The organism is Streptomyces sp. DSM 116793 (assembly GCF_057320905.1).
This window is the reverse complement of sequence record NZ_CM170494.1, coordinates 7,476,317-7,533,987: the sequence shown is the minus strand read 5'-3', so window position 1 is coordinate 7,533,987 and position 57,671 is coordinate 7,476,317. Positions and strand designations below refer to the sequence as shown.

The 57,671-nt window shown below is 72.7% G+C and carries 43 protein-coding genes (2 of these 43 running past the window's edge); 17 read left to right on the top strand and 26 right to left on the bottom strand.

Translation table 11 applies throughout. The annotated features are described in order from the left end of the window. Positions 1-295 carry the 3' end of a CTP synthase C-terminal region-related (seleno)protein gene (locus ACSMXW_RS29590; protein WP_485800832.1) on the top strand. It extends 566 nt beyond the left edge of the window, so only the last 295 of its 861 coding nucleotides appear in the window; the start codon falls outside the window, past its left edge; it ends in the stop codon at positions 293-295. 149 nt (positions 296-444) lie between these two features. Here the strand turns inward: ACSMXW_RS29590 and cyc2 are convergent, their stop codons facing one another. The 4 genes from cyc2 to ACSMXW_RS29570 all read right to left on the bottom strand — a co-directional run bounded on the left by cyc2 (position 445) and on the right by ACSMXW_RS29570 (position 6,087). Beyond that, entirely contained in the window at positions 445-2,625 is a 2,181-nt protein-coding gene (gene cyc2, locus ACSMXW_RS29585; RefSeq protein ID WP_485800830.1) for a germacradienol/geosmin synthase Cyc2, read from the bottom strand. Between the two features lie 125 nt (positions 2,626-2,750). Continuing rightward, the gene (locus ACSMXW_RS29580; RefSeq protein WP_485800828.1) at positions 2,751-3,527 is read right to left on the bottom strand and encodes an MFS transporter; all 777 of its coding nucleotides are present in this window, start codon (positions 3,525-3,527) and stop codon (positions 2,751-2,753) included. Then, positions 3,470-5,131 carry an MFS transporter gene (locus ACSMXW_RS29575; protein WP_485800827.1) on the bottom strand — a complete coding sequence of 554 codons (1,662 nt, stop codon included), beginning with the start codon at positions 5,129-5,131 and terminating at the stop codon, positions 3,470-3,472. Before ACSMXW_RS29575 ends, ACSMXW_RS29580 begins: the two co-directional genes overlap by 58 nt. 83 nt (positions 5,132-5,214) lie before the next feature. Further along, entirely contained in the window at positions 5,215-6,087 is an 873-nt protein-coding gene (locus tag ACSMXW_RS29570; protein WP_485800825.1) for an alpha/beta fold hydrolase, read from the bottom strand. Positions 6,088-6,525: 438 nt separating this feature from the next. Here ACSMXW_RS29570 and ACSMXW_RS29565 point away from each other — a divergent pair, with 438 nt between their 5' ends. Beyond that, the gene (locus tag ACSMXW_RS29565; protein ID WP_485800823.1) at positions 6,526-7,050 is read left to right on the top strand and encodes a CGNR zinc finger domain-containing protein; all 525 of its coding nucleotides are present in this window, start codon (positions 6,526-6,528) and stop codon (positions 7,048-7,050) included. Between the two features lie 97 nt (positions 7,051-7,147). On the opposite strand, the gene ACSMXW_RS29560 is transcribed toward ACSMXW_RS29565, so the two are convergent. After that, positions 7,148-7,399 (bottom strand): GMC oxidoreductase, encoded by a 252-nt coding sequence (locus tag ACSMXW_RS29560; RefSeq protein WP_485800821.1) that lies wholly within the window; start codon positions 7,397-7,399, stop codon positions 7,148-7,150. A gap of 328 nt (positions 7,400-7,727) precedes the next feature. On the opposite strand from ACSMXW_RS29560, the gene ACSMXW_RS29555 reads away from it, so the two are divergent. Together ACSMXW_RS29555 and ACSMXW_RS29550 are read left to right on the top strand one after the other, a co-directional pair. After that, positions 7,728-11,381: a discoidin domain-containing protein gene (locus tag ACSMXW_RS29555; RefSeq protein ID WP_485800820.1), complete on the top strand. Its 3,654-nt coding sequence runs from the start codon at positions 7,728-7,730 to the stop codon at positions 11,379-11,381. Between the two features lie 273 nt (positions 11,382-11,654). Beyond that, entirely contained in the window at positions 11,655-11,975 is a 321-nt protein-coding gene (locus ACSMXW_RS29550; RefSeq protein WP_485800818.1) for an L-rhamnose mutarotase, read from the top strand. Positions 11,976-11,993: 18 nt separating this feature from the next. On the opposite strand, the gene ACSMXW_RS29545 is transcribed toward ACSMXW_RS29550, so the two are convergent. The 6 genes from ACSMXW_RS29545 to ACSMXW_RS29520 all read right to left on the bottom strand — a co-directional run bounded on the left by ACSMXW_RS29545 (position 11,994) and on the right by ACSMXW_RS29520 (position 20,056). Next, positions 11,994-12,731, bottom strand: a complete 738-nt coding sequence (locus tag ACSMXW_RS29545; RefSeq protein ID WP_485800816.1) for a hypothetical protein — start codon at positions 12,729-12,731, stop codon at positions 11,994-11,996. Between the two features lie 7 nt (positions 12,732-12,738). Beyond that, complete coding sequence (locus tag ACSMXW_RS29540) at positions 12,739-13,629, bottom strand: carbohydrate ABC transporter permease (RefSeq protein WP_485800814.1); 891 nt, start codon at positions 13,627-13,629, stop codon at positions 12,739-12,741. After that, positions 13,626-14,597 carry a carbohydrate ABC transporter permease gene (locus tag ACSMXW_RS29535; protein WP_485800812.1) on the bottom strand — a complete coding sequence of 324 codons (972 nt, stop codon included), beginning with the start codon at positions 14,595-14,597 and terminating at the stop codon, positions 13,626-13,628. Before ACSMXW_RS29535 ends, ACSMXW_RS29540 begins: the two co-directional genes overlap by 4 nt. 111 nt (positions 14,598-14,708) lie before the next feature. Further along, the gene (locus tag ACSMXW_RS29530; protein ID WP_485800810.1) at positions 14,709-16,016 is read right to left on the bottom strand and encodes an ABC transporter substrate-binding protein; all 1,308 of its coding nucleotides are present in this window, start codon (positions 16,014-16,016) and stop codon (positions 14,709-14,711) included. Positions 16,017-16,035: 19 nt separating this feature from the next. Beyond that, the gene (locus tag ACSMXW_RS29525; RefSeq protein ID WP_485800808.1) at positions 16,036-18,513 is read right to left on the bottom strand and encodes a polysaccharide lyase family protein; all 2,478 of its coding nucleotides are present in this window, start codon (positions 18,511-18,513) and stop codon (positions 16,036-16,038) included. A gap of 379 nt (positions 18,514-18,892) precedes the next feature. Beyond that, positions 18,893-20,056 carry an enolase C-terminal domain-like protein gene (locus ACSMXW_RS29520; RefSeq protein WP_485800806.1) on the bottom strand — a complete coding sequence of 388 codons (1,164 nt, stop codon included), beginning with the start codon at positions 20,054-20,056 and terminating at the stop codon, positions 18,893-18,895. A 1,126-nt stretch (positions 20,057-21,182) separates the two neighbouring features. Between ACSMXW_RS29520 and ACSMXW_RS29515 the strand changes: the two genes are divergently transcribed. Both ACSMXW_RS29515 and ACSMXW_RS29510 read left to right on the top strand, forming a co-directional pair. Beyond that, positions 21,183-23,609, top strand: a complete 2,427-nt coding sequence (locus ACSMXW_RS29515; protein ID WP_485800803.1) for a polysaccharide lyase family protein — start codon at positions 21,183-21,185, stop codon at positions 23,607-23,609. Between the two features lie 605 nt (positions 23,610-24,214). After that, a complete protein-coding gene (locus ACSMXW_RS29510) occupies positions 24,215-24,925 on the top strand; it encodes a sulfotransferase family protein (protein WP_485800800.1) in 711 nt (236 codons plus the stop codon). 268 nt (positions 24,926-25,193) lie between these two features. Here the strand turns inward: ACSMXW_RS29510 and ACSMXW_RS29505 are convergent, their stop codons facing one another. The 4 genes from ACSMXW_RS29505 to ACSMXW_RS29490 form a co-directional block, all read right to left on the bottom strand. Further along, entirely contained in the window at positions 25,194-25,427 is a 234-nt protein-coding gene (locus ACSMXW_RS29505; RefSeq protein WP_485800797.1) for a hypothetical protein, read from the bottom strand. Then, a complete protein-coding gene (locus ACSMXW_RS29500) occupies positions 25,424-26,125 on the bottom strand; it encodes an RNA polymerase sigma factor (protein WP_485800795.1) in 702 nt (233 codons plus the stop codon). Before ACSMXW_RS29500 ends, ACSMXW_RS29505 begins: the two co-directional genes overlap by 4 nt. Before the next feature lie 131 nt (positions 26,126-26,256). Beyond that, positions 26,257-27,339: a hypothetical protein gene (locus tag ACSMXW_RS29495; RefSeq protein ID WP_485800793.1), complete on the bottom strand. Its 1,083-nt coding sequence runs from the start codon at positions 27,337-27,339 to the stop codon at positions 26,257-26,259. Positions 27,340-27,400: 61 nt separating this feature from the next. Further along, entirely contained in the window at positions 27,401-27,883 is a 483-nt protein-coding gene (locus ACSMXW_RS29490) for a peroxiredoxin family protein (RefSeq protein ID WP_485800791.1), read from the bottom strand. Positions 27,884-28,139: 256 nt separating this feature from the next. Here ACSMXW_RS29490 and ACSMXW_RS29485 point away from each other — a divergent pair, with 256 nt between their 5' ends. The 4 genes from ACSMXW_RS29485 (at position 28,140) to ACSMXW_RS29470 (ending at position 32,831) form a co-directional block, all read left to right on the top strand. Beyond that, entirely contained in the window at positions 28,140-28,817 is a 678-nt protein-coding gene (locus ACSMXW_RS29485; protein ID WP_485800789.1) for a haloacid dehalogenase type II, read from the top strand. Between the two features lie 299 nt (positions 28,818-29,116). After that, a complete protein-coding gene (locus ACSMXW_RS29480) occupies positions 29,117-30,646 on the top strand; it encodes a M1 family metallopeptidase (protein WP_485800788.1) in 1,530 nt (509 codons plus the stop codon). Between the two features lie 590 nt (positions 30,647-31,236). Then, positions 31,237-32,157, top strand: a complete 921-nt coding sequence (locus ACSMXW_RS29475) for a D-alanyl-D-alanine carboxypeptidase family protein (RefSeq protein ID WP_485800786.1) — start codon at positions 31,237-31,239, stop codon at positions 32,155-32,157. Between the two features lie 86 nt (positions 32,158-32,243). After that, entirely contained in the window at positions 32,244-32,831 is a 588-nt protein-coding gene (locus ACSMXW_RS29470) for a DinB family protein (protein WP_485800784.1), read from the top strand. A 1-nt stretch (position 32,832) separates the two neighbouring features. Here ACSMXW_RS29470 and ACSMXW_RS29465 read toward each other — a convergent pair whose 3' ends face one another. Beyond that, complete coding sequence (locus tag ACSMXW_RS29465) at positions 32,833-33,384, bottom strand: YkgB family protein (RefSeq protein WP_485800782.1); 552 nt, start codon at positions 33,382-33,384, stop codon at positions 32,833-32,835. 431 nt (positions 33,385-33,815) lie between these two features. Here ACSMXW_RS29465 and ACSMXW_RS29460 point away from each other — a divergent pair, with 431 nt between their 5' ends. Next, complete coding sequence (locus ACSMXW_RS29460) at positions 33,816-37,568, top strand: nSTAND1 domain-containing NTPase (RefSeq protein WP_485800780.1); 3,753 nt, start codon at positions 33,816-33,818, stop codon at positions 37,566-37,568. A gap of 90 nt (positions 37,569-37,658) precedes the next feature. On the opposite strand, the gene ACSMXW_RS29455 is transcribed toward ACSMXW_RS29460, so the two are convergent. Further along, positions 37,659-39,020: a glycoside hydrolase family 16 protein gene (locus tag ACSMXW_RS29455; RefSeq protein ID WP_485800778.1), complete on the bottom strand. Its 1,362-nt coding sequence runs from the start codon at positions 39,018-39,020 to the stop codon at positions 37,659-37,661. Between the two features lie 486 nt (positions 39,021-39,506). Here ACSMXW_RS29455 and ACSMXW_RS29450 point away from each other — a divergent pair, with 486 nt between their 5' ends. Continuing rightward, positions 39,507-40,577, top strand: a complete 1,071-nt coding sequence (locus ACSMXW_RS29450) for a Rieske 2Fe-2S domain-containing protein (protein WP_485808391.1) — start codon at positions 39,507-39,509, stop codon at positions 40,575-40,577. Positions 40,578-40,754: 177 nt separating this feature from the next. Here ACSMXW_RS29450 and ACSMXW_RS29445 read toward each other — a convergent pair whose 3' ends face one another. Then, a complete protein-coding gene (locus ACSMXW_RS29445; protein ID WP_485800776.1) occupies positions 40,755-41,714 on the bottom strand; it encodes a zinc-binding dehydrogenase in 960 nt (319 codons plus the stop codon). 298 nt (positions 41,715-42,012) lie between these two features. Here ACSMXW_RS29445 and ACSMXW_RS29440 point away from each other — a divergent pair, with 298 nt between their 5' ends. Together ACSMXW_RS29440 and ACSMXW_RS29435 are read left to right on the top strand one after the other, a co-directional pair. Continuing rightward, positions 42,013-42,666, top strand: a complete 654-nt coding sequence (locus ACSMXW_RS29440) for a maleylpyruvate isomerase N-terminal domain-containing protein (protein ID WP_485800774.1) — start codon at positions 42,013-42,015, stop codon at positions 42,664-42,666. 202 nt (positions 42,667-42,868) lie between these two features. Further along, entirely contained in the window at positions 42,869-43,597 is a 729-nt protein-coding gene (locus ACSMXW_RS29435) for a flavin reductase family protein (RefSeq protein ID WP_485800773.1), read from the top strand. Between the two features lie 95 nt (positions 43,598-43,692). On the opposite strand, the gene ACSMXW_RS29430 is transcribed toward ACSMXW_RS29435, so the two are convergent. The 3 genes from ACSMXW_RS29430 to ACSMXW_RS29420 all read right to left on the bottom strand — a co-directional run bounded on the left by ACSMXW_RS29430 (position 43,693) and on the right by ACSMXW_RS29420 (position 49,157). Next, a complete protein-coding gene (locus tag ACSMXW_RS29430) occupies positions 43,693-44,373 on the bottom strand; it encodes an NADPH-dependent F420 reductase (RefSeq protein ID WP_485800771.1) in 681 nt (226 codons plus the stop codon). A gap of 183 nt (positions 44,374-44,556) precedes the next feature. After that, positions 44,557-44,949 carry a hypothetical protein gene (locus ACSMXW_RS29425; RefSeq protein WP_485800769.1) on the bottom strand — a complete coding sequence of 131 codons (393 nt, stop codon included), beginning with the start codon at positions 44,947-44,949 and terminating at the stop codon, positions 44,557-44,559. Between the two features lie 428 nt (positions 44,950-45,377). Further along, positions 45,378-49,157 (bottom strand): GH92 family glycosyl hydrolase, encoded by a 3,780-nt coding sequence (locus tag ACSMXW_RS29420; protein ID WP_485808389.1) that lies wholly within the window; start codon positions 49,155-49,157, stop codon positions 45,378-45,380. A gap of 644 nt (positions 49,158-49,801) precedes the next feature. Here ACSMXW_RS29420 and ACSMXW_RS29415 point away from each other — a divergent pair. Further along, complete coding sequence (locus ACSMXW_RS29415; protein WP_485800767.1) at positions 49,802-51,970, top strand: RICIN domain-containing protein; 2,169 nt, start codon at positions 49,802-49,804, stop codon at positions 51,968-51,970. 134 nt (positions 51,971-52,104) lie between these two features. Here ACSMXW_RS29415 and ACSMXW_RS29410 read toward each other — a convergent pair whose 3' ends face one another. From ACSMXW_RS29410 to ACSMXW_RS29400, 3 genes are all read right to left on the bottom strand, one after another. Continuing rightward, positions 52,105-52,473, bottom strand: coding sequence for a tetratricopeptide repeat protein (locus ACSMXW_RS29410; protein WP_485800766.1), 369 nt, complete (start codon positions 52,471-52,473; stop codon positions 52,105-52,107). Positions 52,474-52,813: 340 nt separating this feature from the next. Beyond that, positions 52,814-53,599, bottom strand: a complete 786-nt coding sequence (locus ACSMXW_RS29405) for an amidohydrolase family protein (protein ID WP_485800764.1) — start codon at positions 53,597-53,599, stop codon at positions 52,814-52,816. Further along, the gene (locus tag ACSMXW_RS29400) at positions 53,596-54,900 is read right to left on the bottom strand and encodes an MFS transporter (protein WP_485800763.1); all 1,305 of its coding nucleotides are present in this window, start codon (positions 54,898-54,900) and stop codon (positions 53,596-53,598) included. Before ACSMXW_RS29400 ends, ACSMXW_RS29405 begins: the two co-directional genes overlap by 4 nt. 99 nt (positions 54,901-54,999) lie before the next feature. Here ACSMXW_RS29400 and ACSMXW_RS29395 point away from each other — a divergent pair, with 99 nt between their 5' ends. Both ACSMXW_RS29395 and ACSMXW_RS29390 read left to right on the top strand, forming a co-directional pair. Further along, a complete protein-coding gene (locus ACSMXW_RS29395; protein WP_485800762.1) occupies positions 55,000-55,722 on the top strand; it encodes a GntR family transcriptional regulator in 723 nt (240 codons plus the stop codon). A gap of 79 nt (positions 55,723-55,801) precedes the next feature. Beyond that, complete coding sequence (locus tag ACSMXW_RS29390) at positions 55,802-56,722, top strand: isocitrate lyase/PEP mutase family protein (RefSeq protein WP_485800760.1); 921 nt, start codon at positions 55,802-55,804, stop codon at positions 56,720-56,722. 146 nt (positions 56,723-56,868) lie between these two features. On the opposite strand, the gene msrB is transcribed toward ACSMXW_RS29390, so the two are convergent. Then, positions 56,869-57,276 carry a peptide-methionine (R)-S-oxide reductase MsrB gene (gene msrB / locus ACSMXW_RS29385; RefSeq protein WP_485800758.1) on the bottom strand — a complete coding sequence of 136 codons (408 nt, stop codon included), beginning with the start codon at positions 57,274-57,276 and terminating at the stop codon, positions 56,869-56,871. Positions 57,277-57,290: 14 nt separating this feature from the next. Continuing rightward, positions 57,291-57,671 carry the end of a UDP-N-acetylmuramate--L-alanine ligase gene (murC, locus tag ACSMXW_RS29380; RefSeq protein WP_485800756.1) on the bottom strand. The gene runs 1,017 nt beyond the window's last position, so the window shows 381 of its 1,398 coding nt (coding positions 1,018-1,398); the start codon falls outside the window, past its right edge — the gene reads right to left on this strand; its stop codon occupies positions 57,291-57,293.

Here is a 57,671-nt window from a genome sequence, read left to right as displayed (position 1 = left end):
CGCCGACCGGTCGATCGAGCGCTACCACTGCGCCTACGGCCCGGTCTCGCACCTCGGCACGCTCGAAAGGCACGGCCTGGTGTTCTCGGGCGCGGACGAGGAGGGCCAGGTGCGCATCGCGGAGCTGCCCGGCCACCCGTTCTTCCTGGCCACCCTCTTCCAGCCGGAGCTGTCCGGCGACGGGTCGCGCCCGCATCCGATCGTGCGCGCCCTGGCCCGTGCGGCCACCGCCCACGCGGCCGGCGCCGGGACCGCGGGCGCCGCCGGCGGGCAGGCCGTACACGGCGCCGCCTGAGAGGACCCCCGCCGCACCGGGCTCGTCGGCGCTCCCGGTGCGGCGGGTGGCGCGCCGCCGCGCCGGACTTTCCCCTCCGGCCCGGCGGACGCGCACGTACCGGTACCACCGGCACGGACCGGTACGCCGGGCCCCGTCCCCGCGCCGGCTCAGGAGGCGGCGGGACGGGGGATCCGGAAGGCGGGCGCGGGAGGGGTCAGGACCGGGCGGACCGGTGTGGTCAGGCGGCGGGCGAGGTCGGCCTCCGTGTACCTGCGGCACCCCAGGTGCCAGTTGAGGATGCCCGCCGTCCAGTTCTCCAGCTCCTTCACATAGCCGTCCAGGGCGGCGCGCGCCGTGTCGTCGAGGCCGAAGTCGTCGTAGAGCACCGGGAACTCATGGGCGGCGACGTGCTGGAACTGCCGCATGCGCTGCACCATCAGGTCCGCCACGACGGCGCGCGCCCGTGCCTGGTCACAGCCGAAGAAGTTCTGCACGACCAGGATGGCGTTGTGGATCTCGCCCTCGTACTCGATCTCCTTGCGGTAGGAGACGATGTCGTTGAGGAGGCAGGCGTAGTCGGCCGCGGCGTTCTCCAGTGAGCGGACCGGTCCCGTGGCGTAGATCTCCGGGGGGACCGCCGGGCCGTGGCCGAGGCGGCACAGGCTCATGGTGAGGTCGGATCCGAAGGTGGCGCGACGCATCTCGATGTAGTCCACCGGGTCGGGGATGCGGTGCTGGGCCTGGTTGGACAGCTCCCAGAGCCACGCCTCGGTCATCACCTCGATCGCGGCGCGCAGGGTGCCGCGCTGGTCGGGGGTCATGTCGGCCGTGGTGCGCGCCCACAGGTCGGCCAGGCCGCGCTCCAGGCCGTTCGCCGGGGGCGGGACGTCCTCGCCGTCGACGGGCATGCAGGCCGAGAGCCGCTCGGTGCACAGTTTCGCGCCGGCCAGGTCGCGGCGGGCGCCGAAGACGATCGGGTAGTAGTCGTCGCCGTAGGTGCCCCAGGCGAGCCAGGCGGAACTGAGGTCGAGCCCGTCCTCGGTGGCGTCCGGGTGGATGCCGGCGGCGCACAGCGGGAGGTCGTAGGCGTCCAGGCGGTAGGCGTCCCAGATTCCTTCGCTGAGGATGCCCATGCGGGTGCACCAGTCCGCCACCCGCAGCCGGGCGCCGGGCAGGTGGGGGCTGAGGGTGAGGGTGAACGGCATCCCGAAGTCGGGGAGTTCCTCGGGGCCGACGCGCTGGAACGGGACGTGGGTGTGGCGGCGCAGCCGCTCGGCGCCCACCGCGGCCAGCAGGCTCCGGACGTCGGCGGTGGCGGTGCCGAGGCCCTTGGGGCCGCCGAGCGGTGAGGCGGCGAGCGCGCCCTCGTTCATGTACCGGCTGGAGCGCAGGTGCCACTCGTGGCCGCCGGACTGCCAGTCCTGCAGGCCCTTGGTGTACGCGGCGACGGCGGCCAGCTCGTCCGGGGTGAGGCCCTTCAGTGCGGCCAGCGCGGGCACCTCGGTGAGGGCGGTGTGCTCGAACTGGTGCAGCCGCGAGGTGAGGATGTCGTTGACCATGTCGGCGGCCTGCTGGGTGGTGCAGCCGAAGAACGTCTCCAGGACGAGCACGCCGTTGCTCAGCTCGCCCTCGTCCTCGACCTCGCGCTGGTAGGAGAAGAGGTCGTTGCGCAGGTGCACGCCGTCCGAGAAGGTCTCCATCAGCACCCGCAGCGGGCGCTCCCCCGCGACGCACGCCGGGACCTCCGCCGTGGCGTACTCGACGAGGCCCGCGGACCAGGGGGCGCCGCCCACCTTGCGGCGCATCTCGATGTACTCGACCGGGTTGGCGACCCGGCCCTCGTTGATGTTGGACAGCTCCCAGAGCGATTCGTTCAGCAGGTTCTCGGTGCTGCGGGCGAACCGTGCGCGCCAGTCGGGCGACATCGCGGGCACCGTGCGCGCCCACAGGTCGGCGAGGCCCGCCTCGACCGGGTTGGCCGGCTCCGGGACGGGGGTGGCCAGGTCCATCGGCATGAACATCGGCAGCCGGTCCAGATGGGCCTTGCCGCCCGTCCGGTCCTGGGTCCGCTTGAACATCTCCAGGAAGTGGTCGTCGAAGAAGAAGACCCAGACGTACCAGTCGGTGATCAACGACAGGGCGTCCGCGTCGCAGTCCGGGTGGGTGTAGGCGCACAGCAGGGCGTAGTCGTGGGCGTCCAGATCGGCCTGCTCCCAGACGCCGGAGCCCTCCAGCATCCCCATGCTGCGCGCCCACCCGCGGGTGTGCGTACGCGCCTCGTCCAGGTGGGGGTTCAGGCGGGCGGGGTACGGCATGTAGAACTGCGGCAGTTCAAACGGCTGGGTCATGGCCCGGCCCTACCCCTGGTCCCGTGAGCCATCCACGATCGCGCAGATGATCGCACCATCGCGTGAACGGAGGAATGAGGGGCTTGACAGGCACGGGGAATCCCTCCCCCCACTCCGCGACGCACTCAGCCGGCCGCCGCACCCGTGCGCCGCCTGGCGCCCCGGGCCAGCCGGGTGACCAGCAGGGTCACCGCCGCCATCAGGCCAGCGTCGATCAGCACGGCCGCCGCCATCGCCCCGACCCGGTCGCCGTCCGGTCCCGCGACCGCGAAGAAGGCGCTGCCGACGGCCGCCACCCCGGCCGACCCGGCGAACTGCTGGGCGGTGGTGAGCACCGCCGCGCCGACGCCCGCCTGCTCCGGCCGGACGTCCACCAGCGAGATGCCGATGAGCCGGGGCAGGACGAGGCCGTTGCCGAGCCCCACCAGCGCGAGCGCGGCAACGGTCCAGCCGAGCCCGGCGCCGCGGCCCGCCAGGTGCAGCCTGAGGGCGAGCGTCAGCAGCCCCAGGGCGGTGACGCAGCCGCCGAGGACGGTGACGAGCGGTCCGTACCGGTCCACGAGACGGGCCCCGAGCAGAGCCGTGACCGAGAACAGGACGCCCATCGGCGCGAACACCGGGCCCGCTTGGAGCGGCCCGAGGCCGAACCCGCCCTGCAACAGCAGCAAGCGAGTGAACATGAACGACGCGAAGTACGCCATGAACACGGTGATCGCCCCCGTCCCCGCGCGGTAGGAGCGCGACCGGAAGAGCGTGGTGTCCAGCACCGGCACGCCCCCGCGCGCGGCCAGGCGCCGCATCCAGCGCAGGGCGAGACCGGCCGCGGGCACACTCGCGATCATGCTCAGCCAGGTCCACGCCGGCCAGCCCGCGTCGCGGCCGAGCGAGAGCGGGACGAGCACCAGGCCGAGGCTGACGGCGAGCGCGACCGCACCCACCGGGTCCTGCCCGCCGGCCCGGCCGGGTGCCGGCTCGGGAGCAGCCGGCGGGCCAGGACCACGGCGACGAGGCCCACGGGGACGTTCACCAGGAAGACCGCCCGCCAGCCGAGCCCGAGCACGTCGGCGTCCAGCAGCAGCCCGCCGAGCACTTGGCCGGCGATCGAGCCGAGCCCGCCGGCGGCGCCGTACCAGCCGAGCGCGCGGGCCCGTTCGCCCGGCGGGAAGCTGAAGCAGACGTGCTCGTGCGCCCTGGGCAGCCGGGCCAGCAGCGCACGGGTCTCGGCGGCGAAGGCGTGCTCGGCGCCGTTGCGCGCCCCGTGCAGCCACCACACCTCCCGCTCGCAGCGCCGGGCCGCGAGCGCGTGCAGCATGGCCAGTTCGGGCGTCACTCCGACCCCGGCGGAGATCAGCAGCACGGGCCTGTCGCCGGATGAGAGCGTGAACGTGCCGCGCGGGGCGGCCACGTCCAGCAGGTCGCCCTCGCGCACATGCTCCATCAGATAGCCGCTCGCCCGGCCGTGCGGCTCGTGCTTGACGGTGATGCGGTACCGCGTCCCGTCCGGCGGACCGGAGAGGGAGTAGCTGCGGATGAGCGGTGGCCCGTTCCCCTCGGGGTGCAGCCGCAGGGTGAGGAACTGGCCCGGCAGGGGAACGGGCAGCGGCTCCGCTCGCTCGTCCGCCCCGTCGGCTCCCGCTGCTCCCTCCGCCCGATCGGCCCTCTCGGCTCTCTCGGCTCTCTCGGCCCCCTCCACGCCCTCCGCCCGCCCGGCCCGTTCGGCGGTGAGGGTGAGCGAGAAGATGTCGCGACTCTCCCGGGTGACGGCCGCGACCCGCAGGGGGCGGAAGCCCGGCCAGGCGGGCGGCGGCTGCCCGGCGACGGCATTGAGCGCCGGGTTGCCACCCACCGTCGCCGGGCCCGCGCCGCCCTGGTCGATGAGCGTCTGGAGCGACGCCTTCCAACCGGGACTGAGCGCGGGAATGCGCTGCACCCGCGCGATGTCGTCCCGCCGGTGGCCCGGCAGGTACAGCAGGGCGTCGATCTCCGTGACGGTGATGGCTTCCGGCCCCTGGGCGACCTTGACGATCTCGTCGCCGGCCGTGACCCGCCCTTCGGTGAGGACACGGAAGTAGAACCCGGGCCGGTGGTGGGCCACCAGGAGCGCCGCCATCTGCGGCTCGCCCATCCTGAGGCCCACCCGGTAGCAGGTGACGCGCGGCTGGGTCACCTCGAACACCGCCGTGCCGATCCGGTAGCGGTCCCCGATGCAGACCTCGTCGTCGGGCAGCCCGTCGACGGTGAAGTTCTCCCCGAACTGGCCGTAGCCGAAGTCGTCCCGGCCGAGGTACCGCTGCCAGTACCGGTAGGAGTCGATCTGGTAGACGAGCACGGCGCGCTGCTCACCGCCGTGCCCCTGGAGGTCTCCCTGCCCGTCGCCGTCGACGTTGAGCCTGCGCACCGTCTGGGGCCCCTCGACCGGATGCTTCCACACCCCGGTGCGGACCGTGCGGCCGTGCCAGGGCACGTCCTCGGGAAGGCCGACGTTCACCGACAGCAGCCTCGCCACACGCTCACCTCACGGTCACCCCTCGGTATCCCCCATCCTGCCCCGGCCGTGCGCCGCCGCAAGCCGGGGAGAAGCCTGCCGCCTCAACGGCCGAGGTCCGCCTTGCCGAGGAAGTCGGCGATCAGTCCCGCGACCTCGTCCAGGGCGCTCTCCAGGAGGAAGTGGCCGCCGTCCAGCAGGTGGATCCACGCCTGCGGCACGTCACGGTCGAAGGCCTCGGCCCCGGCGGGCCCGAAGATCGGGTCGTTCCTGCCCCACACGGCGAGCAGCGGCGGCCGGTGGGCGCGGAGGTAGGCGTGCAGGGCGGGGTACAGCGGCGGATTGGTCGCGTAGTCCCGGAAGAGCGCCAGCTGGATCGCGTCGTTGCCCGGCCGGGACACCAGGGTGTGGTCGTGGTGCCAGGTGTCGGGGCTCACGACGCTCTCGTCCGGCACCCCCGTGAGGTACTGCCACCTGATGGCCTCCAGGGTGAGCGCGGTCCGCACGCCGGCCTCCGTCTGCGGCGTCTGCTCGCGCTGGTAGTCCCAGACCGGCCGCCAGAACTCCGGCACGAAGCCGTCGTCGTAGCCATTGCCGTTCTGGCTGATGACCGCCGTGATCGCGGCGGGGTCGCGCAGGGCAAGCCGCCACCCGACGGGGGCGCCGTAGTCCTGCACGTAGAGGGCGTACCGGGCGAGGCCGAGCTGGTCGAGCAGGCCCCGGGTGAGCTCCGTCAGCGCGTCGAAGGTGTACGGGAACTCATCGGCGCCCGGGGCGTCGGACAGGCCGAAGCCCAGGTGGTCGGGGGCGATGACGTGGTAGTCCTCGGCCAGCACCGGTATGAGGTTGCGGAACATGAACGAGCTGGTCGGGAAGCCGTGCAGCAGCACCACCGCCGGCGCGGTGGCCGGCCCAGCCTCCCGGTAGAAGATCCGCCTGCCCGAGACCGTGGCGTACCTGTGGTGGACGGCGACCATATCTAACTCCTTTAATCAGCTTTGAGGGTTAGAATGGAAGCAGCTTGAACCTAACCTGTCAACAGGACCGAAGGAGTTAGGACACCGGTCCCGGGTCCCGCTCAGGAGCAGGCGGCCCACCCGCACGCGCCGGCCGACACCGACCGGGGCCGGACACGGCGCGGTGTCCGCGGGCGAGCGGGGCCCGGCCGGCCCGCGGGCACGCGGGTAGACTGCCGGCCCGGACGACGGCGGGGCCCGACGCAGCGGTGACCCCGGCGGCGGCCGCACCGGGGGCGGGCCACGGCGGCACACCGGGCGCGCGACGGTGACGGTGCACCGAGGACACGACGGGTGACGGACCCGGGGCGAGGCGGCGGCACGGGGAGACGCACGGCACGACTCACCCCGGTGTGGCCGCACCCCGCGGCCACGCCCCCTCTCCGACCGAGTGAAGCGATGATCTCCATACCAGTCGACAGGCACGACGAAGAACGACTCCTGGACCTGCTGAACACCACACCGGTCATCCGGGGAACCCGGCAGGACCTCCTCGACAGCCCCGACGCCGGCCGCCGCTGGCTCCTCGAACGCGGGGGCACCGGCACCGACCTGGAACTCCGCCACGCCCGCGCCGCGAGAGACGCCCTGCAGAAGGTGGTACGCGGGCAGGACCCGCCGGGGACGCTGACGAGGTTCCTCCGCGGGGCGCGCCCGGTGCCGGAGGTGACCGGCCGGGGCATCGCATGGACGCTCGACGTCGCCGCGGACCGGAGGTGGGCGACCACCGCCATCCTGACCTGGGGCCACCTCGCGGGGGCCCGGCCGGGCCGCCTCAAGCCGTGCGCCAATCCTGAGTGCCGCCGCTTCCTCCTCGACCGCAGCAAGGCGAACAGCGGCCGCTGGTGCTCCATGGCGGTGTGCGGGAACCGCATGAAGGCCCGCAAGCACTACGGGCGCACCCAGCGGCGCGAGGGGGCCTGATGCCGCGCCCTTCCCAACCCCGCCCGGCCCCTCGGCCGGGCCGGGGTGCTCTCCCGAGCAGATCACCACGCTCGGGTGAGCGGGCGTCAGCGGGCACTCACCTCGCAGAGACCTGCTCCCGGCCCCGGGACCGTGTGACGAGGTCTGCCGCGCGTTCCGCGATGGCGTAGACGGTTGCGTTGGTGTCGGCGGAGACGATGGACGGCATGACCGACGCGTCGGCCACGCGCGGCCCGGTGACGCCCCGCATGCGCAGCTCTGTGCCGAGCACGGCCATGGCGCCGTATCCGATCCAGCACGTGCCGCAGTAAGGGAAGTAGTTCTCCGAAACTCCGGCGCAGGTGGTCACGGACCTCGTCGTCGTCGCGGACGGCCGGCCCGGGAAGGACCTCTGCGCCGCGCCAGGCGGCCGGCGGCATGGCGCACCCACAAGATGGGCCGGCTCCACACCCACCCGCCCGCGCCGCCCACGCGACTCCCGTCCTACCGCCCACCACCCCCCGCAGGTAAAGAATCGATAACCACCCAGAACCCGGCCCTCCGGCACCTTGTCAGGACCGAGTTGTTCGGGGCAGCCTCTGACAACGATGTCAACAATCCTTCCTGCTGTCTGAAAACACCCCTTGCCGTACGAAGGTGCCCCGCCGAGGGCGGCGCACCGGATCGGAGAGCCGTTCATGGGCCCCAGAGCCGCCCGAGTCTCGCGGAGATCGTTCCTGTCGGCGAATGCCGTACTGCTGGCCGGGTTCGGCCTCGGTACGGGAACGGCGGGTCTGTCCGCGTCGCCCGCCGTGGCCGAGCCGGGTGCGGGCGCACCCAGCCCGGCGACGGACCTCGCCCTGTACCGGCCCGTGCAGGTCTCGTCGACCGACTACGCCGCCACGCCCGCCGAGTTCGCCGTGGACGGGCTCGCCACCGTCGGCGTCCGGGGCAGCGGCTGGCGTGCCGCGCAGGGCGACGGGCAGTGGATCGCGGTCGACCTCCAGGCCCCGTGCCGGATCGAGTCGGTGACGCTCACCTTCGAGGCGAAGGACGGGGACCCGACCTTCGTGCCGTCGACCGGCGGCCAGCCGCGCTCCGACACGACCGGCTCCGAGATCCTGTCCAGCGCGGCGGTCGCCTTCACCCTCGACGTGTCCGACGACGGGAAGTCCTGGACGACCGTCCACAGCACGTCCTCGGGCGCGGGCGGCGTCGTGGAGATACCGCTGTCCGAGCCGGTCACCGCGCGCTGGGTGCGGATGTCCGCCACGCGCCGCTCCAACGGGAATCCGCTGGGCCTCAACGGCTTCCAGGTGTACGGGACATGCGACCACAAGCGGCCCGCGGCGCGCGGCTGGACGAGCTGGACCGGCCGCAGGGACCCCGCGCCCGCGCTGACCGTGGCGGCCGACGGCACGGTGCCGCTGGCGTCCGGGTGGGACCTGACCATGGACGACTTCGCCGGCACGGCGGACGGTGCGACGCTGTCGGGTCCTTCGGTGGACACCGGCGACTGGCTGCCCGCGACGGTGCCGGGCACGGTGCTCGCCACCCTGGTCGAGCAGGGCCACTTCCCCGACCCGGTGTCCGGCTTCAACAACATGCGCATCCCCGAGGCGCTCTCCCGGCACTCGTGGTGGTACCGCCGCGCCTTCAAGCTGCCGCGCGGCTTCGACACGTCCGCAGGCCGGCGCGTCTGGCTGGAGTTCGACGGCATCAACCACCACGCGGAGATCTGGCTGAACGGCGCGAAGGCGGGCGAGCTGACGTCGCCGTTCGCGCGCACCGCCCTGGATGTCACCGACCACCTGGCGGCCGGCGCGAAGGAGCAGGTCCTCGCGGTGCGCATCACGCCTATGCCGCACCCGGGCAGCCCCGGCGACAAGGGCCCGGACGGCAACGCCTTCATGCAGTCGGCGAAGATCTACCTGGACTCCCCCACCTACCTGGCGGTGTCCGGCTGGGACTGGATCCCCGCGGTCCGGGACCGGATCGCAGGGATCTGGAACCACGTCCGGCTCCGTTCCACCGGTGACGCCGTGCTCGGCGACGCGCGCGTCGTCTCCACGCTGCCCGGCTCCCCGGACACCTCGGTCGCCGAGGTCACCATCACCGTGCCGGTCCGCAACGCTGCCTCCGCCGCGCGGGACTTCACCGTGACGGCGTCCTTCGGCCAGGTGACGGTGAGCCGTACGGTGACGGTGCCGGCCGGCAAGTCCGCCGATGTGACGTTCTCCCCCGACTCCTACGGGCAGTTGCGGGTGAAGAACCCCCGGCTGTGGTGGCCGAACGGCTACGGGGAGCCGTACCTGTACGACCTGACGCTGACCGCCACGACCGGCGGGCGGCGCAGCGACCGCAAGGCGGTGCGCTTCGGCATCCGGGAGTTCACCTACACGCACGAGCAGCCGATCAGCATCCCGGCGGGCAGCGACCGGGTGGTGCAGACCGTCGACTTCGCCGCGCAGCACGCCCGTCACGTCCGCATCCAGGGCGGGCGGCGGGCCACCGGCTGGGGGATCTCCCTGTGGTCGCTGCAGGTGGTGGACTCCTCGGCACCCGGCACCGACCTCGCGCTGCACAAGACGGCCACGGCGTCCTCGGTGGACCAGGACAGCAACGCCCCGGGCAACGCGGTCGACGGGGACGACGGCACGCGCTGGTCCTCGTCGTTCGAGGACGACCAGTACATCCAGGTCGACCTGGGCTCCTCGGTCACGTTCGACCGGGTCGTGCTCACCTGGGAGCAGGCGTACGCACTGGACTTCACGGTGCAGGTGTCCGACGACGGCTCGGCGTGGACCGACGTCAAGGCGGTCTCCAACGCCACCACCCCGTTGAAGATCATCGTCAACGGTGTGCCCGTGTTCTGCCGTGGCGGCAACTGGGGCTGGGACGAGCTGCTGCGCAGGATGCCGCCGGAGCGGATGAACGCGGTCATGCGCATGCACCGCGACATGAACTTCACCATGGTCAGGAACTGGATCGGGTCGAGCAACCGCGAGGAGTTCTTCGCCGCGTGCGACGAGAACGGCATCCTCGTCTGGAACGACTTCTGGGAGGCGGGGCCGTTCGCGGACGACATCCCCGACTATGTGGACATCGCCCGCGACACCATCGTCCGCTACCGCATCCACCCGTGCATCGCCGTGTGGTGCGGCGCCAACGAGGAGGCGCCGCCCCCGCACATCGCCGCGGGCCTGCAGCAGGCCGTCGACGAGGAGGACGGCGAGATCTTCTACCTCGCCAACTCCGCCGACGGCACGGTCTCCGGGCACGGCCCCTACTACTTCGTCGAGCCCGAGAAGTACTTCGACAAGGACACCTACGACACCCATATCTTCGGCTTCCACACCGAGATCGGGATTCCGACGGTGCCGGTGGCGGAGTCGATGGAGCACCTGGTGGGGGACGAGCCCGGCTGGCCCATCGGGGACGTCTGGTACAACCACGACTGGAGCACCAACGGCAACCAGCGCCCCGCCACGTACAAGGACGCCGTCGACGCGCGCCTCGGCCCGTCCGGGAGCCTCGCGGAGTTCAGCCGCAAGGCGCAGTTCGTCAACTACGAGAACACCCGGGCGATGTTCGAGGCCTGGAACCACCACCTGTGGGACGACGCCCGGGCGCTGCTGCTGTGGATGTCCAACCCGGCCTGGCACAGCACGGTGTGGCAGACGTACGACTACGACCTCGACGTGAACGGCACGTACTACGGGGCCCGGAAGGGCTGCGAGCCGGTCCATGTGCAGGCGAGCCGGGACACCTGGCAGGTCGCGCTGGTCAACCACACCACGCGGGCGCTGAAGGACGTCACGGTCACGGCACGGCTGTACGGACTGGACGGCACGTCCCTCGGCTCCCCGGTGCGGCAGCGGGCCGGGGTCGGCGCGTCGGCGGCCGCAAGGCTGTTCACGGCGGACTTCACGGACGCGCTGCCGGACCTGCACCTGCTGCGGCTGACGGCGCAGGCGGCGGACGGCACCGTGCTGTCGGAGAACACCTACTGGCGCTACCGCACCCCGGGTGACCTGCGGTCCCTGAACGACCTGGGCCGCACCACGGTGTCGGCCGGGCTCGGCGGCACCAGCCGCGCCGGCACCCGCCGCACCACCACGGCGAAGCTGCGGAACACCGGCTCGACGGTGGCGGCGATGGTCCGGCTCACGCTGCGCGACAAGGCATCCGGCGATCGGGTGCTGCCCACCGAGTACGCGGACAACTACCTCTGGCTGCTGCCGGGCGAGCAGCGCGAGATCACCCTCTCCTGGGACCCGGCCACCCTCCCCTCGGGCCGCCCGCTCCTGGAGGTGGAGGGCCACAACATCGCCACGGTGCACGCTTCCTGACCGCCGGCCGACCACCGGTGCCCGCGCCGGTCCGGGGCCACGCCCCGGGCCGGCGCGGGGCGGTCGGCAGCATGTGCTGCACCCGGCCGCGGTAGCGGGAGTGGTGGGACCGGTGGCAGTGGTCGGAGCGGTGGGAGTGGTCGGAGCGGTGGGAGTGGTGGAAGGCTGAACCGTTTCATAAGCTGGCGGCGGTGCCGGGTCCCCTGTGCGGGGCGGTGGTTTCCCCTCCGCCCGTCCGTCGCCGTCCGAACCGCTGTCCGAGGAGGGCCGATCGTGGAACGTGTGTGTTTTCTGCTGCGGGTGCGCAAGGAGCGGATCGAGGAGTACCGGCGGCGGCACACCGAGGTCTGGCCCGGCATGCTCGACGCGCTGCGGGCGGCGGGCTGGCGCAACTACTCGCTCTTCCTGCACGACGACGGGCTGCTCGTCGGCTACCTGGAGACGGACGACTTCGCCGCGGCGGAGCGTGCCATGGCCGGGGCCGACGTCAACACACGCTGGCAGCGCGAGATGGCCCCCTTCTTCGAGGCCCCGGACGGCAGCACCGCCGACGACGCCAGGGTGCTGCTGACCGAGGTGTTCCACCTCGACTGACGGGCCGCCGGCGGCCGCTCAGCGCGCCCCGTCCGCCGCGCGGTTGCGTGCCGTCACCACCGACACCGCGTACGCGAGCGGCCCCGCCATGAAGCCGGCGAAGGCCGGGATCACCGCGACAAGGGCGCCGACACAAGCGCAGGCGGCCACCACCAGGGCGAGAGTGGTGGGTGCGAGCCGCGCCTGCCGGGCCGCCGTCCGCACCGCGCCGCCCCACGCACCGGCACCCGCCACCGTTGCCGTCCCCGGCTCCAGCCCCGGTCCCTGCTCCGGCGCCGGCCCCTGCTCCGCCGCCCGGCAGGCGACCGTGAGCAGGACGAACGCCACCGCGCCCGCCCCGAGCAGCGCGAGGGCCGCGGCCTCCACCGGGTACCCCGGCAGGCGTGACGCCAGTACCACGCGGACCTCGAACCAGGTGACGGCCGCCACCGCGAGCACCGCGCACGCCACCACGAGCCCCGGCAGCAGATCACGCCGGACCACCCGGGCGAAGGTGCGCAGCAGCGCGGGCTCCCGCCCCTGGTGCCAGCCCGCGGTGACCTCCGCCGCCGCGCACCACGCCGCCCCGGCGGTCACCAGCGGCAGCGAGAACAGCACGACCAGCACCCCGACGGCCATGGTCTCGGCCGCCAGGCGCACCTGCTCGGCCCGCTCGGGCCCCAGTGCCACCGCTCTGCGGGGCCCCGTCCCGCCGGGCACGGGGGTGTCCGGGGCGGGCCCGCCGGTCCGGGCGCCCGTCTCCGTCATGCCGCGCACGCCGGCCTCACCCCTTCAGCCCGCTCGACGTGGCCCCGTCCACCAGGAGCCGCTGGAACGCCAGGAAGAAGAGGAACACCGGCAGCAGCGCCAGGATCGACATCGCCATCATCGGGCCGTAGGAGGTCATGCCGGTCTGGTCCACGAAGAGGGAGAGGCCGATCGGCACCGTGAACTTGCCGGTGTTGTTGAAGTACACGAGTTGCGTGAAGAAGTCGTTCCACGTCCAGATGAACGCGAAGATGGCGCTGGTGATCAGGGCGGGACGGGTGAGCGGCAGCAGCACCCACAGGAACGTGCGGTAGGGGCCGCAGCCGTCGACCCGCGCCGCGTCGTCGATCTCCCTCGGGATGCCCCGCATGAACTGCACCATGAGGAAGATGAAGAACGCCTCGGTCGCGAGGAACTTGGGCACCACGACCGGCAGGTCGGTGTTGATCCATCCGAACGACTTGAAGATGGCGTACTGCGGGACGATCAGCACGTGGTACGGCATCAGGATGGTGACCACCATCACGGCGAACAGCGCCGAGCGGCCCGGGAAGGAGAGCCTGCTGAAGGCGTAGGCGGCCAGCGAGCAGGACAGCAGCGTGCCGGCCACCGCGAGCACCGAGATGACCAGCGAGTTCATGAAGAAGTGCCCGAAGGTCACGCCCGGGTTGGCGTGCCAGCCGGCGCTGAAGTTCTTGAGGGTCCCGTGCAGCGGCCAGGGCCGGTTGGACGTGACGATCTCCGTCGCGGGCTTGAACGAGGTGCCGAGCATCCAGATGACCGGGTACACCACGACGAGCACGACGACGATCACCGACACATGCCACAGCGCCGACCGGCCCCGCGCGCCCCGGCGCCGGGGGGCCGCGGCCGGCCGGGCGCCCGGCACCATGCTGTGCCCGCTCATCGGCTTCCTCCGTCCGAGTAGAAGACCCATACCCGCGAGACGCGGAACATCAGGGCGGTGAGCAGCGCGACCGTCGCCAGCAGGACCCAGGCCATCGCCGAGGCGTAGCCGAACCGGAAGTCGGTGAAGCCCCGCTGGTACAGGTAGAGCGTGTAGAACAGCGTCGAGTCGGCGGGGCCGCCGGTGCCGTTGCTGATGATGAACGCCGGGGTGAACGCCTGGAAGGAGTTGATGGTCTCCAGCAGGACGTTGAAGAAGACCACGGGCGACAGCAGCGGCAGGGTGACGTGCCGGAACCTCCCCCACGTCCCGGCCCCGTCGACCGAGACGGCGTCGTACAGCTCGGCCGGGATCTGCTTGAGCCCGGCGAGGAAGATCACCATGGGGGCGCCGAACTGCCAGCAGGCCAGCAGGATGATCGCGGGCAGCGACCAGGTGGTGCTGTTGATGAAGTCGGTCTTCGGCAGGCCGAGCGAGCCGAGGCCGTTGCTGACCGCGCCGCCCTGCGCGAACATCGAGCGCCACACCAGCGCCACGGCGACGCTGGTGCCCAGCAGCGACGGCAGGTAGAACAGCGACCGGTACAGGCCGACGCCGGCCCGCCTGCGGTTCAGCAGCACGGCGACGGCGAGGGCGAGGGCGAGCTTCACCGGCGTCACCACCACCACGTAGATCAGGGTGACCTGCACCGCGTGGTAGAAGCGGGGGTCGGCGCCGAACATCTCCTTGAAGTTCGCGAGGCCGACCCACCGCGGCGACTGCAGGAGGTTGTAGTCGGTGAACGAGAGGTACAGCGAGTACACCAGCGGGCCGATGGTGAAGATCGCGAGCCCGGCGAACCAGGGCAGCAGGAACACATACCCGGCGGTGCGGTCGGCGAGACCCTTGGTCGGCGTGGTGCGGTGGTGCGTTCTCTTCGGTGCCACGGATGCGGGCACCGGCGGGTCGAGCCTGGCCGTCGAGCTCACCGGCTTCCTCCTTGGTCCGGCCTGGGTGGTGGGCGGTCATGTCGCGGGCGCCTGCCGGGTGTCGTCCGGCGGGCGCCCGCCGTGCGCTGCGGGGCAGGCGCCCGCCGGGCGCTACTTGGCGAGCGCCTGCTGCGCCTGGGCCATGAAGTCCTTGGCGCCGGCGGAGACGCTCTGCTGGCCGAAGCTGACGGCGCCGTAGATGCGCTGCATCAGCGTGATGAGCTGCCCGTCGCCCTTGGGGGGCGCGGCGGGCGTGGGGCTCAGGCTCGCCGCGTTCGCCGCCTCGTAGTCGGAGACCACCTTGTCGGTGCCGGTGGCCGCGGCCGTCTGCGTCTTGCGGACGGCGAGGTTGGGGAAGAGGCCGCGGCTGGTGCCCAGTGCCTTGGCTGCCTTCGGGTCGTTGATGAGGAAGCTCAGCAGCTTGGCCGCTTCGGCGGGGTGCTTGGAGCCGGCGTAGACGGAGAGCAGCATGGACGGCTTCGCGTACATGCCGGTCTTGCCGGCCACCGTCGGCAGCGGCACCAGGACCAGCTTGTCCTTGGTGGCGGCGGAGTGGCTCGCGTAGATGCTGTCGTAGTCCCACTCGGCCGCGGTGGTGCCCTTGGCCAGCGGGTCCTCGGCGGGGCCGCCCGCAAGGGTGGCGGTCTGGTTCGCGGGGGTGGCCGCGCCGGACTTGCGGAGGCTGTCGCAGAGGTTCCAGAAGCCTTCCAGGTCGGCCTGAGTGAAGCCGAGCCTGCCGTCCTCGGTGTAGAGGTCCTTGCCGCGCTGGTACAGCCAGGACTGGAACGCCGCCCAGGTGGTGCCGGGGTCGGAGATGCCGGCGACCTTGCCGTGCGACCTGTCGTGCACGGCCTTGCCGAAGGTCGCCACGTCGTCCCAGGTCCAGCCGGGCTTCGGCACCGGGACGCCGAGCGCCTTCAGCTTGGTCTCGTCGACGACGAAGCTCTGCGCGGTCTGCCCGAACGGCAGCGCGACCTGCTTGTCCCCGTCCTTGCCGCTGCCCGCGAACTTCGGGTCCAGACCGGAGAAGTCGACGTTCGCGGAGCCCGTGGAGAGGTCGAGCAGGGTGTTGCTGCGGGCGTACTGGCTCTGGTTGCCCCAGTCGATCTGGATCAGGTCGGGCGCCCCGCCACCGGCCATCTGGGTGGCGAGCTTCTGGTTGTAGGGGCCGAACTGGGCGTACTGGGTGCTGACGTCGATCTTCGGGTTGGCCTGCTCGAAGAGCTTGATGGCGGCCTCGGTGGACTTGGCCCGTGAGCTGTCCCCCCACCAGGAGAAGCTGAGGTGGACCTTGCCGTCGGAGGACCCGCCGGAGTCCCCGCCGCACGCGGTGAGGGTGAGCGAGGCGGCCACCGCGGTGGCGACGGCGATGGCGGAGACCAGCCGGGGGCGGCGCGCGGGTGCGACCCGGATTCTCATGGCACGAACTCCTCTGGTGTCAGTTCTTCGGGGCCCACGGCCAGGTAGCCGTCCGGGCTGAGGCGGTGGTACGGGTCCGGCCGCCGTCCGCGCTCAGGGACACGACGACGGAGCGGGGATCGACGGCGGTGTCCCGGGGCGGCACGCCGGTGACCCGGAAGGTGGTGGACGCCCCGGGCGCCAGCGACGCCGTCACGGGCACCGGGAAGACCTCGGGGTCCCGGCCGGCGACCGCGAGCGGCTGCTCGCCGCCCCAGCGCATCCGCCGCGCGAGGCCGGTGAACCGCACATCGCGCGCGGCGCCCCTGCCCTTGTTGCCGACCCGCACGGTCCAGGTGGCCGCGGACCGGGTCCCGGACATGCTCACCACCTCGGCCGTGAGGCTCGCGGCGGGCGCCGGGGCCGGCGCGGTGCCGCCCGGGTCCACCTCCAGCAGCAACGTGTCCCGGCCCAGGCCGTCCCCGGCCGGGATGGTCGCGCCCCGGCTGAAGGTGAGGGTGTTGTCGCCCTCGCGCAGCATCGACGCGGGGAAGGTGAGCGTGTCGACGCGCCGCCGGCCGCTGCGGTCGGCCTGCCGGCCGATGGTGCCGCCGAGGCCGTTGCCGTCGTGGCCGTCGCTGTCGGAGAGGCTGCCCGTGATGCCGTCGGTGGCCCCGTTCACGGCCACGGTCGGCGCGCTGCCCGCCTGCATCGAGGAGGAGACGGTGAGCACGGCCGTGCCGGACGGCACGTGGTCGAGCGGGAAGCGGACGGTCCAGGTGCCCGGGTTGGTCTGCGCGTAGTACCAGTCGGTGGGCTCCCAGCTCTCGCCGACGGTGAACGTCAGGTCGCCCGGGACGCGGGACGGCTTGTCGTAGTCGCGCGGGTGCCTCCGCTCGATCGGGTGGGTGGCCAGCGCGTACTCGCCCCCGGTCCGGTCGGAGCGGCCGATCTGCCAGAGGAACGTGCCGTGCGCGGCGGGCGCCCAGGTGAGCGTGCCGAGGTCGTGGACGGCGCCGCGGGGCGCGATGCCCGGCTGCTTGTACTGGTCGGTGACGGAGCCGTCGGCGGCGAAGACGTAGAGGGTGTAGGTGCCGGGGTCGGTGGTGCCGGGTTTCCAGGCCGGGGGGACGCCGGGCAGGGTGAAGGAGCCGTCGGCGCGGGTGCGCACGAAGTAGGTGGGCTCGTGGATGGTGTACACGTCGTCAGCGTCCTCGACGTCCTGGGTGGAGAGCAGCACCCACAGGTTCGCCGCAGGCCGGCCGTCGGCGATCCGGATCCGGCCCGAGACCTCGGTGCGCTGCGCGGCGTCCGGGTAGAGCGGGTGGTCGATCCAGTCCGCGGCCGTGCGGTTCTCGCGAATCTCCGCGCGGGCGGTGGCCGCCGCGGCCGCGACGAGGGAATCCGGGTCACTCTCGTCGCCGGTGGTGAAGAAGGTGTACCAGGGCCCGTAGAGCCTCCGGTAGCCCGCCGGGAGGTCGTATCCGGGCAGGTCGTAGTGGTTGGCGCCGAAGTAGTTGAGGATGGTGGCGTCCTGGTGGATCGCCAGGTCCTGGTGGGTGGGGCCGACCCCGTAGAACGCGCACAACGTGTCCTCGGTGACGCCGCCCAGTGGTGTGAACCACACCCCGAAGCCATGGCCGTGGTGCCCGAACATCGGGTTCTCGTGGTGGTAGAGACTCCACTCGTACTTGCTGTAGGCGGTGCCGGTCGGCAGGTTGCCGGAGTTGCTGTCGGGCGCCGCCAGGTCCTTGTCGTTGACGCCGTCCACGCGCCAGGTCTCGTCCTGGAGCTTGACCTGGGTGTTGAGGTAGTCGTAAGTGGGCTGCTGGCCGCTGCCGCGCTCCCAGTTGAAGGAGTGGTCGAAGATGGTGCGGTCCCAGCGGGTCACCATCCGCACCTCGCTGATGGTGGTGGCCTCGGCCGCCGTGAGCACGTCGAAGCCGTAGACGCCCCGTCTGCCGCGCCGCATGATCAGGTGGTGCTCGTGGTGGAGCGGTGTGCTGGTGCTGTCGACGAACGCCACCTCCGCCAGGTCGGGACCGACCCGGACCACCCTCACCTCGGTGCACATCAGCCGGGTCCTGCCGCCCCGGTCGTCCACGTAGAACGAGGGCGCCCTGCCGTCGTCCTGAGGCTTCGACCCGTTCAGGTGGTGGGCCAGTTCGACGCCGTCCACCACCACCGAGACGGCGGTGACGGAGACGCCCGTGTAGCCGGAGTAGACGCCGTTCAGGTCGTCCCGGCCGAAGGTGAACCGCACCAGGCCGTTGTCGAGGACGACGGTGTCCACCTCGTCGGGGAAGGCGTGGCTGCCGAGTGCGGCAGGCGCCCCGTTCAGCAGCAGGCGCACCGGGCCGCCTGTGGTCGCCTGCGCCGGGCCGCCGGCCCCGCCGGTGTGCCCGGCCGGTGCGGCCCAGGCGCTGCCGCCGCCCGCGAGCAACGCCGCGCCCGCGGCCGCCGCCCCCACCGCGCCCAGCGCGGTCCGCCGTGAAACGGCGTTGGTCTCCGTGTCCATGCAGATCTCCTGAGGGTGTGCCGGCGCCGGGCGCCGCTGACGTCCGGGAGGTGGGGGGAGGGGACGAAGGGACGAGGGGGAGGGAGGAGGAGCCGGCAGGTGGGGCGGCAGGCGGGGCGGCAGGCTCACCGCCGGAGCATGGGTCGCGGCCGGCGGCGGTCCGCTGCGCCGGTGGCGCGTACCGGGTGGGCCCCTCGCCCCGCGAAGCCGGTGGGCCGCACAGGGTGCGCGGGCCACACGGGGTGCGCGGGCCACACAGGGTGCGCGGGCCACACAGGGTGCGCGGGCCACGCGGGGTGCGCCGGGCCGGCCCGGCGCACGGGACGTGTGGGGCCCGCTGTGCCGGTGGGCGGCCCGGCGCCGGCCGGGCCCGGGCCGGTCACCACGAGCGCACCGTCTCCGCCTCGATGTGGTCGAGGTCGAGGCTCTCGCCGAGCCCGGGTTCAGTGCTCAGGTGGACATGGCCCTCGGAGTCGATGGGGTCGGTGGCACGCAGCAGGTGCGGGGGCACCTCGTCGAAGTCGTGATGCGGGTGCAGCAGGCCACGCTCGTACCACCTGCTGTTGGCGGCCGCGCCCAGCACGGCCAGCGTGCCCGCGCCCCCGCCGTGCATCTCGCAGTCCATGCCGAACGCCTCGGCCAGGTGCAGCGTCTTGAGCGCGGGCGTGATCCCGCCGGCCGTGGGCACGCCCACCCGGAGGATGTCGCAGGCCCCGGCGGCGATCCACTCGGCCCGGGCCTGGAGCCGTCCCCCGACGCTCTCCGGGCCGATGACGAGCGTGTCGAGCTGGTCGGCCAGCCAGCGGTACGACTGGGTGGACTGCTCCTCCATCGGCTCCTCGTACCAGTGGAAGCCCAGCCGGTCCAGCGCCCGGCCCAGTTGGAGCGCCTCGGCCCTGCTGTACCAGTGGTTGGCGTCCAGCATCAGCGGAACGTCGGGGCCGACCGCCTCGCGCACCGCCGCACAGGCACGGATGTCCATGGCGACGTCCGGTGCGAACGACACCGGGGGCATCCAGGTGTGCAGCTTGATGGCGTGATAGCCGTCCGCGATCAGCTTCTCGGCGAACGCGGCGTAGTCCTCGGGGCTCGACAGGCCGCCGGGGACCTCGTCGCCGCACATCGTGCTGCCGTAGGCGGGCACCTTGTCGCGCATGCCGCCCAGCAGCTTCCACACCGGCTGCCCCAGGCGCCGGCCGATCAGGTCCCACAGGGCCTGCTCGACCACCGCCAGGGTCCGGTCGCCCAACTGCCCCTCGCTGCCCCGCTGCCAGCGCGCGAGACCGTCCCACAGACGCGCCCGGTCGAACGGGTCCTGGCCGAGCAGCACCGGCCGCACATAGGCGCCGAGCAGCGCCTCGCTCACCTGCGCCTCCCGGGCGAGGCAGTGGCCCCGGTGGCCGTCGGTGTCCGTGATCGTGAGCAGCGCCCGGGTCACGGTGCGCGGTTCACCGGGGTGGGCGTGACCGTCGGAGTCGTGTGCCAGCCTGGTGGTGGTGCGGAAGACCCGTACCGAGACATCGCTGATCGTCGCGCGATGCATGCGAAACCCCCTCTTGCCGAGCCGTGTTGTGCACCGACGACGCACGGGCGGCACATCGGTACGGCCAGGGGGCCGATCCCTGGCAGGGCGAGCCGGACAGGGGCATGACGCAGATGCCCGGCGAGTGTGTTTCAACTACGTGAATACGGCTCACGGACGTACACCGCCTGGGAAGCTACGGCCGTGCGCCCCAGGTGTCAACGAGTGGTTGAATCGATTTTTGGGCCATGAGGACGGACGGCCGGGTGGGGCCGGGCCCGGGAGTCCCGTGGCGGCGCTGTTACGGACAGAGGCAGCCTTGTGGGCAACTGGCCCGAAGTCAACCTCCCGTTTTGAAACGATGCACAGCACACGGATCCCGCCCGGGAAGCAGCGGGCCGGACCCCGGGGGCGGGGGCGCCTCGGGACGAGGGCCCGGTGAAGCCCCACACGTACGGCGCCAGGGCGTCCTGGTCGTTGAGGGTTCATATCGTTTCAAGACCCCCAGAGCCCCTCCGCCGAACCACCCGCCGACGCCCCCCGCGCGCACGGTCCCGACGCATGGGCACATGCCCGAGCCGCACACACCGGTCGAGGGCGGTGCGGAGCACGTGTCCGGCGAGGCCTCGATCGGCCACCTCACCTGCCGCGTTCTCCGGTATGCGATCCGGGTCGGGCCGTCCACCGGAGACCGGTCGGCCCCCGGGAACCCTGCGGCCGGGTCCAGCAAGGGCTTTCGATCGTCCCGTGCCGAACCCCTTCCCTTCCGGCCACCCACTCGCTAGCTTGTCGCTCGAAAGCGCTTGCTTCATACGTTTCAATTAGCAGCACCCCGCCGGACCCACCGGCCCACCGCACGCCGAGCTGTCCCGTACCCGGCCCCCGCTGGCAGCGGGTTGCCCGCCCCCACGCGGCGGAGCCGCATGTCACTGCGCCGCGCCCCGCCGGGATCGCGGCCTGCCTGCCGACGGCGCCCGCCCGGGGGCGCGGGAAACCGCGCGAGCAACCACGACGAACCCACAGCTCACCACGCCGAGAACACACCGAGAAACCGCCCCGAAGAGGGGACGCGGGGAACTGCGCGAACAGGCCCCGCGCCGCCGGGCCCCGCCCTTCCCGTTCGCCCATCAGCACGAGGAGTTCCGTGATGTCCTGGGAGCCAAGTCATCTGAGTCGTCGTTCCACGCTCGGCCTGATCGGCGCCGGCGCCGCGGCCACGGTCTGGGGCACGGAGGGCAGCGCCTCCGCGCTGGCTCCGGATGCGGCAGGGGCGGCGGAGGGCGCCGGCGGCCCGCAGGTGCGGGTGCTGCTCGACGGCAGACCCGCCGAGGTGGGCACCTACGCCTTCCCGGGGGAGGTCGCGGAGGTGGTGCTGGACAACGGCCTGGCGCGGTTCACCTTCGGCCGCGACGACGCCCAGGGCGGCATCGTCACCGGCTGGACCGACGTTTCGGTCACCGCGACCTCCGTGGTCGTGAACGGCACGGAGCTGGCCCACAACCTCAACGGCGTCGAGCCCCGCGACCCCGACCGGCAGCACTCCTTCTACGTGGACGCCGCCGGCGGCAAGTCCCGCCTGGTGTGCACCGGGATACGGGTCGTACGGCTGGAGCACGACCTCGTGGAGGTCGCGTTCGCCGACGTCACCAGCGACCCGCTGCGACACGAGCACCACCTGATCATGCGCGCCGGCGTCCGGGGCCTGTACGGCTACGACATCCTCACCGCCACCGGCGCCACCTCGATCAGCGAGGTCAGGATGAACACGCGGTGGGACCGCGCCATCTTCGACCACGCCTTCAACTGGGAGCGCGGCAAGGGCCAGCAGCCCACCTATGCCTACCTCGCCACCCAGAAGCAGCTCCAGGACGAGACATGGCAGGTCGACGGCGTCAACAACCCCGGTCTGCCGTCGCCGGAGAGCAACGCCGGCGGTCTGAAGCCGGGTGAGGTGTACACCAAGTACAACTGGAGCCTCTACCACTACCAGAACCCGATGTTCGGGCACTACGGGCACGGCTTCGGCGTCTGGTTCACCCCGCTGAGCGGGGTGTCGGACGAGACGCTGGCCGGGTTCTACGGCGTCGGCCCGCAGCGGCAGGACCTCGCCATCCACCAGGACGCGCTGATCCTCAACTACTTCGGGGTCAACCACTACGGCCTGCCCAGCTACGCCCTGCCCGCCGGGTACCGGCGGCTGTACGGCCCCTGGCTCACGTACATCACCGTCGGGGACCCCGACGACCCGGACGCCATGATCGGGCAGGCGGCGGACATCGCCCGGGCCGAGATCGCGGCCAACCGCGCCGGGTCCGCGTGGGTCAGCGACGCGCTGTACCCCGGGCCCGCGCAGCGCACCGAGGTCTCGGGCCGGATCCGGATCGCCGACGGCCGGCCTGCGGCGAACCTGTGGGTGCTGCTCTCCACCCAGGACGTCGAGGACGCTGACGACGTGTACACCATCCACGAGCCCACCTACTTCGTGCGCACCCGCGCCGACGGCTCCTTCACCCTGCCCGGCGTCCCCCCGGCCTGGAAACCCGGCACCACCGACCCCGGCACCTACACCCTCTACGTCTTCGCCGCCGACGGCTCCATCACCGACCAGTACAGGCAGCCGGGGCTCACCTTCCACGGCTCCCACCACAAGCTCCCGGCCATCACCTGGGCACCGGTGGAGCGCGCCGTGTTCCTGTGGCAGCTCGGGCGTGCCGACCGCACCGGGGGCGAGTACGCCCTCGCGACCAGGTCGCCCGCGCGCCCGATGCCCCGGTCGTACGAGAAGCCGTCGCTCATTCCGGGCGACCTGGACTTCACCATCGGCAAGAGCTGGGAGCCCACCGACTGGTACTACGCCCAGGCGCGCCCCGGCACCTGGACCATCCGCTTCCCGCTGGCCGAGGCGCCGGAGGGCACGGCGTACCTGACGGTGTCGTCGTCCATGCAGCAGGGCACGCCGCCGGCGGTGACGGTCAACGGCACCTCCACCGGCATCGTGGGCACGCTGCCCGCTCACAACGACTCCACGATCGGCCGCCAGGCCGACCGCAGCGGCTTCCCCGGCGTGGGGGTGCTGTCCTTCCCCGCGTCGCTGCTGAAGGCCGGCGACAACACGATCGCGTTCACCGTCGGCGGCGATCCGACGCCCGACGCGGTCGAGCCGGTCTCCAGCGGCTTCGGCTGGGACACCGTCGTCCTGGAGGTGGACGGGACGGCGCCGGCCCGCCCGGCCCGGCTGACCGGCCGGGTCACCGGCCACGGCACCGTGCGCGACGGCACCTGGCAGGTGGAGGTCACCAACCGGGGCTCCGGCCCCGCGAACGACGTCCGGCTCGACGGCCTGCGCTGGTCCGACGGCACCCGTACGGCGCCACAGACACCGGCGGTCGACGGGCCGGACCCGAACGCGTTCCCCGTGCCGGTGACGGCGTCCCTCGTGCCCGGCGCGTCGGCGACCGTCACACTCAAGCTCACCGGCGGCCGCCCGGCCGGCGGCTTCGACCGGCTGGAGGCGTCCTTCTCAGCCAACGGCGGCCGGGTCAGGGGTGTTGCCCGGAGCGGACGGGACGCCTAGGGGGCTTCTGATGGATCTCCGTGGGAGAAGGAGCGGCTCCCCCACTGCCTCAAAGGCGTGGGAGGTGCCCCCAGTGCGTGCTCTGGGGGTGCCCCCTGCTCGAAGAGCTTGGGGGAGTGCCGGGTGCACGTCCTCGTACTGGGCGTACGTGGGCTTGCGCCCGGTGCGGCGCGTGGGGGTGCCCCCGCGCGTGGGGGCACCCCCGCGCGAGCCCGTTCGAGCGTGGGGGAGCAGCCGAGCGTGGGGGAGCGTGCCGAACGCCGCGACGCCACGGAGATCCATCAGAAGCCCCCTAGACGCTTCCGCCGGGATCGTCGGGCTGCCCGGCGGACGACGCCTGCGACGCGAAGTCCGGCCATGTGCGCCCGAGGTCGTGCTCCGCCGCGCGGGCGACCGATGGCGTGGTCGTCCGGCGCACCGCTCGGGGCCCCTGTCCACGGGGCCCCGGCGGCGCGCGCCCCCACCTCGTCGCGGACCGTCGCGACGTGGCTGAATCCCCGTGCCCGGTGCGGAGTCAGGCAGGGAGAACGCGGCGGTGACGCGCCGTCAGGCGTACCGTCCCGAACGCACGGGGAAGTGCCCACGTGCGGAAGGGAACGATCAGAGTGGATGTCATAGGTGCCGGTTACGGTCGTACCGGGACGCTCTCGATGCATGCGGCGCTCAAGAGGCTCGGGTTCGACCCCTGTCACCACATGGCGGAGGTGATCACGAAGCCCAGCCAGATGCCGCTGTGGCAGGAGGCGCTCGCCAGTGACACGGTCGACGTGCGGCGGGTGTTCGAGGGGTACCGCGCGACGGTGGACTTCCCCGGCTGCGTCTTCTGGCGTGAGCTGATGGACGCCTGGCCCGAGGCCAAGGTCGTGCTGACGGTGCGGGATCCGCACCGCTGGTACGCGAGCGCCAGACAGACCATCTTCACTGTCGGCAGGACGCGCCCGGAGGACGTCGATCCGGACACCGCCGCCTTCTTCCGCTTCCTGTCCGAGGAGCTGCGACCCCGCGTGTTCGACGTCGGCGGCGACCGGCCGTTGCACGAGTTGGACGAGCACGACGCGGTCGAGGCCTTCAACCGGCACGTCGCCGAGGTGAAGGCCACCGTGCCGGCCGACCGCCTGCTGGTCTTCCAGGTGACCGAGGGCTGGGGCCCGCTCTGCGACTTCCTGGACGTGCCGGTCCCCGACGAGGAGTTCCCGCACGTCAACGAGTCCGGGGGCTTCGCCGAGCTCGGCAAGCGGCTGTTCGCGGAGCGGCAGCGCGCACTCGCCGCGCTGCGCACCGCGCCGGACGGGAACGTGGCGGCGGGCTCCCGGTGACGGCCGCCCGCCGGTGAGCCCGGGGAAGCCGGGGCACCCGGGCCTGAGCGCGGAGCGACCCGGTTTCCCCGCACCTCCGGCGCGGCCCAGGCCCGCGCGGAGGCGCGCTTCGCGGGCGGTGCGGCGGCCTGGGACCGGACCAGCCGCGCCACCCGGAGGAGCCCCGCGCGGAAGCCGAGAGCGGCGCGGTGACACGACGAGGTGCCCGCCCGGGCACGACAGGGTGCCTCGGACCCGACCGTGTGCACGGGTACGCGGCAGGGGGGACTCAGAGGTCCGACACCGCGGCGAGCAGGCCCTCGAACTCGTCCGCGCAGGGGCCGCAGGCGCGCAGGTGGGCCGCTATGCCCGGGTAGTGTGCCTCGGGGTCCTCCCCGGCGGCCTTGAGGTCGACGACGACGTGCAGCAGCTCCATCGCCTTCTCGCAGCCGACGTCCCGCGGGTCCGTCCGGAGGAACCGGCGCAACCGGGCGGCCGTGGTCGATCCGTGTGCGTCGTTCATGACCGCCCCCGCGTCTTCGCGTCCAGGTACCCGTCCGCCTCCAGGCGGAGCCGCAGCTTGCGCCGTGCGTCGAACATGGTCTTGTACACGGCGTTCCTGGTGGTGCCCAGTTCCGCCACGAGGGCCTCCAGGGGAACGCCGTGCAGGACCACGGCCGCGAAGATCCGCCGCTGGTGGTCGGTGAGCACCTCGTCGACGGCGGTGCGCAGCGCGGCGGCCAGTTCGCGGGCCCCGGACTCCTCGGCGGGGTCGAGGCCCAGCCGGTCGGGCAGCCGCTCCCAGTCCTCCGCCTCCATCGGCACCCCCCGGGTGCGGCGGTGCAGGCGGCCGAGGTGGGTGGACACCTCCAGGATCACGAACTTGTACGCCCAGGTGGTGAACCTGCTCTCGCCCCTGAACTGCCCGATCTTCCTCGTGATGGCGAGGAGCGCGTCCGCGGCGACCTGGTGGGCCATGTCGTCCAGCTCCGGTCCCCGCAGGCGGTGCCGGTCGTGGCGCCGGCCCAGCTCCTTGAACGCGATCCGCAGCAGGTCCCCGTGCAGGCGTGCGCACGCCTGCTCGTACTCCGCCCCTCGGGACGTGAGGGCCGTCACCCACTCCCCGGACACGGGGTCGAGGTCCCGCGGCACCGGCGGACGCACCGGGGCCGGCGGCGCGCCCGCGGCCGGGCCGTTCTGACCGAGGGGTAAGGAAGCCATGCCCGTCATCGTAGGGGGACCCCACCACCGGGCTGCCCGCCCGTCCCCCGTCGGCCACGGCGTCCTGCGGCCCGCACCGGGCCGGGGGCCGGTGCCCGGCCGGGTGGGCGGCGGGCCTGCGCCGGGCGGGGTCATGAGTCCGGAAGCTCCTGGACGTGCAGCTGCCCGAGGAGGCGGTGGTTGACCTCGGTGACGGCGTCGGTGAGGTCCCGGTAGGGCTCGTCCCAGGGGTCCTTCAGGCCGAAGCCCCGGTGCGGGTTCTCCAGCCAGCTGCACCAGTGCCAGCCCAGGCACCACGGGCGGGCCGCGAACGCCTCGGCGGACGCCGTGTAGCCCGCGGCGCGCTCCCGCTGGTCGCGGGCGGAGCCGGTGCGGCCGGGGTTCATGACGGTGGGGCACCAGTTGCCGGTGTCGGCGATCAGGACGGGCCGCCCGGTGCGCTCGTGCCAGCGCTCTATGCGGTCCAGCGCGGCGTCCAGGGCCCCGGGCGCGGGGCCGGGGAACGTCTGCACGGACAGTACGTCGAGGTACGGCGCCGCGGCGTCGAGCACCGCGTCCGGCACACCGGTACGGGTGCCGTAGCGGTCGCCCAGGACCAGGTGGTGCGGGTCGTGGCGGCGGATCGCCTCGGTGGCCACGCGGTAGTAGGCGTCGGCGATCGCGGGCAGCTCGCCGGCCGGGTACCCGGCGCCCGTCGGGTGCCGCTCCCAGCAGGGCACGTCGACCAGGAAGTACCCCAGCAGCTGGGGGTCGTCCGGCCGGCACACCGTCCTCGCCAGGTGGTCGCACCACTCCGCGAACGCCGGCGCCCGCGGGTCGCGGTAGGCGGGGAACCCGTTCCAGTGCTCGATCTCGGCGACCCGCAGCGACAGCGTGTACGGCACGCCGGCCCCGGCGAGTACCTCGGCGGGCAGCCCCTCCGAGTGCCCGAGGTCCACCACGCCACCGTCCGTGGCCAGGCCCGCCCCGCTGACGTACTCGGACGTCCAGCCCACCGTGTTGAACCCCCAGGACGCCATCTCGGGCACCAGGCCCTCGCGCACCCAGCGCCGGCGGGAACCCCCGTAGCGGGCCTGGTGGATGGCGGCGTTGTGCGGGTAGCGGAGGTTGGTGTCGTCGGCGTGCACCACGCCGACGGACAGGAACGGCGCACCGTCGGGCGCCCGCAGCCGCCAGCGGCCGGAGCGCTCGACGGTGAAGACGGTGTCGGTCACGGTTTCGCGGGCTCCTTCTGGTGTCGGCGGCAGCGGCCGGGGCCTCGCGGCCCCGGCTCTGTCAGGCGTCGGCATGTTCCTTGACGTATGTGATCAGGCCGACCACGTCCTCCGGGACCAGGCGGCCGATCGCCCCGCTGGAGTAGACGGACACCAGCACGTTGCCCGCCGGGTCGAGAACGAATCCTGTGGACTGCAGGTAGCGGGGCTCGTCGTTGACGAAGGCGCCGGTGGCGTCCGCGATCGCGCCGGCGTCGGCGCTGTGGCCGACCGGGTAGGTGAGGCGGAGTCGGGAGACCAGTTCCTCGGTCGTGGCCTCGTCGTCCACCGACAGGGCGACGACCTTGACCCCGAGTTCCGTCAGGCTCTCCTGCGCCCGCTGGAAGGCCCTGAGCTGGGCCCTGCAGTAGGGGCACCAGGATCCGCGGTAGAACAGCACGACACCGAAGTGCCCCGCAAGCTCGTCCCGCACGGAGATCCGGCTGCCGCCCGCCACGTCGACGGTCAGGTCCGGGAAGGCGGAACCGGCGTTCAGCGATGTCATGGCAATTGCCTGCCTCTCACGTCGATCTGTTGTGTCCGTTCCATACGCGTACGGGGCGGGCGCCGTCTTACCGGCGGGCGCGGGGCCGTCCGAGCGTGGCCCGCTTCGGGCTGTCCGCGCGTGCGGGCGCCGGGGCGTCGGCGTGTGCGGGTGGGGGAGGAGCCGGGGCGGGCGCGCGGGGGCAGGGTAAGAAGTCCCCGCACCACCCCGCTTATGACACGGAAGCAACCGAGCCGACCAAGGGACGTGCCCGCACATGACGCGAGTGATCGCCTTCGACGTCAACGAGACACTGCTGGACCTGAGCACCCTGGACGAGTCCTTCCGGGAACTCTTCGGCTGCGCGGCGCTGCGGCCGCAGTGGTTCGCCATGATGCTGCAGCTCTCCTTCGTGGGCGGCCTCACGGGCGAGTACGTGGACTTCACCACGGCCCAGCGCGCCGCGCTGCACATGCTCGCCCGGCGCGAGGGAGTCACCCTCACGGAGGAGGCCGTCACCGGCACGGTCGGCCGGATGGGCGCACTGCGCCCGCACCCCGACGTCCCCGCGGCGCTGCGCAGGCTCGCCGGCACGGAGCTGGAGGTCGTGGCGCTGACCAACTCGGTCCTGGAGGTGGCCGAGGCGCAGCTGACGCACGCCGGCATCCGTGCCGCCTTCGACCGGGTGATGTCGGCGGACACCGTCCGGCGCCTCAAGCCCGCTCCGGAGCCGTACCTCGGCGTGGCCCGCGCCTTCGGTGTCTCCCCCGGGGACGTCCGGCTGGTGGCGGCCCATTCCTGGGACGTGTCGGGCGCGCTGGCCGCGGGGTGCCGGGCCGCGTTCGTCGCGCGCCCCGGCCAGGTGATGAGCCCGCTCGGCCCGGCGCCCGACATCGTCGGGGCGGACGTCGCGGCGGTGGTCGACCGGATCGTCGAGGTGGACCTGGGGTCCTGACCCGCCGCACCGGGGCCCGGCCCGTCGCCCCGGCCGCCCGCTCCCCGGGGCGTCCGCCCCACCCCTTCCCAGGCCGTCCTCTCCCGCTCGGTCCGTCCTCTCCCGCCGCCGTCAGCCGGCCGTGCCGGATCCCGAACGGCGCCCCGGACGACGCCGGCTGATACACGGTCGATGCTGATACACAGTCGACGGGAAGCTGAGCCGCCACGGCGGCCTCGCCTCGCCGAGGCGGACACCGACCGGCCCCAGAGTGGCCGCCGGTGCGCCGGTGCGGCGCACCTGTCTCACCGAAGGTGGTCATGATGCTCCCTGCTCCCCCGCACCGGGCGCGGCGCCGCCGCGCCGTGCTCGTCGCGCTCGCGGCCTCGACGGCGGCGATGGCGACCGTGGCGGCCGGTTCGCCCGGCTGGGCCGACTCCCCCCACGGCGCGCCGCCCTCCCCCGGCGCCCGGAGCGCCGGGGACCGTCTGCTGCCGTACCTGGGCAACGGCGGGTACGACGTCCGCTCGTACGACGTCGGCTACACCTACCGGCCCGGCACCACGCTGATGGACTCCTCGGCACGGATCCGGGCCACCGCCACCCAGGCCCTGTCCCGGTTCAGCCTCGACGCGGCCGTGGACGAGGTCAGGACGGTCACCGTCCAGGGCGAACCCGCCGCCTTCACCGTCGACAAGGCGAACGAGAAGCTGGACATCACGCCGCGGCACGCGCTGGACGAGGGCCGGCCGTTCGACGTGAACATCGCCTACCGCGTCGACCGGAGCGACAACCGGGCCAGGCCCGGCGACCCGGCGAGCCCGGCGCCGCGCCTGACCCCGTGGGTGAACAAGAAGGACGGCTTCGTGGTGTTCGGCCAGCCGGACCGGGCGCACATGTTCTTCCCCGCCAACGACTACCCCACCGACAAGGCCCGGTTCACCTTCCGCATCACCGCGCCGAAGGACCTCCAGGCCGTGGGCGTCGGCACACTGCGGTCACGCACCACGGACGGCGACGACGCCACCACCGTCTTCACCACCCGCGACGAGATATCCACCCAGCTCGTGCAGTTCGGCGTCGGGCACTACAAGGAGATCCGGGGCCGCGGCCCGCACGGGCTGCCGGTGCGCAGCTACGTCACCGCCGACGCGTACGAGGCGGCCAAGCCGGTGGTCGACGCCATCCCCGGCCAACTGGCCTGGTTCGAGAAGGAGCTCGGCCGGCCGTTCCCGCTGGAGACCTACGGGGTACTCGGGGTGCCGGAGGGCTACCTCGGGGTGGCCTTCGAGTCGGCGACCCTGTCCACGTTCGCCGTGGAGAACCTCGAAGGCCCGCCGGAGCGGGACGAGCCGACCATGGTCCACGAGATGGTGCACCAGTACTTCGGTGACTCGGTCAGCGTGCGGAACTGGGACACCAACTGGATCAGCGAGGGACACGCCGACTACTACCAGATGCTCTACAACGTGGACCAGGGCTGGGAGGACCTGGACACCATCCTGAAGGCGCGCTACGAGTTCGACCCCGAGTCCCGTGCCGCCTCCGGGCCCCCGAACCGGCCCAAGGAGCCCATCGACGCGCTGGTCGGCGCGAACAACGCCGGCGTGCTGATGCTCGCCGGACTGCGCCACCAGGTCGGCGACGCGACCTTCAAGAAGATCGAGCGGACCTTCTTCGACCGGTACCGGGGCAGGAACGCCGACACCCAGGACTACATCGACGTGGCGAACGAGGTCAGCGGCAAGGACTTCACCGCGTACATCAAGAGCTGGCTGTACGACGAGAAGACCCCGCCCATGCCCGGCCACCCGGACTGGGAGGCCCCACAGCCGCCGCAGGGCTCCTGACCGCATGACTGGCGGCCCGCCCCCCGCCCTCTCCCGGGAGAGCGGGGGCACGGCGGGCCGCCGCGGACGTCTTGCGGGCGGCAGGGCGCCGCGCTGCCGGGCCGGTGGCGGACCGGCCGCCCGCCGACGGGCCGGTGGCGGACCGGCCGCCCGCCGACGGGCCGGTGGCGGACCGGCCGCCCGCCGACGGGCCGGTGGCGGACGGGCCGGTAACGGACGGGCCGGTGACGGTCCAACCGGTCGCGGACACGAACCGGTGACGGACGGCCGCCTGCGGACCCGCGCGGCGGCAACACGGCTGATACACGACGGATGGCCGGCCGAGCGGTGCCCGATCCACGACCGGGGCCGGGCGGATATCCACCCCGGCCAAGGTGGGGGATGTGCGCGAGACCTCGCGCGTCCCCCATGGAGGTGCCTTGCTCATGTGCCCTGTTCGTGTTCCCGGCGTACCTGGCGCAGGCCGGACGGACCCGGCGCAGCGGCCGCCGTCGGAGGGCCGCGCGTGGCTCCCTCCCCGCCGGCCCGGAGACCGCACGCGTCGGCCGCGCACCGCTCTCCTCGTCACCGGCGGCCTGGCCCTGGTCGTCGTGGTCGCCCTCGCCGCCTTCAGCGGGATCACCTCCGGCAGTGGCCACCCGGGCACGGGCTCGGGCCCGGGCCCGGCGGGCGGCTCGGCCACCGCGCCCGCGGGGGGCTCCGCGGCGGCCTCGCTGCCCTGGCCCCGGGAGGGGCAGTCGAGCGTGCTGGTCGAGGGCCTCGGCGAGCGCGGCGAGCTCGGTACGAAGGGCAGGCAGACGCCGGTGCCGATCGCCAGCGTCGCCAAGGTGATGACCGCGTACGTGATCCTCCGCGATCACCCGCTGCGGGCGGGCGAGGCCGGCCCCGGCATCCTCGTCGACCAGGAGGCCGCCGACGCGTCCGTGTCGGGCGTGGAATCGACCGTCCCCGTCATCGAGGGCCGGCGGCTGAGCGAACGGCAGGTGCTGGAGCTGATGCTGATTCCCTCCGGCAACAACATCGCCCGGATGATGGCCCGTTGGGACGCCGGCACCGAGGAGGCGTTCGTCAGGAAGATGAACCGGGCCGCCCATGCCCTGCGCATGAACCACACCACCTACACCGGAGCCAGCGGCTTCGAGTCCACGACCACCAGCACCTCCGCCGACCAGCTCAAGCTGGCCCAGCGGGTGATGCGGAACGAGGTGTTCCGGTCCATCGTCGCCGAGCCCCGCGTCGAGAAGCCCGACGGGTCCGGTCCGCTGCCCAACACCAACACACTGCTGGGCACGGACGGCGTGATCGGCATCAAGACCGGCTCCAGCACCCCAGCCGGCGGCGCCCTCATGTGGGCGGCCACCGCACCCGACGGCAGCGGACACAAACGGCTGGTCCTCGGCGTCGTCCTCCACCAGCGCGCCGGCATCGACGCCGCGGAGGGACTTGCGGCCGGCATCGACCACAGCCGGGTACTGATCGAGGGCGTCCGACACTGGCTGTCGACGACCTGACCGGCAAGGCGGCGAGGCCTCGCCAAGGGCCGCGCTCCCCGCAGAAAAGGGGTGGACGGTGATCACGCGAACGGGACACTGGTTCGATGACTGAATCAGACGCGAAGGCAGATCTCCGTCGCTGTTTGCAGGATGCCCGTGACGCGCTGTTGTGGAAGCTGGAAGGCTTGTCGGAGTACGACATCCGCCGACCCATGACCCCGACGGGCACCAACCTGCTGGGGCTGGTCAAGCACCTGACCGGCGCCGAAGCGGCGTATTTCGGCGAGACCTTCGGTCGGCCGGTCGAGGCGCCGCCGCTCTGGATCGCCGGGGCCGCCGAGCCGAACACCGACCTGTGGGCGACCGCAGACGAGACGCGTGAACGGGTCGTCGGCGATTACCGCCGGGTGTGCGCTCACTCGGACGTGACGATCGAATCGCTCCCCCTCGACGCCGTCGGTCGGGTGCCGTGGGATCCACGGTCCGAGCTGCCACTCCGCCGGATTCTTGTCCACATGGTCGCCGAGACTCAGCGGCATGCCGGGCATGCCGACATCGTCCGTGAACTCATCGACGGGACCACAGGACAGCGGCCCGGGAGCGACAACGTGGCGCCCGGTGACTCGGCCTGGTGGGAAGAGCACCGAAGTCGACTGGAGCAGGTGGCCAAGGAGGCAGATTCGAGCTCGTAGATCACGCGGCGCCCGGCCCCGTCCGGTCCTCCCTTCCCGGGGACCGGAGGCGGTTCAGTTCGTTCTGGGAGAGGCGTAGCGAGGCACCCAGCGCGTCACCGAGCGTCCAGATGGCGACGCCCATCAGCACCACGTCCTTCATGAGGAACTGGCCCGGCTGCGCCGAGAGGACGGGCAGGCCGTGCGAGACGCTGTGGATCACGCCGGGAGAGGTGAAAAGGAAGCTGAGGGTGCCCAGGAAGAGGACGATGGACAGCAGGCTGCCCAGCACCGAGACCCTGGGCCACAGGGGCCGCACGGCCAGCAGCGCGGCGGCGACGATCTCCATGGTGCCCAGCAGGACCGCCACCGTCTTGACGTCGAACACGTCGTAGATCCAGCTCATCAACGGACTGTGCTCGATGAGGACCCGGCTGTCCATCTTGACGTACTTGCCCGCACCGAACCAGGCGAGCACGACGACGAGCCCGTACCGGCACACCAGCCGGCCCACCTGTGCCGCGCGTACGGCGACCTGCTGCTGAAGGGCCGTGGGGGCGGGGGGAGCAAGCAACGTGCAACTCCTTCGTGTCCGTGCGGGTCGCTCCCTGACGCACCGGGAGCGGAGGCGGCCGCGAGATGGCTGACGGCCTGTCAGCGAAATGCCCGCATCAGGGGATTGGCGCCCGGCCGGCGGGAGTTCTTACCGCACCCGGGCCGGCGCCTGTGCCGGGCGCGGCCCCTGTGCCGAGCGCGGCCCCTGTGCCGAGCGCGGCCCCTGTGCCGAGCGCGGCCCCTGTGCCGAGCGCGGCCCCTGTGCCGAGCGCGGCGCCTGTGCGGGGGCGCCGCCCCTGCCGTGGCCGCCCCGCACCCGCGACGCGCACCGGGCGCACGCCGGAGCCCACACGCCCGCCGAAGCCGCGGGCACTCTTGCCCGCCCGTCACACGCTCCCTATCCTGTGCGCCGCACAACTGGAGAACGGCGGCCGAGGAGAGTTGGCAGACATGGGGCGTCGGGAGACTCCGCTGGACCCGGACGCCGGGCCCGCCGCGCGGTTCGCGTACGAGCTGCGCGCCCTGCGGCAGGAGGCGGGCGGGCCCACCTACCGGCAGATGGCGGAGAAGGCCGGCTACTCGGTCAGCGCGCTCTCCCAGGCCGCCGCCGGCACCGCCCTTCCCTCGCTCGCCGTCGCGCTGGCCTACGTGCGCGCCTGCGGCGGGCTGGAGGAGGAGTGGGAGCGGCGCTGGCGCCGGGCCGCCGAGGAGGTGGCGGCGCTGCCGCGCAAGGACGACGCGGCCGGGTCGCCGTACCGCGGCCTCGCGCGGTTCGAGGTGGACGACGCCGCGCTGTTCTTCGGCCGGGACCGGCTCGTCAACGAGCTGGTCGGCACCACCCGCCGCCGGCGGTTCGCGGCGGTCTTCGGACCCTCGGGCAGCGGCAAGTCCTCCCTGCTGCGCGCCGGTCTCATCCCCCGGCTGCGCGGCACCGACGAGGAGGCCCCGCGGCCCGCCGCCGTACGCGTGCTGACACCCGGTGAGCATCCGATGCGCACCCACGGCGGGCGGCTGGCCGCCGTACCCGGCGCCGACGGCGACACCTGGCTCGTGGTCGACCAGTTCGAGGAGCTGTACACGCTCTGCACGGACCCGGGCGAACGGGCCGCCTTCATCGGCCGGCTCCTCACGGCATGCGACCCGGACAGCCGGCTGCGGGTGGTCGTCGCGGTGCGCGCCGACTTCCTGGGGCGCTGCACCGAGCACGCGGGCCTGACCGCCGCCCTGGGGAACGCCACCGTACTGACCGGTCCGATGAGCGGCGACGAGCTGCGCGAGGCGGTGGTGCGGCCGGCCGCCGCCGCGGGCCTGATCGTGGAGCGCTCGCTGACCGCCCGGATCGTCTCCGAGGTGGAGGGCGAGCCGGGCGCCCTGCCGCTGATGTCGCACGCCCTGCTGGAGACCTGGCGCCGCCGCAGGGGCCGGGCGCTCACCGAGGCCGCCTACGAGGCCGCGGGCGGCCTGCACGGTGCGATCGCCCGCACCGCCGAGGACGTCTACGGCCGGTTCACCGCGTCCGAGGCCGTCACCGCACGGCGCGTCCTGCTCCGGCTGGTCACGCCCGGCGACGGCACCCCCGACACCCGCCGCCCCGCCGACCGCGGCGAACTCGACCTCGGCGGGGAGGGGGACGGTGGCCGGGTCCTGGAGAGCCTGGTGCGGGCCCGACTGCTCGTCGCCGACGAGGACACCGTCGACCTGGCCCACGAGGCGCTCATCACCGCCTGGCCCCGGCTGCGCGGCTGGATCGACGCGGAACGCGACCGGCTGCGCCTGCACCGCCGGCTCAGCGAGGCCGCCCGGGCCTGGCGGGAGCTGGACCGCGACCCCTCCGCGCTGTACCGGGGCAGCAGGCTCACCGCCGCCGAGGACGCCTTCCCCGCGGCCGGCCGCGACCGTGACCTCACCGGGCCCGAGCGGGAGTTCCTCGCCGCCTCCGCGCGGCAGCGCCGCAGGGGCCTGCTGCTGCGCCGCTCGGTGACCGCGCTGGTGGCCGTGCTGGCGCTGATCGCCTCCGGGACGGCCGTCGTCGCGCTCCAGCAGCGCGCCACCGCCCGGGCCGAGCGCAACACCGCCGTCTTCAACCAGATCGGCACCGAGGCCGACCGGGTGCGCGACACCCAGTCCTCCCTCGCCGCACGCCTCGACCTCGCCGCCTACCGCATGCGGGACACCCCCGAGCTGCGGACCCGTCTGGCCGCGGACGCCGGGAAGCCGTTGTCCACCGCCCTGACCGGGCCGGCGGACATCGTCACCTCAGTGGCGTTCAGCCCCGACGGGCGCACCCTCGCCGCCACCGGCTACGACCGCCGGCTGCGGCTGTGGGACGTCAGCGACCCGGGCCGGCCCCGGCTGCTGCGTCAGGCGCCCACCGGGCACACGAAACACGTGGACGCGGTCGCGTTCAGCCCGGACGGGCGCACCCTGGCCACCGCCTCCGCGGACCGCACCGTGCGCTTGTGGGACGTCGGCCACCCGGACCGGCCACGGCTGCTCGGGGCCCCGCTCACCGGGCACCGGGACAACGTCAACACGGTGGTGTTCAGCCCCGACGGGCAGACCCTCGCCAGCGGGGGCGACGACGGCACCGTGCGGCTCTGGGACGTCCGCCACCCGGCCCGCGCACACCGGCTCGGCGCGCCGCTCACCGGCCACACCGACTTCGTCACCTCCCTGGCGTTCAGCCCGGACGGACACACCCTCGCCAGCACCGCCAACGACCACACCGTGCGCCTCTGGGACGTCCGCCACCCGGCCCGCGCACACCGGCTCGGCGCGCCGCTGAGGCAGCACACCGCGGCCGTGTGGTCGGTGGCGTTCAGTCCGGACGGACGCACGATGGCCACCGGCGGCTTCGACGAGACGGTGCGGCTCTGGGACGTCCACGACCCCGGCCGCACCCGGCAGCTCGGCGCACCGCTCACCGGGCACACCGCGGCCGTGTGGTCGGTGGCGTTCAGCCCGGACGGGCACACCCTCGCCAGCGGGGGCGCGGACGACACGGTGCGGCTGTGGAACGTGAACAACCCGGCCTACCCACTGCCGTTGTGCGCTCCGCTGACCGACCACACCAACGGGGTGTGGTCGGTGGCGTTCCACCGCGACGGGCACACCCTCGCAAGCGCCGGCTACGACCGGACGGTACGGGTGTGGCATGTGCCCGGCACCCTGCTGACCGGCTACACCAACCCCGTCAACGCGGTGGCGTTCGCACCCCGCGGGCAACTGCTGGCGACCGCGAGCAGCGACGACCACCTGGTGCGGCTGTGGCGGCGGACGGACACCGCCCGCCCGGTCCTGGCCGCCCGTCTGACCGGGCCCGGCGGCTCCGTGACGTCGGTGGCGTTCAGCCCGGACGGGCGGACGCTGGCCGCCGGCAGCGCCGACCGCAGCGTGCGGCTTTGGGACGTGCGCGACCCGGCACGCCCCCGGCGGCTCGGCGCGCCGCTCACCGGGGACGCCGCCGTCACCTCCGTCGCGTTCAGCCCGGACGGGCACACCCTCGCCGTCGGAGCGGAGGACGGCACCGCACGGCTGTGGAACGTCCGCGACCCGGCACGCGCGGCACCCCTGCGGGTGCTCACCGGCCACACCGCGGAGGTCACCTCCGTCGCGTTCAGCCCCGACGGCCGCACCCTCGCCACCGGCGCGGAGGACAACACGGTGCGGCTGTGGAGCGTGCGCGACCCGCGGCGTGCCGCACCGCTCGGCGCGCCGCTGGGCGGCCCCGACGACAGGGTGATGTCGGTGGCGTTCAGCCCGGACGGGCGGACGCTGGCCGCCGGCAGCGCCGACCGCACCGTGCGGCTGTGGCAGGTGCGCGACCCGGCGCACCCCGCACTCCTGCGGGTGCTCGACGGCCACACCGACGGAGTGCTCTCCGTCGTGTTCAGCCCGGACGGGCGCACCCTCGCCAGCGGCGGCAGCGACGACACCGTGCGCCTGTGGGACGTCCGCGACCCGGCGCGCGCCGCCGCCTGGGGCCGGCCGCTGACCGGCCATGTCGACAGCGTGACGTCGGTGGCGTTCAGCCCGGACGGCCGGATGCTCGCCAGCGGCAGCTACGACGTCACGGTCCGGCTGTGGCGGCTGGACCCCGACCCGGCGGTCCGGCGGGTCTGCGACACCACCACGGGTGTGCTCGGGCCACGGCAGTGGGAGCGGTATGTGCCGGGGGCCGCGTACCGGGCGCCCTGCGGGTGAGCGGCCGGGGGCGCACCGGCGGGGCCCGCGCGCACGGACGGGCCCCGGGTCCGCGGCGGTTCGCCGGGGACCCGGGGCCGCGGCGCCGGACTACTCCGCGTGCGCCGCGGAGGTGGCGGCCGCCGGGGTGGGCGGATAGACCCTCGCCCAGTCGACCTCGTAGACGGCGCTCTGCATGTCGCTGCCGAAGAAATTGTCGAGCTGGATGGTCTGGTGCATGGAGGGGGCGCACTGGATGCACTGGCGCTGGGAGTCGGCGCCGCCCGAGTAGTCGAACCACTGCACGCCGTCGACGTAGCCGCGTACGTGGGAGGCGTTCCACTCGATGGCGATGTTGTGCCACTGCGTCAGGTCCACGCCGCACTTCTGCGCGAACTCCTGCTGGACAGGCGCGTCGGCGTCCTGCGGGTAGTGGATGAACGACTCGGCGCAGTCCTCACCGGGGGCGCCGTTCTCCAGGTAGTCGTACTCGCCGTCCTCGGGCCAGCGGTCGGAGTCCGGCCACAGGATCAGCAGCGGGTGGTACTGCCGGCCGTTGTCGGAGCCGGTGGCGCGGGAGCGGACGCGAGCCTCCCAGCGCCCGTGCCTCTGGCCGAACTTGGAGGCGAGCCAGCCGGAGTCCCCGTCGCTGTCGCCGGTCTGGCGCAGCACGCCGCCCACCACACGGGAGTTCGCGTCGCACCGGCGGCCGTTGTCGGCGTGGCCCGGCCAGCACTTGTCCACGCCCCCGCCGGCGAGGTCCCACTTGGCCTGGTCCGGCACCGCGGGCGAGGACTCGGAGCCGTAGTCGAACTCGTCCGACCACTGCGACAGCGGCGCGCCCCAGCCGTAGCGCTCGGCGGCGGTGTCGCCGTCGCCGGTGGACGGCGGGTCCGCCGGCGGCTCGCCCGTGTCCCCGCCGAGCCGGTAGTCGCAGCCGCGGCCGGTCCACGTGGCGCCGGCGGCGCTCGTCCGCAGGTCGGTGACGACGTTGGCGCGCACAGCGCCCCGCGGGGCCGTGAAGGTGCCGGAGACGGTGGTGCCGGAGGCGCCGGACGAGCCGTTCACCGGCAGGCTCACCCAGGAGCCGTCCTGGTGCCCGAGGTAGCCGGAGTTGTCGCCGGACGGCGTGGCGTACCAGTCCACGTCGATGCGCACCCGAGCGGTCGTGCCGGCACCCGCCTGCACCGTGGTGTCGTACTGGAACCGCCACTGCTGGCCGCCCGAGACGGTCTGCTGCGGAAGGTAGAAGCTCGGGTCGGTGACCGGGTTGTCCGGCTGCTGGTAGGTGTCCGCGGTGCGGACCGGCTGCGAGCCCCGCAGCGTTCCCCACTGCGCCATGTCCTGGGGACAGGTGTTCGCCACCTCGGCCGGTGCGGCGTGGGCGGGTTCGCCCGTGACGGCCAGTCCGGCGGCGACTGTCGCCCCGGCGGCGATCGGCGCCAGCAGTCTGAGGCGCAATGGAACTTTCATGCTCATCCCTTCGCGAAGCGGTGTCGGCTGTGTCGGCTGCGTCGGCTGTGCCTGACATTGCCGTCGTGGCCGTCGTGGCCGTCGTGGCCGTCGTTGTTGCGGCGACAGCTGCGTCAGCCGGCCGGGCCGGGCCCCGGCCGGTGTGGCGTGACCGCGGTGAGCCCCCGTGGTGACGGCGCCCGGTATGCGCTCACCCCCGTCGGGCGCGTACCGGACGCCGGCCGCCGATGCCGCACCGCCAGCCCGCCGGAACCCAGTTCACCGGGCGCCGCATTGTTCAGCAGCCCGCTTCCACCACCGCGAACAACTCCGCCGCCGCCTCCGCGGCACCGGCGCCGGCACTGATACCGGCACCCACGCCCGCGCACCCGAACCCGGACCCGCACAGGCACCGCCGCATGCACTCGTTCGGGTGATATGCCAGCAAGAGGGATCTTCCGTGATGACTCGGGTATTTTCAGGTTGGTGACGCAGAAGGGTGAATACATGGGCTCGTCGCGCAAGTACTCCCGCTCCATCAGCGAAGGGCCGGCTCCATCGGACGTGGCGGGGGCACCCGGCCTGCCGTGCCCGAGCGGCTGGTCCGCCCTGGCCTTCTCCGACGAGCTCCGGCCGGGCACCGTCCTCACCCGGCCCCTCGCCGGCCAGGACGTGGTGCTGTACCGCCTGCGGTCGGGGGCGGTCCACGCCGTCCACCCGTTCTGTCCCCACCTGGGGGCGCACCTCGGGCTGGCGAAGGTGGAGGGGGACGAGTTGGTGTGCCCGTTCCACTTCTTCGCGTTCGGCCCCGACGGCGCGTGCGCGCGGACCGGGTACGGCACCCCGCCGCCGAAGGCCTCGCTGACCCCCCTCCCCGTGCAGGAGGCCAATGGCGCCGTGTTCGTCTGGCGGCACCACGACGGCCGGGAGCCGGACTGGTCGATCCCCCAGTGGCACTCCATCGGGCACCGCCCCGCCCGGCACAAGGCCTGGGAGCTGGCCGGTCACTCCCAGGAGGTGATCGAGAACTCCGTCGACCTCGGGCACTTCGCCACCCTGCACGGCTGGGCGAAGGCCGAGATGGGCGGCCCGGTCACCTACGACAAGGCCACGTTCCACGTCTCGATGCGGGCCCATGAACGGGCCCCGCTGCTCGGCGACTTCGTCGTGGAGGTGGAGGTCGACGGGTTCGGGCTCGCCTGCCTGCACGCGGACGTCCGCACCCCGCGCATCGGGCTGCACATGTGCACGATGGTCATGCCGACGGCGATCGCCCCCGGCCGCATGCAGTTCCGGCAGCTCAACCGCATCGCCTTCGCGGAGCCCCGCCGGCTGCCGGAACCGCTCGCGCGGTCACTGAGCCGGACGGCCGCCAGGCTGCTGGAGGGACCCATCTTCCGGTCGAGCTGCGCCTTCACCGCAGCCGACTTCCCCATCTGGCACCACAAGCGGTACCTCCAGCCACCCCGCCTGGCCCGCGGCGACGGCCCCATCGGCACCTTCCGCCACTGGGCGCGGCAGTTCTACCCCCCACGGGAGGAGGCGACCGACAAGGCCGTCGGTGACGCCCGCCGGTGAGGGGCGTTCCGGTGCCGGCGGACTCGGGTATCCGGATGTGCCGGCGGGCACGGGCATCCGCGAAGGCGGCGTGGCCGGTCTCCGGTGCGGGTTCGCCCTCCGGGAGGGACGGATCGGGGCGCCGGTCGTCGAGCCCTCACGACCGCCCGGGCCTCCCGGTGTCGGGCCGGGTCCGGGTCAGCCCCTGGGGCGGGTGACCAGGCGGCCCCGTACCTCGCCGCGGCGGAGCCGGTCCAGGCCCTCGTTGAGGTCGGCGAAGGGGATCTCCTCCACGATCGGGTCGATCCGGCCCTCCGCGATGAAGTCCAGCACCTGGCGGTACTCGTCCTTGCTGGCGCCGTACGAGCCGCGCAGCTCGACGCTCTTGCGGACGAGGGTGCCTTGGGAGAAGGTCGTCGTCCTGGTGCCGAGGCCGACCACGACCACCCGGCCGCGGCGGCGTACGGCGTCGATCGCGTCGGACGTCGTGGAGCCCACGCCCGCGAAGTCGACGACGGCGTCGGGCCGCAGGTCCGCGAGCGCGGAGAGATCGGTGAAGCACTCGCGGGCGCCCGCCTTGCGAGCGGCCTCGAAAGTGTCGGGGTTGATGTCCACGCCGTAGACCGTGGCCCCCGCTATCACGCCCGTGCGGACCCCGTTGAGGCCGAGGCCGCCCAGGCCGACGACGGCTATCACCTCGCCCGGCCTGACCCGTGCCTCGGTGCGGACCGCGTGGTAGGCGGTGACGACCGAGTCCGTGGCGACGGCCGCGTGCACCGTGGAGACGGCGTCGGGAACGGGGACGAGGGTGGAGGCGTGGGCCGTCAGGCGATCGGCGTAGCCGCCGTCGACGCCGATGCCCGGGGCGTACCGCGCCTGGACCTCCGGGTGCGCGATGATCGCGACGGCCACGCGATCCCCGATCGCGGTCCCTTCCACCCCCTCGCCGAGGGCGGAGACGGTCCCCGCGACCTCGTGGCCGAGGGTGAAGGGCGGCTGCCGGCTCGACTCGATGGTGCCGTCGATCATATGGACGTCCGAGTGGCACAGCCCGGCGACCTCGACGTCCACCACGACCCAGCCCGGCTCCGGTACCGGGTCCGGCAGTTCGGCACTCTGCAGCGGGGCACCCTTCGCCACGTACCGGAAGGCCTTCATCGCTCACTCCAAGCGTCAGTCGGGGCGGAACCGCGGCAGCTTACCGCCACGTGGCGCCACGTCGGACGCGGCGGCCCCGGCGGGTGGTGGCCGCGATCGGTCCCGGCCCGGAGCGGCCACCGCGCCCACCGGTGCGACGATCGGCAGGGCTGCTCCGGCGACCGGGGCCGCGCCCGCCTCACGAGACGGAGCCGCACGGCGCCCCGACCGGCGGCCCGGGAGAGGCCTCACTCCGCCCGGGGTCCGCGGGCCGGGAAATCGGTCGCCGCGGGGGACCGGGCGCTGCTAGCTTGCGGCCGTGGACCTCTTCTCACGCTCTTGGGCGGCGTTGCGCACGGCGGTCGCCGACCTCCCTGACGCGAACTTCGCGCGGCCGTCCGGCTGCGCCGGCTGGCTGGTGCGGGACCTGGTGTGCCACCTGATCATCGACGCCCAGGACGTCCTGATCACCCTCGCCACCCCCGCAGAAGCGGAACCGACCCGGGACGCGGTGACCTACTGGGACATCGTCGAAGCCCCGACCGGCGAGGACCCGCTCGACGCGCTGACCGTCCGCCTCGCCGCCGCGTACGAAGAGCCCTGGCTGCTCAAGTTCCACCTCGACGACGTCGGTTCCGCCGCCGGCCGCGCCGCCGGACTCGCGGACCCCGCGGCCCGGGTCGGCACCCGCGGCCAGGTGCTCACCGCGGGAGACTACCTCTCCGCATACGTCCTCGAGTGGACGCTGCACCACCTCGACCTGATCGCACACCTCCCGGCCGCGGTCGATCCGCCCGCCGAAGCGCTCGCCCAGTCACGGGAGTTGCTGGAGAAGCTCGCCGGTGCGGCGTTCCCCCCGTCGTTCTCCGACAAGGACGCGCTGCTGATCGGCACCGGCCGGCGCGCCCCGGCCGAAGCGGAGAAGGCCGAACTGGCCGAACTGGCCGCGAGCCTCCCGCTCGTCCTCGGCTGATCGCCCGCCGGAGCCCGCGCACCGCGCTCCACGGGCCGCACGCGTGCCCTCTGTGGACCCTCCCTTGCCCGGCAAGACGACCGGTCATATTATCGGCTGACAGGGTGTCTCTGACGCATCCGTCCCGATCGCCGGCCTCGTCCCTCCCCGGCGCTTCCGGGGCCCCTCTCACCCGACGCCACCGGCAAGCAGGGAACACACCGTGATCATCGACCCGGAAGAGCTCGACGCCGCAGCCAGTTACAAGCTCCTCATCGGCAGCGTCATCCCCCGCCCCATCGCCTGGATCAGCACCCTGTCCACCGCGGGTGTGCCCAACCTCGCGCCGATCTCCTTCTTCACCGTGGTGGGCCGCAAGCCGCCGATGGTGTCGCTGTCGATGCAGCCACGCTCGGACGGGGTGACGCCGAAGGACAGCTTCCGCAACATCAGGGACACCGGCCAGTTCGTGTCCAACATGGCCACCGTCCCCCAGGCGTACGAGATGCACCGCTCGGCCTTCGAGTTCGAGCCCGACGTGGACGAGTTCGACGCCGTCGGCCTGGAGCGCGAGCCCTCCGAGCGGGTGAAACCCGACCGCGTCAAGGGTGCCCCCATCGCCCTGGAATGCGAGGTCGAGCGGATCTTCGCGCTCCCCGAGGACATCGGCGGCATCGTGTGGGCGAAGGTCGTCCGCTTCTACGTGCGGGACGACGTCTACCTGCCCAACGGGCGCATCGACGTGGGCGCGCTGCATCCCGTGGGACGACTGGCCGCCGAGTACACGGCCGTGGACAACACCTTCGTGCCCCCGCTCGACGAGCGGACGGCGCGCGCCTTCTCCGAACGCCGCATGGCCCGCCTGGACGGGAAGGCGGACGACTTCTCCCCGATCGAGACCCGGGCCTGGTCGCCCTCGGGCTCCGTGCTCGACACCGGCACGGAGAGCTGACCCGTGCCCCGCGCCGGAGCCGCGTGCGCCGTGGGCGGCCCCGGGCCGGGACCGCCGACGGCGGAGGTCAGGGCCGGGACCGTCCACGGCGGAGGTCAGCGGGTGGCCGCGTCGAGCAGGGGGCGGATGGTCTCGGCGGGGGCGGGGACGGCCGCCACGTTCAGGAAGTCGGCGGCGCCGCCCGCGTACGGGAGGCCGTAGACGGGCGTGCCGGGCTGCGAGCGCCAGCTGTCGGCGAGAGTGCCGTAGGCCACCGCGTCGTATCCAAGCAGGTCGAGCAGCTCGGTGGCGTGCGCGACGGCCGCCGGGTCGTCGCCGGCGATGGGCAGCGCGGTCCGCTCCGGCGAGCCCTTCGGGCGGGCGAGCGCGGCCAGGTGTTTGAAGAAGATGTTGTTGAACGCCTTCACCACGTGGGACTGGGGCAGGTGCCCCTGGAGGAGCTGGCTCTCGGTGGTGCTGCCGTCCTTGAGCGCGGCGATCTCACCGTCACGCTCCGGGTAGTAGTTGCCGGTGTCGATGACCGTCTTCCCCACCAGCGGCCCGGCCGGGACCTGGTCGAACGCCTTGAGGGGGATGGTGACCACGACCCAGTCGCCCGCCTCCGCGGCCGCCTCCGGGGTCCCCGCGCCAGCCCGCGGGCCGAGCTCGGTCACCAGGTCTTCCAGGGTCTGGGGCCCGCGCGAATTGCTGAGCACCACGTCGAGGCCGGCGTCCACGGCGAGCCGCGCAAGAGTGCTGCCGATGAGTCCGCTGCCGATGAGTCCAAGAGTTGCCATAGGTGGTACAACCGCGCGTTTCCCTGTGTATTCCAGGCACGGCAATGGTCCGGTAAAGGAGAACGCGGGACCGAGCTTGAGATGTGTGCCCGGTGGGTCCTGTATGGACCTGTCACAGCACGTGGTGGCTTCCGGCCGAGCGCTCCCGTGCGCTGTGCAGGTATCCCTTCGCCAAGCCATCGATCACGGCCAGTGACCGTTGGGCGTGCCGGGCCGGGCGGGTGCGTCAGGGACGGCGCCGGTCGCACGGCCGGGAGGCCGGGCGACCGGCACGCGGATGCCTCCGTGCGGGGTAGGTCCGGGTCCGGTCCCGGAACCCGCCCGCCGTGCTCGCACCGCGGCCCGAAGGGCCCATCCCACGCCGAAGGCCCCCAGTGCCACCACCGGCACGGCGGTGAGGGCGATACCGGACCACACCACGGCGAGGTCCATGGCCTTGGTGGGCGTCCGCTCGAAGTTGGTCATCGGTCCCCAGGTGTAGTAGCCCCAGACCATGATCAGCTGTGCACCCGCAGCGCGGATCACCGCGTGCAGAGCGCCGGGAGCGGTGCCACCGAGCAGGAGCACGATCACCACGTACGGGACGTAACCGGAGGCGAACCGGCTGGCGTCCGTGACGTGCAGTCCGTCGCCGTCCCCGGCGATGGCGATCTACGCGGACAGAGCCCCCGCGACCAGGGTGACCACGATCGTACGAACACTTCTCACCACAGACTCCCTCGCCCTGCCGGCCCGGCCTGCTGCCTGCTGCCAGCTGTTGAAAAGCGAGCCTGCCTGCCGGGCGTGCGCGGGCCGTGCCCGGTATGTAACCACTTCGCTGCAATGGGCGCGATGGGCCCGGGGCTCGTGGCAGGTCCCGTGGGTCCGGAGCTCGTGGCAGGTCCCGTGGGTCCGGAGCGCCGGGAGGGGTCGGGACGACACCCGCACCGGTGCCGGGGCGTGTGGGGCCCCGGTACACCGGTGCCGGGGCGTGTGGGGACGCCCCGGCACCTTCAGGGGCGGGCTCAGGCGAGGAGTTCCACCTCGGCGAGCGTGCCGCCGTCACCGTCGGGCACCAGCCGGTAGTGCCGGTACTCGCCCTGCGTGCTCACCGTGAAGACGCGGGTCTGCTTGTCCCAGGTGAACGTCTGGTCGGTGCGCCGGTCGAGGTCCCGCCAGGTGTGGCCGTCGGCGGAGCCCTGGAGGGTCCAGCCGCTGGGCGCGGCGGTGTGGTCGGCGGAGGTGAGGGTGTACTGGATCGCCTTCGCCGGCGCGGACAGCGGCAGTTCCCCGGAGGTCAGGGGCGCGGTGGTGTCCGAGGTGTTGTCGGTCAGCGGCCCCGACGCGGTCAGCGCGTCCGAGCGGGGCTCGGCCACCTCGTCGCCCTGGGTGAGGGAGGTGGGGCCCGCGTCCTTGCCGGTGCCCCAGGAGGACGGCTCGGGTCCCATGTCGAACTCCAGCACCCCGCCCCCGGACAGCAGGGACGCGGGCAGCGCGGTCGACGTCCAGCGGTGCCCGTTGACCTTCAGGCCCTGGACGTAGATGTTCCGCGCGCTGTTCTTCGGAGCCTTCACCACCAGCGTGTGCCCGTTGTCCAGCCGCAGGGTGGCCTTGGTGAACAGCGGGGAGCCGACGGCGTACTCGTCGCCGCCCATGACCAGCGGGTAGAAGCCGAGCGCGGAGAACAGGTACCACGCGGACTGTTCGCCGTTGTCCTCGTCGCCGTGGTAGCCCTGGCCGATGCTGCTGCCGGTGTAGAGCCGGGAGAGCACCTCGCGGACCTTCTCCTGCGTCTTGTAGGGCTCGCCCGCCGCGTCGTACATGTACGTGACGTGGTGGGCGACCTGGTTGCTGTGCCCGTACTGGCCCATGCGGACGTCGCGGGCCTCGGTCATCTCGTGGATGATGCCGCCGTAGGAGCCCGCGAACCGGGTGGACGCGGTCTCCGGCGTGGCGAAGTACGTGTCGAGCTTCTTGGCGAGCCCGTCGCGGCCGCCGTAGAGGTTGGCGAGGCCGTGGGAGTCCTGGGGCGCGGTGAAGGCGTAGCCCCAGCCGTCGGTCTCCGTGTAGTCGTAGCCCCACACGCGCGGGTCGTACTTCTCCGCCGGGACGCGCCAGTCGCCCTCGGCGTTCCGGCCCTGGAAGAAGCCCGCCTTGTCATCGAAGAGCTTCACATAGTCCTTCGCCCGGTTGAGGAAGTACGCGGACTCGTCCTTGTAGTGCTGCTCCTTCGTCTTCTCGTAGAGTGCCTGGCCCATCCGGCCGATGCCGTAGTCGTTGACGTAGCCTTCGAGGGCCCAGGACAGGCCCTCGCCCGTGTCGGTGCTGGTGTAGCCGAGGAACGGCGAGGTCTTCATGCCCTTGCGGCCGACTCCGGAGGACGGCGGGACGACGGTCGCGTTCTTGAGCGCCGCCTGGTAGGCCGCCTCGGCGTCGAAGTCGACACCCTTGAGGTAGGCGTCGGCGAAGGCCACGTCCGAGGAGGTGCCGGTCATCAGGTCGGCGTAGCCGGGCGAGGACCAGCGGGAGATCCAGCCGCCGTCCTTGTACTGCTGGACGAAGCCGTCCACCAGCTCACCGGCCTGCTTCGGGGTGAGGAAGGAGTAGGCGGGCCACGTGGTGCGGTAGGTGTCCCAGAACCCGTTGTTCACGTACACCTTGCCGTCCACGATCTTCGCGCCGGTGTGCGTGGGGGTGTCGGGTCCCGGCATGGCGGAGAACGGGCTCGCGTACTGGTAGCGGGGGTGCGCGGTGGTGCCGGTGTTCTCGAAGCCGGAGTTGGGATACAGGTACAGGCGGTAGAGGCTGGAGTAGAGCGTGGTCAGCTGGTCGGGGCTCGCGCCCTCGACGCGGACCCGGTCCATGATGGTGTCCCACTGCCGCTGCGCCTGCCGCTCGACGGCCTGGAACGAGCGGTCCCCCGGGATCTCACGCGCCAGGTTGGCCTTCGCCTGGTCGACGCCGATCAGCGAGGTGGCCAGGCGCAGCGTGACCGTGTGGTCCTCCCCCGCGTCGAAACGGAGGTAGCCGCTGACGCCGTGGGAGTCGCCGGCGACGACGGGCGCGTCGAAGACGCCGTAGACGAAGAGCCGGGTGGCGCCGGTGGACAGGCCGCTCTTGACGTCGGAGTAGCCGGTGACGACGCCGCTCGCCTTGTCGAGCGTGAGGCCGCCCTGCTCGGAGACGTTGTCGAAGATGACGGACGCGTCGTCACCGGGGTAGGTGAAGCGCATCATCGCGGCGTGGTCGGTGGGCACGATCTGCGTCTTCAGCCCGTTCTCGAAGGTGACGCCGTAGGTGTAGGGGCGGGCCGTCTCCTTGCCGTGCGTGAAGGGCAGGGCCCGCGCGGTGCGGCCGGTGTCCGGGGTGCCGGCGGCGGCCGACGGCATCACCTGGAACGTCTGCCGGTCACCCATCCAGGGGCTGGGTTCGTGGCTCGCCGCGAACGCCTGGATGGTGGGGAGGTTGTCTTCGTCGTTGCCGCGCGCGTAGTCGTAGAGCCAGCTGGTGGAGGCCGCGTTGGTGACCGGCGTCCAGAAGTTGAAGCCGTGCGGGACGGCGGTCGCGGGCAGGTCGTTGCCGCGGGAGAAGTCGCCGCTGGAGTTGGTGCCGCGGGTGGTGAGCGCGTAGTCCGACAGGTGTGCCTTCGGCTTCTCGGGCGCCTTCGCGGCGAGACTGATGTCGTCGACCCAGCCGCGGAAGGCCGCGGGGCCCTTGGGCGCGTCGTAGGCGACGAGGATGCGGTCGACGGTCTTGCCCGCTGCGACCCGGCCGATCCGCGAGGTGCGGTCGTTCCACTGGTTGACGTAGAGGGACTTGGAGGCGCCCTGCCCCTCGGGGCTGAGCCGGAACCCGTTCTGGTCCACGGCCCCCAGGTCGCTCAGGTACGTGCCGTCGGTGAAGGCGAGGTCCACCGAGACGTACGTGGCCGGGTAGTCGAGGTCGGTCACCGGCATCGAGGGGAAGACGCGGTAGCCCAGCTCGGTGTCGCGGCCGACGGCCACGTTGACGTCGAAGACCTTGTTGTACGCGTAGCCGCGCCCGTCGGAGCGGTGGGTGCCCGCGTAGCGCAGGGCGTGCCTGCCGGTGAAGCCGGCGCCCGGTTTGGCGGTCGGGGAGCCGCTCGGGCCCCGGTCCACCAGCGTCTGCATGTCCTTGGGCCCGGGCGGGTCGGTGTCGCCGGTGGACAACTGGACGTCGGCCAGTTGGATGGCGTCGGTGCCGCCGTTGTTCTTCGTGAAGTCGATGCGGTAGTGGGCGTATGCGGTGGGCGCGCCGTCGGTGGTGATGTCGAAGGTGCGGGTCTGGGCGCGCTCGGTGAAGGCCTCGCCCGTGCGGGTGTCGAGGGTCCGCCAGTCCTTGCCGTCGGTGGAGCCCTTGAGCGTCCAGTCCCTCGGGTCGCGTTCGTCGTGGTCGTTGGCGGAGGTCAGCGCGTAGCGGGTGAGGGCGAACGGCTTGTCCAGGTCGAACTCGGCCCAGCCACTGGTGGTGAACGCCAGCCACTTGGTGCCGGACAGCCCGTCCGCGAGGTTGGCGGCGACCTCTCCGGCGCCGGTGTTCTCGCCGTTGGCCCGGACATCGGTGACATGGTCGATGACGTTGCCCGGGATGCCGGTGCTGTACTGTCCGTCGACCCCCGAGGAGCGCGGCCGACCCGCGGCGTCGGTGTCCACGGTGCTCTGCCAGTCGGGCGCGGGCTCGCCGTCCTCGAACGACGAGGCGAAGGAACCCGCCGGGCGGGCCGCTGCGGCGCCCGGCGCCGCCGAGGCCGTCTGCGCCAGCGCGACGACGAGCAGGCCGCTCATCGCCGCGGCGAGCGCGGCACCGGGACGCCGGTACCGGGATCTGTGCCGCATGGGTCTGTGCCGCATGGGTGCGACTCCTTGCTGTAGCCGGACGTGGTGTCGTGCGACCGCCGCGCGGGGCAGGTGGTGCCCGGGGTGGGCAGCCGGTGCCGGGGCTGACCGGTCGTCAACCCGCCGCAGCACGCGGGGGATCAGTGTTGGACAACGTTGTCAGGTGACGGCGCGGCACACCACGCGGATGGCCGGACGACCGTGGCCGCCGGGGGGTGTTCCTGTGTGTTGCACATGAGTCTCCTGAGAACGGGGCATCACACCATCGGGAATGAGAGCGCTTCCAATCAAGGGGTGCGACGGGGCTGTGTCGATGCGCCGCCCATATGCCCCATCGGCCGTCACCGTGTGAAGGGTTGACGGCCGATAAGTGAAGCCCTACTTTCACGCCCTAGAAACTTCACGCCTTAGAAAAAGCCGAACAACTAGTCCTGGGCCGTGCCCGGACTCCGTTCGGCCGGGCGCACGTCAGGGTGGACCGCCCCGCGGAAGCGGTCCGCTCCGCTCGCGTGGCTCCCCGTCAGACCCGCTGCCCAGCCCCACGCACCACGGGCCGCGGCCCCCCACCGCTTCCGAGCAGAAATGAGCCCCCTATGACCTTGGCAGCACGCAGCCGAAGACGCCTCGCTCCCCACGCCGCGCTCGCCTCGGCGGTGCTCGTCGCCGCCGGGCTGTTCAGCGCGGTCGGCAGCGGCTCCGCCGCCGCGGCGGCCAGCGAGATCTCCAACCAGGGCAACGGCAAGTGCCTCGATGTGACGGACGGTTCCACCGCCGACGGCACGCCCGCCCAGATGTGGTCCTGCAACGGCGGCCCGAACCAGACCTGGACGCTGAACTCCGACGGGAGTCTCACCGCCCTCGGCAAGTGCCTCGACGTCGTGAACGGTGCCACGGGCAACGGCTCCGCGGTGCACATGTGGACGTGCTACGACAGCGTCGCGAGCCAGAAGTGGCAGTACACCGCGGCACACGACCTGGTGAACACCAAGTCGGGCAGATGCCTGGACATCAAGGACAACGACAACGCCGACGGCGCCCGGCTCCAGCTGTGGGACTGCGCGGGGACCGCGAACCAGAAGTGGAACTTCCCGGGCGCGGGCGACACCACCCCGCCGCCCGGCGGGGGCAACCCCGACCTGGGCCCGAACGTCGCGATCTTCGACCCGTCGATGTCGTCCGCGACGATCCAGGCGAAGCTGAACTCGGTCTTCGCGCAGCAGGAGACCAACCAGTTCGGCAGCCAGCGTTACGCGCTGCTGTTCAAGCCGGGCACGTACGACGTGGACGCCAACGTCGGCTTCTTCACCCAGGTGGCCGGGCTCGGCATGAGCCCCGACGACGTGACGATCAACGGCGCCGTGCACGCGGAGGCCGACTGGTTCGACGGCAACGCCACCCAGAACTTCTGGCGCGAGGCCGAGAACCTCTCCGTACGGCCGAGTTCGGGCACGGACCGCTGGGCGGTCTCCCAGGCCGCCCCCTACCGTCGCATGCACGTCAAGGGCAACCTCGTGCTCGACGACGGCGGCTGGTCGAGCGGCGGCTTCATCTCGGACACCAAGGTCGACGGGCAGATCAACTCCGGCAGCCAGCAGCAGTGGCTGACCCGTGACTCCGAGATCGGCGGTTGGACCGGCTCCAACTGGAACCAGGTCTTCGTCGGCACCAAGGGCGCACCGGCGCAGAGCTTCCCGAACCCCACGTACACCACGGTCGCCTCGGCGCCGAAGACCCGCGAGAAGCCGTTCCTGTACGTCGACTCCGCCGGGCATTACCAGGTCTTCGTGCCCGCGGTCCAGTCCAGCAGCTCCGGCACCACCTGGTACGGCAGGACCCCCGCGGGCACCTCGCTGCCGATCGACCAGTTCTACATCGTCAAGCCGGGGGCCAGTGCCGCCACCATCAACGCGGAGCTGGCCGCGGGCAAGAACCTGCTGTTCACGCCGGGCGTCTACCACCTCAGCCAGACGCTGAACGTGACCCGGCCCGACACGGTGGTGCTGGGTCTCGGCCTCGCGACACTGGTGCCGGACAACGGCGTGACGGCGATCTCGACGGCGGACGTGGACGGGATCAAGCTGGCCGGGCTGCTGGTCGACGCGGGCACCACCAACTCGAACCTGCTGGTGCGGATCGGCCAGGACGGCTCCTCGGCCGACCACTCCGCCGACCCGACGACGCTGAGCGACTTCTTCGTGCGCGTCGGCGGCGCGGGCGTCGGCAAGGCCACCCAGAGCGTCGTCATCAACAGCGATGACGTGCTGGCCGACCATCTGTGGCTGTGGCGGGCCGACCACGGCAGCGGCGTCGGCTGGACCAGCAACACCGCCGACAACGGGCTGATCGTCAACGGCGACGACGTCACCGCGTACGGGCTCTTCGTCGAGCACTACCAGAAGACCCAGGTCATCTGGAACGGCAACGGCGGGCGCACGTACTTCTTCCAGAACGAGCTGCCCTACGACCCGCCGAACCAGTCGGCGTGGATGAACGGCGGCACCCAGGGCTACCCCGCCTACAAGGTGGGGGCGGGCGTCACCAGCCACGAGGCGTGGGGGCTCGGCAGCTACGCCTTCTTCAGCACCAACCCCGGTGTCGTGGAGGCCCACTCCTTCGAGGTCCCCGTCACCTCGGGCGTGCGCTTCCACGACCTGGTCACGGTGTCCCTGGGCGGCACCGGCACGATCAGCCACGTCATCAACGACACCGGCGAGGCGGCCAACTCCTCGCACCAGGTGACGAAGCTGGTCTCCGGGCCGTAACCGCCTTCGTCACCCATCCCCACGCTGCCGCCCGCACCCGCCCGTGCGGGCGGCAGCGCCGTCCCCCACACCGTGTGACGACGGGGAACGCGTGGAGTCGCCGGTCCCTGGGCCGCCCGGGTGGCGCGGCCGGCTCAGATCCGGTCGAAGTCGCCCGACAGCGCCGCGGCGACCCGCAGGTGCGACTCCGCCTCCTCGGAGCGGCCCTGGCGTTCGAGGGTGCGGCCGAGCATCAGCCGGGCGTAGTGCTCCACCGGGTCGCGTTCCACGATGACGCGCAGCTCGGCTTCGGCTCGGCGCAGCTGGGCCGAGTGGTAGTAGGCACGCGCCAGCAGCAGGCGCGGTCCGGTCTGCTCCGGCACCTCCGCGACCAAGCCGTCGAGGACCCGGGCCGCGGCGGCGTAGTCCTTGGCGCCGAAGAACAGCTGCGCGCGCTCCCAGCGCTCCGCCGCCGTTCCGTGGGAGTAGTACGCGGGCTGGGGGGCGTCGTATGTGATGTCCACTCATGACCTCCTTCGGTGCCGGCAACGAGGACCACTGGTTGAATATTCCACTACCTCGGCCGGGTGGCGCCCGCCGCGGTCGCCCCGCGCCTGCGCGTGGCGGGAGCGAGGTGCGGCCACCCCGCGGGGCGGCGCCCGGGACGCGCGGAACACCCGCACCGCGCGACGCCCTCGCCCTCGCCCTCGCCCGGCGGACGGCGCCCCGCAGGCGACGGCCTGCGTGTGCGCGGCGCCCGGATCTTCGGCATCGCGCCGCGCCGCTACCGGGAGCACGTCCCGCCGCGGGCGGCCGCCGGCGCTCATGCCAGGGTCCGGGAACGCCCGGACGACCAGCGCCGTGCTACCCCAGGCCGAGCAGTTCCGCGGGGTTGTCCCGCAGGACGGCCTCCCGCAGGGAGCGGTCGGGTACCCACTCGTCGAGCAGGCTCAGGCAGCCGCGGAAGTCTCCGGCCACGTCCTCGTGGGAGACCCAGGGCCAGTCGCTGCCCCACACCAGCCGGTGCGGGAACCTCTCGGTCAGCGACGTGACGACCTCCAGCGCCCGATCCGGTGACGGCCAGCGGTACGGCGCGGACAGCTTCACCCAGACCGAACCCGTCGCCAGCGCCCGGGTCAGGAACGCCGACCCGGCCGCGCCCGGCAGGCCCAGGTGGTCCACCACCAGGCAGGCCCCGGCCGCCAGGACCGCCGAGCCCACCGTGGCCAGGTGCTCGTCCTCGATCATGACCTCGACGTGCAGCCCGTGCTCGGCCGCCCGGGCGAAGAGCTCCCGGTAGGCCGGTGCCGACGGATCGGGGAAGCGGCGGCGCCTGCTCCAGTTCAGCCGGATCCCCACGACCCCCCGCGCGGCGAGGCCGCCCAGGTCCACCGGCGCCGTCGGGGACACCGACACGGTTCCGCGCAGCCGCTCCGGAGCGGCCCGGAGGGCGTCCAGCAGCACGGTGTTGTCCGTGCCGTAGAAGCTGGGCGCGGTCAGCACCCCATGGGACAACCCGGCGGCGTCCAGGAGCCCGAGGTACTCCTCCACGGGCGCGTCCCGCGCCGGCCCGGAGTGCCGCTCCGCGGCCAGCGGCACGTTCTTCCTGAGCACGTGGGCGTGGCAGTCCACGCCGGTCAGCGGCGTCACAGCGGCAGCTCCCTGCCGGCCAGTTCGGGGATCCGGGAGAACAGCAGGCCCGCCACCACCGCGGCGACCACCACGTACCCGACGAACCAGCCGGTGTGACCGGCCTTCCCCAGACTCGTCAGGAGATAGGGTGCCGTGCCGCCGAACAGCGCGGAGGACACGTTGTGCGCGATGCCCGTCCCCGTCGAGCGGAACCGCGCCGGGAACTGCTCGGCGAGGAAGGCGGCCGACAGCGCGCCGTAGCCGGAGAAGACCACGAGCCCCAGCGTCATGACACCGAACAGCGCGAGGCCGCTCTCCGGGCGGATCCCCTGCAACAGCGGGTAGGCGAGCACGGCGAACCCGGCGGAGTAGCCCACCAGCAGGGGCTTGCGCCCGATGCGGTCCGACAGCCAGCCGGTGGCCGGCTGGACGAGCAGGAACACCACGAGGGCGCAGGTGCTCGCCGCGAACACCGAGCCCTCCGGGATCCGGGCCTGCGCGTGGTTCGGCAGGTAGGAGGTCAGGGTCCAGAAGGTCATGGACCCGAGCGCGGTCATCCCGATGACCTTCAGTACGTTGACGGCGCCCCTCCCCCCGTGTGGCGCCCCCGCCGCGCCGGCGGTGGGCTCCTCCGTCCGGCGGGAGCGGAGGAATTCCTGTGACTCCTCCGCCGAGCGGCGCACGTACAGGCCCCACAGCGCGGCCAACGCACCGAGCAGGAACGGTATCCGCCAACCCCAGGACGCCAGTTGTCCCTCGGTCAGCAGGGCGCTGAGCACCCATCCGACGACCGACGCGGAGATCAGCCCCGCGGTCAGGCTGACGTAGTGCAGGCTGCTGACGAGCCCGCGCCGCCGTGGGTCCGCCACCTCGCTCAGCATCACCGGGCTCGCTCCGTAGTCGCCGCCCACCGAGAGCCCCTGCACCAGCCGCGCGGCGGTGAGGATCACCGCCGCGCCCACGCCGGCCTGGTCGAAGGTGGGACACAGCGCGATCGCGAGGGAGCCGACGGCCATCAGGCAGATGCACAGGATCAGCGCCGGGCGCCGCCCCCTCCGGTCCGCGAACCGGCCGAGCAGCAGCCCTCCGAGCGGGCGCATCACGAAGCCCACGCCGAACACCGCGAAGGCGCTGAGCAGGGCGGTGTCCCCGCTCGAACCGAAGATCCGCGGCCCGAACAGGGCCGCGAACGTCGAATAGGTCGACCAGTCGAACCATTCGAGCGCGTTCCCGACGACCGCGGCACCGACGGTACGGCGGAACGCGCGGCCCTGGCCCAGACCGACGGGCGGCGACTGCGGTGGCGCCGGTGTATCCATCCCTGCCTCCAGCTTGTATACAGACTGCATGTAAATGAGATGTCAGACTGTGTACAATCAGGGCCGCGGTTGTCAATGAGACGTCGACGGGAGCTTCGGGTGGGATCGACCGGTTCGCAGGGACTCAGTCAGGCGGAACTCGCCTACCAGCGGCTGCGCGACCAGATCGTGCGCTGGGAGCTGCCTCCGGGCCAGCACCTCAGCGAGATACGCGTCTCCCGGGAGCTGGAGGTCTCACGGACACCGCTGCGCCAGGCCCTGCACCGGCTCGCACGCGAGGGCCTGGTCAAGATCAGCGCCGGCCGGGGGGCCGTGGTGAGCGAGATCACCCTGCAGGACGTCGTGCACCACTTCCAGATGCGCGAGGCCCTGGAGCCGTACGCCGCGCGGCTGTGCGCACGCGACGCCGACCGCCGGGCCTTCACCGACCTCTCGAACTCCTTCGAGGCCGAACGCGACGCTCTCGACGACGCCGCGGTCTCGGGCGACTACGGCCGCTACTACGAGCTGATCGCGAAGCTGGACACCGCCGTCCAGGCACACACCCGCAACCCCTATCTCGTCGACGCCCTTCAGGGGATCTGCGGCCACATCGAGCGCCTCCGGCAGATGGCCCGGCAGAGCCCCGCCCGGATGCGCCAGACGGTGGACGAGCACGTGGCCATCTGCGCCGCGATCGCCGCTGGGAACGAGACCGCCGCCGCCGAGGCCACCGCGCTCCACATCGCCAACAGCCTGCGGAACATCCTGACCGCCATGACCGAGAACGTCGCCGGCCTCGGCCCCGCCGTGCCGCCCACCGCGCCCGGCGCCCGGCCCTGACCACACCCGGCGCCCGGCAACCGGCGCCCGGCCCTGACCGCGACCGGCCCCGGCCGCACGAAACCGAGAGGACCCGACGATGCCCGATACCCTCACCCCCGGCGACCGGCTGAGGCGGTTGGCCGGCAGGCCGGAGGGCCTGTTGCTGCCCGGTGTGCCGAACGCGCTGGCCGCGCGCGTCGTCGAGGACCTGGGCTTCGAGGCCGCCTACATCACCGGGGCCGGCATCACCAACACCTACCTCGGTCTCCCGGACCTCGGCTTCATATCCCTGCCCGAGCTGGCCGCCCATGTCACGGCCGTCTCCGAGGTCACCGCGCTGCCCCTGATGGTCGACGCCGACACCGGATTCGGCAACGCGGTCACCCTGACGCGCACCATCCGCACCCTGGAACGCGCCGGCGCCGCCGCGATCCAGCTGGAGGACCAGGTCAGCCCGAAGCGCTGCGGCCACTTCGACGGCCAGCTCGTGATCCCCGCCGAGGAGATGGTCCAGAAGATCCGGGCCGCGGCCGAGGCCCGGCGCGACCCGGCCACGGTGATCGTCGCGCGCACCGATTCCCGGGCCGCGCTGGGTCTGCCCGAAGCTCTCCGGCGCGCCGACGCCTACGTCGCGGCCGGCGCCGACATGCTCTTCGTGGAAGGCGTGCGCGACACGGAGGAGTTGCGGGCCGTCGGGAAGCTCGCCCCCGGCGTGCCGAAGATCGCCAACATCGTCGAGGGCGGCAAGACACCGATGCTGCCCCGCGCCGAACTGCACGCGCTGGGGTTCGCCGTCGTCCTCTACGCCAACGCCGCACTGCAAGCCTCGGTGCACGGGATGCAGGTCGTCCTGCGTGGACTCCGCGACAACGGCACCCTCGACGGAGCCGAGGCGGACCTCGTCCCCTTCAGCGAACGCCAGCGCCTGGTCGCCAAGGAGCACTACGACGACCTGGAACTCCGCTACGCGTCACCGCGGGACACGTCGGACGGGGGCGCCGGGGCCGCGACCCGGTGAGCTGGTCCCGCATGCCCGAACCGCATGACCGGACCCGCCGGGAACCCTGAGGCGGCTCCTGCCGGGGCCCGGGCCTGCGGTCAGGTGTGCCGTGGCGTGCGCGGGTCCCCGGCGGCGCGTCGGTCTCCCTGCTCCCCGTCCGGGGTCTACTCCTCGTCCGGGGTCAGCCGCAGTGAGATCGAGTTGATGCAGTACCGCTGGTCCGTGGGCGTGGGGTAACCCTCGCCCACGAAGACGTGGCCCAGGTGGGAGCCGCAGCGGGCGCAGCGGACCTCGGTGCGGACCATACCGTGGGAGCGGTCGTCGAGAAGTTCGACCGCGTCGGTGTCCTTGGGGTCGTAGAAGGACGGCCAGCCGCAGTGCGACTCGAACTTCTCACGCGACGTGAACAGCTCCGCGCCGCAGGCGCGGCAGGAGTACACGCCCTTGGTCCTGGTGTCGGTGTACTCGCCTGTGAAAGCGGGCTCTGTGCCGGCCTGGCGCAGGACCGCGTACTCCGCGGGGTTCAGCTCCGCGCGCCACTGCTCGTCCAGCTTCTCGACGTCGTACGCCATGGTGGTTCGGCCCCTCACTTCGACAGAGACGACAGGCGGGTCAGGATCTCGGGCCCGAGCTCCGTCACGTCACCCGCGCCCATGGTGAGAACGAGATCACCGGGCTTCGCCATTCCCGCGATCAGTTCCACGGCCGTCTCCTTGTCGTGCGCGGCGGTGACGTCCGCGCCGGCCGCCCGGGCCGGGGCGGTGATCAGGTCGCTGGTGACGCCGGGAACCGGGTCCTCGCGAGCTGGGTAGATGTCCAGGACCACCGAGGCGTCCGCGAGGGCGAGGGACTGGCCCATCTCGGTGCCGAGCTGCTGGGTGCGGGAGAAGAGGTGCGGCTGGAAGAGCACCAGGACGCGGCCGTCGGGCGCCGCGCCGCGGATCGCCTCCAGGTCCGCCGTCATCTC

What these genes read in the sequence shown, in the direction of transcription:
- ACSMXW_RS29490 (WP_485800791.1), bottom strand. Translation starts at nt 27,883, where the DNA reads ATGACATCGCTGAACGCCGGTTCCGCCTTCCCGGACCTGACCGTCGAC.
- ACSMXW_RS29520 (WP_485800806.1), bottom strand. Translation starts at nt 20,056, where the DNA reads ATGCATCGCGCGACGATCAGCGATGTCTCGGTACGGGTCTTCCGCACC.
- ACSMXW_RS29400 (WP_485800763.1), bottom strand. Translation starts at nt 54,900, where the DNA reads ATGGATACACCGGCGCCACCGCAGTCGCCGCCCGTCGGTCTGGGCCAG.
- ACSMXW_RS29430 (WP_485800771.1), bottom strand. Translation starts at nt 44,373, where the DNA reads ATGGCAACTCTTGGACTCATCGGCAGCGGACTCATCGGCAGCACTCTT.
- ACSMXW_RS29480 (WP_485800788.1), top strand. Translation starts at nt 29,117, where the DNA reads ATGATGCTCCCTGCTCCCCCGCACCGGGCGCGGCGCCGCCGCGCCGTG.
- ACSMXW_RS29530 (WP_485800810.1), bottom strand. Translation starts at nt 16,016, where the DNA reads ATGAGAATCCGGGTCGCACCCGCGCGCCGCCCCCGGCTGGTCTCCGCC.
- ACSMXW_RS29415 (WP_485800767.1), top strand. Translation starts at nt 49,802, where the DNA reads ATGACCTTGGCAGCACGCAGCCGAAGACGCCTCGCTCCCCACGCCGCG.
- cyc2 (WP_485800830.1), bottom strand. Translation starts at nt 2,625, where the DNA reads ATGACCCAGCCGTTTGAACTGCCGCAGTTCTACATGCCGTACCCCGCC.
- ACSMXW_RS29525 (WP_485800808.1), bottom strand. Translation starts at nt 18,513, where the DNA reads ATGGACACGGAGACCAACGCCGTTTCACGGCGGACCGCGCTGGGCGCG.
- ACSMXW_RS29460 (WP_485800780.1), top strand. Translation starts at nt 33,816, where the DNA reads ATGGGGCGTCGGGAGACTCCGCTGGACCCGGACGCCGGGCCCGCCGCG.
- ACSMXW_RS29485 (WP_485800789.1), top strand. Translation starts at nt 28,140, where the DNA reads ATGACGCGAGTGATCGCCTTCGACGTCAACGAGACACTGCTGGACCTG.
- ACSMXW_RS29505 (WP_485800797.1), bottom strand. Translation starts at nt 25,427, where the DNA reads ATGAACGACGCACACGGATCGACCACGGCCGCCCGGTTGCGCCGGTTC.
- ACSMXW_RS29515 (WP_485800803.1), top strand. Translation starts at nt 21,183, where the DNA reads ATGTCCTGGGAGCCAAGTCATCTGAGTCGTCGTTCCACGCTCGGCCTG.
- ACSMXW_RS29540 (WP_485800814.1), bottom strand. Translation starts at nt 13,629, where the DNA reads ATGAGCGGGCACAGCATGGTGCCGGGCGCCCGGCCGGCCGCGGCCCCC.
- ACSMXW_RS29390 (WP_485800760.1), top strand. Translation starts at nt 55,802, where the DNA reads ATGCCCGATACCCTCACCCCCGGCGACCGGCTGAGGCGGTTGGCCGGC.
- ACSMXW_RS29470 (WP_485800784.1), top strand. Translation starts at nt 32,244, where the DNA reads ATGACTGAATCAGACGCGAAGGCAGATCTCCGTCGCTGTTTGCAGGAT.
- ACSMXW_RS29565 (WP_485800823.1), top strand. Translation starts at nt 6,526, where the DNA reads ATGATCTCCATACCAGTCGACAGGCACGACGAAGAACGACTCCTGGAC.
- ACSMXW_RS29420 (WP_485808389.1), bottom strand. Translation starts at nt 49,157, where the DNA reads ATGAGCGGCCTGCTCGTCGTCGCGCTGGCGCAGACGGCCTCGGCGGCG.
- ACSMXW_RS29450 (WP_485808391.1), top strand. Translation starts at nt 39,507, where the DNA reads ATGGGCTCGTCGCGCAAGTACTCCCGCTCCATCAGCGAAGGGCCGGCT.
- ACSMXW_RS29570 (WP_485800825.1), bottom strand. Translation starts at nt 6,087, where the DNA reads ATGGTCGCCGTCCACCACAGGTACGCCACGGTCTCGGGCAGGCGGATC.
- ACSMXW_RS29555 (WP_485800820.1), top strand. Translation starts at nt 7,728, where the DNA reads ATGGGCCCCAGAGCCGCCCGAGTCTCGCGGAGATCGTTCCTGTCGGCG.
- ACSMXW_RS29445 (WP_485800776.1), bottom strand. Translation starts at nt 41,714, where the DNA reads ATGAAGGCCTTCCGGTACGTGGCGAAGGGTGCCCCGCTGCAGAGTGCC.
- ACSMXW_RS29500 (WP_485800795.1), bottom strand. Translation starts at nt 26,125, where the DNA reads ATGGCTTCCTTACCCCTCGGTCAGAACGGCCCGGCCGCGGGCGCGCCG.
- ACSMXW_RS29455 (WP_485800778.1), bottom strand. Translation starts at nt 39,020, where the DNA reads ATGAAAGTTCCATTGCGCCTCAGACTGCTGGCGCCGATCGCCGCCGGG.
- msrB (WP_485800758.1), bottom strand. Translation starts at nt 57,276, where the DNA reads ATGGCGTACGACGTCGAGAAGCTGGACGAGCAGTGGCGCGCGGAGCTG.